General features: G+C 39.3%; 63 protein-coding genes and 2 riboswitches (2 of these 65 cut by a window edge). Of the genes, 49 read left to right on the top strand and 14 right to left on the bottom strand.

Going from position 1 to position 57,671, the window contains the following annotated elements; all coding sequences use genetic code 11:
• A protein-coding gene (gene ccsB, locus QH639_RS21895; protein WP_193767334.1) for a c-type cytochrome biogenesis protein CcsB crosses the window boundary here: on the top strand, positions 1-207 show its end. 948 nt of this gene lie to the left of the window's left edge; only the last 207 of its 1,155 coding nucleotides appear in the window; its start codon lies off the left edge, out of view; its stop codon occupies positions 205-207.
• A gap of 208 nt (positions 208-415) precedes the next feature.
• On the opposite strand, the gene QH639_RS21890 is transcribed toward ccsB, so the two are convergent.
• A complete protein-coding gene (locus QH639_RS21890; protein ID WP_048394504.1) occupies positions 416-1,606 on the bottom strand; it encodes an amidohydrolase in 1,191 nt (396 codons plus the stop codon).
• 13 nt (positions 1,607-1,619) lie between these two features.
• Positions 1,620-3,149: an AbgT family transporter gene (locus QH639_RS21885; RefSeq protein ID WP_131520322.1), complete on the bottom strand. Its 1,530-nt coding sequence runs from the start codon at positions 3,147-3,149 to the stop codon at positions 1,620-1,622.
• Between the two features lie 150 nt (positions 3,150-3,299).
• Here QH639_RS21885 and QH639_RS21880 point away from each other — a divergent pair, with 150 nt between their 5' ends.
• Positions 3,300-4,598, top strand: a complete 1,299-nt coding sequence (locus QH639_RS21880) for a hypothetical protein (protein ID WP_131520321.1) — start codon at positions 3,300-3,302, stop codon at positions 4,596-4,598.
• A gap of 132 nt (positions 4,599-4,730) precedes the next feature.
• On the opposite strand, the gene QH639_RS21875 is transcribed toward QH639_RS21880, so the two are convergent.
• The 3 genes from QH639_RS21875 to QH639_RS21865 form a co-directional block, all read right to left on the bottom strand.
• Positions 4,731-4,931: a cold-shock protein gene (locus QH639_RS21875; protein WP_004230248.1), complete on the bottom strand. Its 201-nt coding sequence runs from the start codon at positions 4,929-4,931 to the stop codon at positions 4,731-4,733.
• A gap of 229 nt (positions 4,932-5,160) precedes the next feature.
• Complete coding sequence (locus QH639_RS21870) at positions 5,161-5,787, bottom strand: response regulator transcription factor (RefSeq protein WP_131520320.1); 627 nt, start codon at positions 5,785-5,787, stop codon at positions 5,161-5,163.
• Positions 5,762-7,954: an ATP-binding protein gene (locus QH639_RS21865; protein ID WP_131520319.1), complete on the bottom strand. Its 2,193-nt coding sequence runs from the start codon at positions 7,952-7,954 to the stop codon at positions 5,762-5,764. The genes QH639_RS21870 and QH639_RS21865 overlap by 26 nt, the downstream gene beginning before the upstream one ends.
• Before the next feature lie 190 nt (positions 7,955-8,144).
• Here QH639_RS21865 and QH639_RS21860 point away from each other — a divergent pair, with 190 nt between their 5' ends.
• The 20 genes from QH639_RS21860 to QH639_RS21765 all read left to right on the top strand — a co-directional run bounded on the left by QH639_RS21860 (position 8,145) and on the right by QH639_RS21765 (position 25,257).
• The gene (locus QH639_RS21860) at positions 8,145-9,053 is read left to right on the top strand and encodes a hypothetical protein (protein WP_131520318.1); all 909 of its coding nucleotides are present in this window, start codon (positions 8,145-8,147) and stop codon (positions 9,051-9,053) included.
• Positions 9,054-9,100: 47 nt separating this feature from the next.
• The gene (locus QH639_RS21855; RefSeq protein ID WP_131520317.1) at positions 9,101-10,078 is read left to right on the top strand and encodes a thymidylate synthase; all 978 of its coding nucleotides are present in this window, start codon (positions 9,101-9,103) and stop codon (positions 10,076-10,078) included.
• A 183-nt stretch (positions 10,079-10,261) separates the two neighbouring features.
• On the top strand, positions 10,262-10,447 hold the full coding sequence (locus QH639_RS21850) for a hypothetical protein (protein ID WP_048394492.1): 186 nt from the start codon (positions 10,262-10,264) through the stop codon (positions 10,445-10,447).
• A gap of 46 nt (positions 10,448-10,493) precedes the next feature.
• Complete coding sequence (locus QH639_RS21845) at positions 10,494-10,700, top strand: hypothetical protein (RefSeq protein ID WP_036080672.1); 207 nt, start codon at positions 10,494-10,496, stop codon at positions 10,698-10,700.
• Between the two features lie 105 nt (positions 10,701-10,805).
• Positions 10,806-11,219: an Rrf2 family transcriptional regulator gene (locus QH639_RS21840; RefSeq protein WP_131520316.1), complete on the top strand. Its 414-nt coding sequence runs from the start codon at positions 10,806-10,808 to the stop codon at positions 11,217-11,219.
• Between the two features lie 70 nt (positions 11,220-11,289).
• Positions 11,290-11,919 (top strand): NAD(P)-dependent oxidoreductase, encoded by a 630-nt coding sequence (locus QH639_RS21835; RefSeq protein ID WP_131520315.1) that lies wholly within the window; start codon positions 11,290-11,292, stop codon positions 11,917-11,919.
• 155 nt (positions 11,920-12,074) lie between these two features.
• The gene (gene aspA, locus QH639_RS21830; protein ID WP_004230240.1) at positions 12,075-13,493 is read left to right on the top strand and encodes an aspartate ammonia-lyase; all 1,419 of its coding nucleotides are present in this window, start codon (positions 12,075-12,077) and stop codon (positions 13,491-13,493) included.
• 159 nt (positions 13,494-13,652) lie between these two features.
• Positions 13,653-14,897, top strand: a complete 1,245-nt coding sequence (locus QH639_RS21825) for a methyl-accepting chemotaxis protein (protein WP_048394485.1) — start codon at positions 13,653-13,655, stop codon at positions 14,895-14,897.
• A gap of 468 nt (positions 14,898-15,365) precedes the next feature.
• Complete coding sequence (gene ureA, locus QH639_RS21820; RefSeq protein ID WP_036080666.1) at positions 15,366-15,668, top strand: urease subunit gamma; 303 nt, start codon at positions 15,366-15,368, stop codon at positions 15,666-15,668.
• 15 nt (positions 15,669-15,683) lie between these two features.
• On the top strand, positions 15,684-16,052 hold the full coding sequence (locus QH639_RS21815) for an urease subunit beta (RefSeq protein ID WP_016992588.1): 369 nt from the start codon (positions 15,684-15,686) through the stop codon (positions 16,050-16,052).
• Positions 16,049-17,764 carry an urease subunit alpha gene (ureC, locus tag QH639_RS21810; RefSeq protein ID WP_131520314.1) on the top strand — a complete coding sequence of 572 codons (1,716 nt, stop codon included), beginning with the start codon at positions 16,049-16,051 and terminating at the stop codon, positions 17,762-17,764. Before QH639_RS21815 ends, ureC begins: the two co-directional genes overlap by 4 nt.
• A 53-nt stretch (positions 17,765-17,817) precedes the next feature.
• On the top strand, positions 17,818-18,264 hold the full coding sequence (locus QH639_RS21805) for an urease accessory protein UreE (RefSeq protein WP_048395740.1): 447 nt from the start codon (positions 17,818-17,820) through the stop codon (positions 18,262-18,264).
• Complete coding sequence (locus QH639_RS21800) at positions 18,206-18,946, top strand: urease accessory protein UreF (RefSeq protein ID WP_241489974.1); 741 nt, start codon at positions 18,206-18,208, stop codon at positions 18,944-18,946. Before QH639_RS21805 ends, QH639_RS21800 begins: the two co-directional genes overlap by 59 nt.
• A 17-nt stretch (positions 18,947-18,963) precedes the next feature.
• The gene (gene ureG, locus QH639_RS21795; RefSeq protein WP_054549250.1) at positions 18,964-19,593 is read left to right on the top strand and encodes an urease accessory protein UreG; all 630 of its coding nucleotides are present in this window, start codon (positions 18,964-18,966) and stop codon (positions 19,591-19,593) included.
• Positions 19,586-20,392 (top strand): urease accessory protein UreD, encoded by an 807-nt coding sequence (locus tag QH639_RS21790; protein WP_131520410.1) that lies wholly within the window; start codon positions 19,586-19,588, stop codon positions 20,390-20,392. Before ureG ends, QH639_RS21790 begins: the two co-directional genes overlap by 8 nt.
• Before the next feature lie 28 nt (positions 20,393-20,420).
• A complete protein-coding gene (locus tag QH639_RS21785; protein WP_227744881.1) occupies positions 20,421-22,007 on the top strand; it encodes an ABC transporter substrate-binding protein in 1,587 nt (528 codons plus the stop codon).
• Positions 21,997-22,965, top strand: a complete 969-nt coding sequence (locus QH639_RS21780) for an ABC transporter permease (RefSeq protein ID WP_281115245.1) — start codon at positions 21,997-21,999, stop codon at positions 22,963-22,965. The genes QH639_RS21785 and QH639_RS21780 overlap by 11 nt, the downstream gene beginning before the upstream one ends.
• On the top strand, positions 22,962-23,774 hold the full coding sequence (locus QH639_RS21775) for an ABC transporter permease (RefSeq protein ID WP_054549248.1): 813 nt from the start codon (positions 22,962-22,964) through the stop codon (positions 23,772-23,774). The genes QH639_RS21780 and QH639_RS21775 overlap by 4 nt, the downstream gene beginning before the upstream one ends.
• Positions 23,767-24,516 (top strand): ATP-binding cassette domain-containing protein, encoded by a 750-nt coding sequence (locus tag QH639_RS21770; protein ID WP_131520311.1) that lies wholly within the window; start codon positions 23,767-23,769, stop codon positions 24,514-24,516. The genes QH639_RS21775 and QH639_RS21770 overlap by 8 nt, the downstream gene beginning before the upstream one ends.
• A 15-nt stretch (positions 24,517-24,531) precedes the next feature.
• On the top strand, positions 24,532-25,257 hold the full coding sequence (locus tag QH639_RS21765) for an ABC transporter ATP-binding protein (RefSeq protein ID WP_131520310.1): 726 nt from the start codon (positions 24,532-24,534) through the stop codon (positions 25,255-25,257).
• A gap of 58 nt (positions 25,258-25,315) precedes the next feature.
• On the opposite strand, the gene QH639_RS21760 is transcribed toward QH639_RS21765, so the two are convergent.
• Positions 25,316-25,684, bottom strand: coding sequence for a YhfM domain-containing protein (locus tag QH639_RS21760; protein WP_281116218.1), 369 nt, complete (start codon positions 25,682-25,684; stop codon positions 25,316-25,318).
• Positions 25,685-25,794: 110 nt separating this feature from the next.
• Between QH639_RS21760 and QH639_RS21755 the strand changes: the two genes are divergently transcribed.
• Positions 25,795-26,175 carry a PH domain-containing protein gene (locus QH639_RS21755; RefSeq protein WP_048395723.1) on the top strand — a complete coding sequence of 127 codons (381 nt, stop codon included), beginning with the start codon at positions 25,795-25,797 and terminating at the stop codon, positions 26,173-26,175.
• A gap of 163 nt (positions 26,176-26,338) precedes the next feature.
• Here the strand turns inward: QH639_RS21755 and QH639_RS21750 are convergent, their stop codons facing one another.
• A complete protein-coding gene (locus QH639_RS21750; protein ID WP_281115244.1) occupies positions 26,339-27,106 on the bottom strand; it encodes a GNAT family N-acetyltransferase in 768 nt (255 codons plus the stop codon).
• Between the two features lie 213 nt (positions 27,107-27,319).
• A riboswitch (cobalamin riboswitch) is annotated at positions 27,320-27,503 on the top strand.
• A 226-nt stretch (positions 27,504-27,729) separates the two neighbouring features.
• Between QH639_RS21750 and QH639_RS21745 the strand changes: the two genes are divergently transcribed.
• Positions 27,730-28,485 carry a hypothetical protein gene (locus QH639_RS21745; RefSeq protein WP_131520308.1) on the top strand — a complete coding sequence of 252 codons (756 nt, stop codon included), beginning with the start codon at positions 27,730-27,732 and terminating at the stop codon, positions 28,483-28,485.
• Positions 28,486-28,632: 147 nt separating this feature from the next.
• Here the strand turns inward: QH639_RS21745 and QH639_RS21740 are convergent, their stop codons facing one another.
• A complete protein-coding gene (locus QH639_RS21740; protein ID WP_281115243.1) occupies positions 28,633-30,570 on the bottom strand; it encodes an elongation factor G in 1,938 nt (645 codons plus the stop codon).
• 182 nt (positions 30,571-30,752) lie between these two features.
• Positions 30,753-30,939, top strand: a riboswitch (cobalamin riboswitch).
• 163 nt (positions 30,940-31,102) lie between these two features.
• Between QH639_RS21740 and QH639_RS21735 the strand changes: the two genes are divergently transcribed.
• From QH639_RS21735 to QH639_RS21725, 3 genes are all read left to right on the top strand, one after another.
• Positions 31,103-32,095 carry an ABC transporter substrate-binding protein gene (locus tag QH639_RS21735; RefSeq protein WP_281115242.1) on the top strand — a complete coding sequence of 331 codons (993 nt, stop codon included), beginning with the start codon at positions 31,103-31,105 and terminating at the stop codon, positions 32,093-32,095.
• Positions 32,096-32,146: 51 nt separating this feature from the next.
• On the top strand, positions 32,147-32,824 hold the full coding sequence (locus tag QH639_RS21730; protein ID WP_131520305.1) for a precorrin-3B methylase: 678 nt from the start codon (positions 32,147-32,149) through the stop codon (positions 32,822-32,824).
• A 70-nt stretch (positions 32,825-32,894) separates the two neighbouring features.
• Positions 32,895-34,883, top strand: coding sequence for a S9 family peptidase (locus QH639_RS21725; RefSeq protein WP_281115241.1), 1,989 nt, complete (start codon positions 32,895-32,897; stop codon positions 34,881-34,883).
• 178 nt (positions 34,884-35,061) lie between these two features.
• Here the strand turns inward: QH639_RS21725 and QH639_RS21720 are convergent, their stop codons facing one another.
• On the bottom strand, positions 35,062-36,258 hold the full coding sequence (locus QH639_RS21720; RefSeq protein WP_281115240.1) for a class I SAM-dependent rRNA methyltransferase: 1,197 nt from the start codon (positions 36,256-36,258) through the stop codon (positions 35,062-35,064).
• 62 nt (positions 36,259-36,320) lie between these two features.
• On the bottom strand, positions 36,321-37,238 hold the full coding sequence (locus QH639_RS21715; RefSeq protein ID WP_281115239.1) for an alpha/beta hydrolase: 918 nt from the start codon (positions 37,236-37,238) through the stop codon (positions 36,321-36,323).
• A gap of 160 nt (positions 37,239-37,398) precedes the next feature.
• Between QH639_RS21715 and QH639_RS21710 the strand changes: the two genes are divergently transcribed.
• Positions 37,399-37,875: a dihydrofolate reductase gene (locus tag QH639_RS21710; RefSeq protein WP_131520301.1), complete on the top strand. Its 477-nt coding sequence runs from the start codon at positions 37,399-37,401 to the stop codon at positions 37,873-37,875.
• A 43-nt stretch (positions 37,876-37,918) separates the two neighbouring features.
• On the opposite strand, the gene trhA is transcribed toward QH639_RS21710, so the two are convergent.
• Entirely contained in the window at positions 37,919-38,554 is a 636-nt protein-coding gene (trhA, locus tag QH639_RS21705; RefSeq protein ID WP_048395699.1) for a PAQR family membrane homeostasis protein TrhA, read from the bottom strand.
• A gap of 275 nt (positions 38,555-38,829) precedes the next feature.
• Here trhA and QH639_RS21700 point away from each other — a divergent pair, with 275 nt between their 5' ends.
• The 5 genes from QH639_RS21700 (at position 38,830) to msrB (ending at position 42,556) form a co-directional block, all read left to right on the top strand.
• Positions 38,830-39,672, top strand: coding sequence for a DegV family protein (locus QH639_RS21700; protein WP_131520299.1), 843 nt, complete (start codon positions 38,830-38,832; stop codon positions 39,670-39,672).
• Between the two features lie 401 nt (positions 39,673-40,073).
• Entirely contained in the window at positions 40,074-41,003 is a 930-nt protein-coding gene (locus QH639_RS21695) for a GDSL-type esterase/lipase family protein (protein WP_227744879.1), read from the top strand.
• Positions 41,004-41,007: 4 nt separating this feature from the next.
• Entirely contained in the window at positions 41,008-41,589 is a 582-nt protein-coding gene (locus QH639_RS21690) for a YpmS family protein (protein WP_048395694.1), read from the top strand.
• A gap of 12 nt (positions 41,590-41,601) precedes the next feature.
• Positions 41,602-42,135, top strand: a complete 534-nt coding sequence (gene msrA, locus QH639_RS21685) for a peptide-methionine (S)-S-oxide reductase MsrA (RefSeq protein WP_237900697.1) — start codon at positions 41,602-41,604, stop codon at positions 42,133-42,135.
• On the top strand, positions 42,128-42,556 hold the full coding sequence (msrB, locus tag QH639_RS21680) for a peptide-methionine (R)-S-oxide reductase MsrB (RefSeq protein WP_237900700.1): 429 nt from the start codon (positions 42,128-42,130) through the stop codon (positions 42,554-42,556). Before msrA ends, msrB begins: the two co-directional genes overlap by 8 nt.
• 336 nt (positions 42,557-42,892) lie before the next feature.
• Here the strand turns inward: msrB and QH639_RS21675 are convergent, their stop codons facing one another.
• Positions 42,893-44,734: a methyl-accepting chemotaxis protein gene (locus QH639_RS21675; RefSeq protein ID WP_131520298.1), complete on the bottom strand. Its 1,842-nt coding sequence runs from the start codon at positions 44,732-44,734 to the stop codon at positions 42,893-42,895.
• Between the two features lie 248 nt (positions 44,735-44,982).
• Between QH639_RS21675 and QH639_RS21670 the strand changes: the two genes are divergently transcribed.
• The gene (locus QH639_RS21670) at positions 44,983-45,201 is read left to right on the top strand and encodes a YozE family protein (protein WP_048395688.1); all 219 of its coding nucleotides are present in this window, start codon (positions 44,983-44,985) and stop codon (positions 45,199-45,201) included.
• Between the two features lie 111 nt (positions 45,202-45,312).
• The gene (gene deoD, locus QH639_RS21665) at positions 45,313-46,020 is read left to right on the top strand and encodes a purine-nucleoside phosphorylase (RefSeq protein WP_048395686.1); all 708 of its coding nucleotides are present in this window, start codon (positions 45,313-45,315) and stop codon (positions 46,018-46,020) included.
• Positions 46,021-46,127: 107 nt separating this feature from the next.
• On the opposite strand, the gene QH639_RS21660 is transcribed toward deoD, so the two are convergent.
• Entirely contained in the window at positions 46,128-47,171 is a 1,044-nt protein-coding gene (locus QH639_RS21660; protein WP_481817332.1) for a beta-propeller fold lactonase family protein, read from the bottom strand.
• Positions 47,172-48,049: 878 nt separating this feature from the next.
• Between QH639_RS21660 and QH639_RS21655 the strand changes: the two genes are divergently transcribed.
• The 4 genes from QH639_RS21655 to QH639_RS21640 all read left to right on the top strand — a co-directional run bounded on the left by QH639_RS21655 (position 48,050) and on the right by QH639_RS21640 (position 50,118).
• A complete protein-coding gene (locus QH639_RS21655; protein WP_259418879.1) occupies positions 48,050-48,502 on the top strand; it encodes a hypothetical protein in 453 nt (150 codons plus the stop codon).
• Between the two features lie 105 nt (positions 48,503-48,607).
• The gene (locus QH639_RS21650) at positions 48,608-48,982 is read left to right on the top strand and encodes a hypothetical protein (protein ID WP_131520296.1); all 375 of its coding nucleotides are present in this window, start codon (positions 48,608-48,610) and stop codon (positions 48,980-48,982) included.
• An 8-nt stretch (positions 48,983-48,990) separates the two neighbouring features.
• Positions 48,991-49,494 carry an NUDIX hydrolase gene (locus tag QH639_RS21645; protein WP_131520295.1) on the top strand — a complete coding sequence of 168 codons (504 nt, stop codon included), beginning with the start codon at positions 48,991-48,993 and terminating at the stop codon, positions 49,492-49,494.
• Positions 49,495-49,563: 69 nt separating this feature from the next.
• Positions 49,564-50,118: a hypothetical protein gene (locus QH639_RS21640; protein ID WP_131520294.1), complete on the top strand. Its 555-nt coding sequence runs from the start codon at positions 49,564-49,566 to the stop codon at positions 50,116-50,118.
• A 5-nt stretch (positions 50,119-50,123) separates the two neighbouring features.
• On the opposite strand, the gene QH639_RS21635 is transcribed toward QH639_RS21640, so the two are convergent.
• Positions 50,124-50,267, bottom strand: coding sequence for a hypothetical protein (locus tag QH639_RS21635; protein ID WP_237900703.1), 144 nt, complete (start codon positions 50,265-50,267; stop codon positions 50,124-50,126).
• A gap of 83 nt (positions 50,268-50,350) precedes the next feature.
• On the opposite strand from QH639_RS21635, the gene QH639_RS21630 reads away from it, so the two are divergent.
• The 10 genes from QH639_RS21630 to QH639_RS21585 form a co-directional block, all read left to right on the top strand.
• On the top strand, positions 50,351-50,932 hold the full coding sequence (locus tag QH639_RS21630; RefSeq protein WP_281115238.1) for a group-specific protein: 582 nt from the start codon (positions 50,351-50,353) through the stop codon (positions 50,930-50,932).
• Between the two features lie 592 nt (positions 50,933-51,524).
• Complete coding sequence (locus QH639_RS21625) at positions 51,525-51,938, top strand: GNAT family N-acetyltransferase (RefSeq protein WP_131520291.1); 414 nt, start codon at positions 51,525-51,527, stop codon at positions 51,936-51,938.
• A 121-nt stretch (positions 51,939-52,059) separates the two neighbouring features.
• A complete protein-coding gene (locus QH639_RS21620; RefSeq protein ID WP_281115237.1) occupies positions 52,060-52,716 on the top strand; it encodes a DUF2306 domain-containing protein in 657 nt (218 codons plus the stop codon).
• A gap of 156 nt (positions 52,717-52,872) precedes the next feature.
• Positions 52,873-53,220 (top strand): hypothetical protein, encoded by a 348-nt coding sequence (locus QH639_RS21615; RefSeq protein WP_281115236.1) that lies wholly within the window; start codon positions 52,873-52,875, stop codon positions 53,218-53,220.
• 34 nt (positions 53,221-53,254) lie between these two features.
• Positions 53,255-54,133: a glucose-1-phosphate thymidylyltransferase RfbA gene (gene rfbA / locus QH639_RS21610; RefSeq protein ID WP_000857526.1), complete on the top strand. Its 879-nt coding sequence runs from the start codon at positions 53,255-53,257 to the stop codon at positions 54,131-54,133.
• Positions 54,134-54,137: 4 nt separating this feature from the next.
• Entirely contained in the window at positions 54,138-54,677 is a 540-nt protein-coding gene (gene rfbC, locus QH639_RS21605) for a dTDP-4-dehydrorhamnose 3,5-epimerase (protein ID WP_001100785.1), read from the top strand.
• Positions 54,678-54,693: 16 nt separating this feature from the next.
• The gene (locus QH639_RS21600; RefSeq protein ID WP_053265431.1) at positions 54,694-55,440 is read left to right on the top strand and encodes a glycosyltransferase domain-containing protein; all 747 of its coding nucleotides are present in this window, start codon (positions 54,694-54,696) and stop codon (positions 55,438-55,440) included.
• On the top strand, positions 55,441-56,421 hold the full coding sequence (locus QH639_RS21595; RefSeq protein WP_089526641.1) for an EpsG family protein: 981 nt from the start codon (positions 55,441-55,443) through the stop codon (positions 56,419-56,421).
• Between the two features lie 7 nt (positions 56,422-56,428).
• Positions 56,429-57,265: a glycosyltransferase gene (locus QH639_RS21590; protein WP_000606807.1), complete on the top strand. Its 837-nt coding sequence runs from the start codon at positions 56,429-56,431 to the stop codon at positions 57,263-57,265.
• Position 57,266: 1 nt separating this feature from the next.
• On the top strand, positions 57,267-57,671 hold the 5' end (the start) of the coding sequence (locus QH639_RS21585) for a glycosyltransferase family protein (RefSeq protein WP_089526639.1). It continues 597 nt past the right edge of the window; 405 of the gene's 1,002 nt are visible here — the first part of the coding sequence; its start codon is at positions 57,267-57,269; its stop codon lies off the right edge, out of view.

Below are 57,671 nucleotides of genomic sequence, written 5' to 3'. Positions count from 1 at the left end.
GCCTGGAGTCGCTATTGGGGCTGGGACCCGAAAGAGGTGTGGGCATTAATTACCTTTTTATTCTACGCAGCCTTCCTCCATTTTCGCTTATCCAAAGGCTGGGAAGGAGAAAAAACAGCCTGGTTGGCCATCATCGGCTTCGGCATTATTGTGTTCAACCAAGTATTTGTCAATCTAGTCATTGCCGGCTTACATTCTTATGCCTAGTTAGAGGTAGGGGGTCTTGACTCCTAAGTAATCCTGACTGAGTGAGGAGGAGCCCGCTCTAAAGTGAGGAGAGAGCGCTCAAGCTAGTCAGGTAATCGCTCCAACTAGTGAGAGAACCTCTTAGCTTTGGCCATCCTTTTCTTCTTATTAAAATATTCAACCGAAAAAAGCATTACGAAATGCATGTAGCACTTCGTAATGCTTTTTATTAATTATTTTTTGCGAAGTAGTCTAGCGTTGCTTGACCTAAAACGTTGGCGGCAATTCGTAATGAGCGCTCGTCGATATCGAATTTCGGATGATGGTGTGGATAGACTTCCTCCCAATCAGGGTTTTTCGCCCCTGTGAAGAAAAACGCACCGGGGATTTCCTCTAAGAAATAGGCAAAGTCCTCACCGCCCATATTTGGATCAACTATTTCAACAGTCTCAACATCTGCAATTTTCTCTGCGGACGCCATTATATGCTCAGTCTCTGCATCATGGTTCACAACTGGCGGATAGCCTCGCACATATTCATACTCGTAATCGGCTTTTGTTAAATAACAAGTTGCCTTTAAAAGCTCTTCGATTTCATGCTCTAACAAACTACGCTCCTCCTCGTGGAAAGTGCGCACCGTACCTTTCATGTACACTTGATCAGCAATGACGTTGAATGGATTTAATGCCTCAATATGCCCAATTGATACTACTGCTGGACGTAATGGGTTGATACGACGTGCCACAAGCTGCTGTAAATTTGTAATAAACTGAGCTGCAAGGACAATGGAATCCTTGGTGTCACTTGGGTTTGAACCATGGCCACCCTTACCTTTTATCGTTATATAAATACCATCTGCTGCAGCCATTAATGGTCCTTTAGCTGTTTGCACTTTGCCAAGATCAGTGGGTGCCCATAAATGTGTCCCAAAAATAACATCTACACCTTCTAAGCAGCCATCTCTAATCATCGAAATAGCTCCACCTGGCGCAAGCTCCTCAGCATGCTGATGGATAAAGACGATTGTTCCTTCTAAATCATCCTTCATTTGATTAAACGCCTTCGCTAAGATTAAGAGGGAAGCTGTGTGTCCATCATGGCCACAAGCATGCATACGCCCTTTAATTTTCGATTGGAAAGGTAAGCCGGTTTCTTCCGTAATGGCTAAAGCATCAAAGTCTGCTCGCAAGGCTACTGTTTTCCCTGGTTTTCCACCAACTAGCTTTGCCACAACACCATTGCCACCTACACCTTCACGAACCTCATGTCCTAATGCGCGATGAAAGGCAGCAATGGTTTTTGGCGTTTCAACCTCTTCAAAGGAAAGCTCAGGATTTTCATGGAAATGACGACGAAGCTGTATTGTCTCTTCTTCATAATGTTTTAATAAATCTGCTAACTGTTGTTGTAATGTTGTCATTTACTAACACTCCTTATTTTAAGTAAATATAATCTCCCGGACCAAGCGGTAAACCGAATAGGAACCAAATGGCGAAGAGGATAATCCAACCGATTGCGAAAAACACCGAGAACGGCAATAAAGAAGATATAAGCGTGCCTATACCGATATTTTTATCATAGCGCTTTGCAAATGATAGTAAAATCGCGAAATACGGTAACATAGGGGTAATTGGATTTGTAATCGAATCCCCTACACGATAGGCCATTTGTGTAACCGCTGGGGAATAGCCTAAATATAAGAACATTGGTACGAAAATTGGAGCAAGTAAAGCCCATTTTGCAGAAGCACTGGCGATTAATAGGTTGACAAAGGCACAAATTAAAACAAAACCTATCATCATTGGTAAGCCTGTAAAATTCAATGCTTGTAAAAGCTCGGCACCTTTAATGGCTAAAATAGAGCCAATATTGCTCCAGTTGAAAAAGGCAATCATTTGTGAAGCGGCAAACGCTAATACAATAAATGGCGCCATATCTGCAATGGATTTAAAAATTTTCTCCGCAACTTCCTTATCATTTTTAACCTCCTTCGCTGCAATCCCATAGGCAAGGCCAGGTAATAGGAAGAAGAATAACATGATAGGGACAATGCCTGCCATGAAAGGTGAGTTTAAAAAGCCACCTGTTGCAGGATCACGTAAAAGACCGTTCGACGGTATGACTGTAAAAGCAATGACTAAAATATAAACTAGCGTGACGATTCCAGCCCATTTCAATCCTCTCTTCTCTAAAGCTGTCAATGGCTCTAGCTTTTCAATTTCACCGTGAAACGAACCAAAGCGAGGCTCTGTAAACTTTTTTGCAACCCATGTACCTATAATGACTAATAAAAACGTCGAAGCAATTAAAAAATAGTAGTTCATCGTTGCGCGACCAGTGTACGCTGGGTCTGCTATTTGTGCTGCTGATTCTGTAATCCCTAATAATAATACATCTAGAGAGCTAATTAATATGTTCGCACTGAAGCCTCCAGCTACAGCTGCATATGTAATAATTAAGCCTGCTAATGGATTTCGACCAACACTCATAAAAATCATGGCTGCAATTGGTGGTAAAATGATAAATGCCGCGTCAGCCGCTAAGTTACCAACTAAACCTGTAAAAATGATAAAAGGTACAATTAATTTTGTAGGTGCTGACATCACAATTTTCTTCATGACAGCTGAAATTAAGCCTGTTTGCTCAGCTAAACCAATACCAATCATTGTCACGATTACTAGCCCTAACGGAGCAAAGCCTGTAAATGTTGAAACCATCTGCGTTAAAATTAAGATAAGTCCTTCTTGACTTAGCAGATTTTTTACTTGAATGACATCTTCGGTCCCAGGTTGAACTGCTGAAATACCGAGCATGGATAAAACCCATGATAAAACTAGTACTACACCAGCTAGAATAATAAATAACGTGATTGGGTCTGGTAGCTTATTACCTGCACGCTCGATTTTATCTAACATGTTGTCAATCCAAGATTTTTTCTTAATTGTTTGTGAATTCCCTTGCATAAATTTCATCTCCTTTTATACTTTATTAGACTTAACCTTTAAAAATCCAATGTCTCTATTTTAAGACATTGGAAATCTATGTCCTTTATACAAAGAAACCATATTTTCTGACTATTTTCAATATTTATTTTTATTTAAGGAGCTATATGTATGTATAAAATTAATGTTTTTACCGCAAAACGCTCACTTTCATGGGTTCAACAGCTTGAAAAAATTAAACCCTCTTTTTGTGAATTTCATTACTATGCGTATACTGATTTTGAACAGTTGAATGAGCTATTAGAAAAATATTTGGAAGGGGGAGATGGAGCGCTTTTTAGCGGGCAAATTCCATATTTCTATGCTCAAAAACATTTTCAAGAAGCAACGGTACCCATGCATTATTTTGATATTTCAGAACGTGATTTTTACCGTACCGTTACGGAGCTTTTTTATGAGAAGAAGATTGCCATGAATCGTATTGCCATCGACTTTTGCTATGAGGAAAACGGCTATTTGGGCATTCATGAATGGTCGATAGGAAAAAAACCTTATCTTTTTAGCCAAACGATGAGCGAGTACGCAAGTAGCGATATTGTCGATAAAGCTGGTGAATGGCACATACAATTGCATAAGGAAAACAAGGTTGATTTGACCTTTACCCGCATTGCAGAAATACGTGAGCGCTTAGCTGATCAAAATATACCCTTTATCGCTTTTTACCCGTCTCCCTATGCAATGCAATTAACATTAGATCATTTTCTCAATCAACTTCAAATTCGGCAGCTTAACCAAAATAAAGTAGTGGTAGTCCATATTTTAATTCCGATCGATAAATCGAATATAGAAGACCTAGAATATCGGCAAATTGCCTTATATAAAACTATATTAGATTTCAAACAACTGTATGCTAGCTCATTTATCGTACATCGTGAGGCATCCTTTATTGCAATTATCACGACGTATAAGCAATTTTTAAGTACAACGAATCGTTATTCCCATTGTCATTTGGTTGATTTTTTAAATGAGAAGCTTTCGTTTCCTGTCAGAATAGGGTGGGGAATTGGTGATTCTTTAGTTGAAAGTCAGGAGTTTGCTAAAAAAGCTGCAACCCTCTGCTCTTCAAAGGAAACACAGGGATACATTATCGAAAATACACGAGAAATCGGGCCATTACTTTATGGAACGATGCTACAGTTTGACGATGAAAAACAACAGCATTTAAAAAATTTAAGTACGACATATGATATTCCCTTACTACAATTACAAAAAATAGAAGCGATGCTGGAAAAACTAACGACAACGATCGTCAGTGGAGAACTGCTCAGTACACATCTTGGCATTACGGTACGCTCTGCAAACCGCATTTTAAAGCAGCTCCATGAAAAAAACTTAGCACATGAATTACCAAGCAATACATCCACCACGCGTGGACGCCCAAAAAAGTATTACCAAATTCATTTATATTAGTCAGGATGGAATGGTTCATACGGTGGGGGCTACCTGTGAAAGTTGATAGGATGAATAAATCCTGGCACAGGAAAAAAGAGACATCCATTTACGAATGTCTCTTTTTATTTGCACGTCTATGTTAAGTGAAGATTATAGTTTCACTACATTCGTTGCTTGAGGTCCACGGCTGCCTTCTTCTACGCCGAATTCAACTTTTTGGCCCTCTTCTAAAGTTTTGAAGCCATCAGATTGGATAGCTGAGAAATGTACGAATACATCATTGCCACCTTCAACTGCGATGAAGCCAAAACCTTTTTCTGCGTTAAACCATTTTACTGTACCTTGTGTCATGTAAACACCCTCCCAAAAAAATTCAACAATCAATTGCTTCTATCACATATAAAAAACGTATTCAAAAGCTCGTATTACTTTTGAATACGTGTTTTTAATCATAGCAATGAAGTAATGTAATTATTACCCTTATTATAGTACAGAATTATTTGTATATCCAGTAAATTCCGTTTTTAGTAAGGAAAAATTTACATTTGTAATCTAATAGTAAAGAAGCGCTATTTCCTCATTAATTAATCCATGCTTTTTCTTTAGCAACGATAACAGCCTCCGCCCGCGATTCTACATTCAGCTTGACGAATAGCTTGGATAAATAGTTCTCCACCGTACGCTGGGTGACACCTATTGCAGAGGCGATGGCTTTATTGGTACAGCCTTGGGCAACGAGCTGTAGTATTTCCTGTTCCTTATCGCTTAGTAGAACCTCCTGCTGCACATTTGGCAGGTTGGAGCGCTGCTGAACAAAGTCTAAGAAATCGGCTGCCAGTAGAATCTCACCTCTTATGGCTGCTTGAATGGTTTGGATCACTTGCTCCTTTGTTGCTAGCTTTGATAATAGACCATCAATTTTTTTCTCAATTAATAGCTCATAATAATCGGAAAGTTCGTAGCCTGTGTAAAGTATAATCAATGCATCTGCTTGTTTTTTCTTAATCATCTCTGATAGTTGAATGCCGTTGATTGGCTTCATATTGATATCAATCAGAAACAACTGAAAGGTATCTGTATCCATTCTTGATAAAACGGCTGCGCTATCCTGTTCTGTTTCGATTTGAACATTGGCTAAATCCTGCAACAATGTTTTCGTACCATCTAAAACGACAGGATGGTCATCTATAATAAGTATGTTCATCATATGATTCCCCGTCCTCTTGTATTTGTATATAAATATGCATGCCCTCATTAGGGCTCGATTGAATGGTAATGTCACCATTAAAAGCACGGACACGTTCACGAATGCCATTAATACCCATTGATGCAGAGGACTGTATTAAATCGTCAATGTCGCAGCCTATACCATTATCATCGTATCGAAGGATAAAGCCTTGAGGGATGGCATGTAATTGAAGTAAAACCTCTGTTGCTTCGGCATGCTTGATTGCATTATTTAACAGCTCCTGCACGAGACGATAGACTACGAGATGCAGGGTGACATCCTGAAATTCTACACGATCAATTTGTGCGCTTAATAAAAAATCAGCCCTTATTTTTACCTTTTGGATGAGTTTTTTTAATGCCATTTGTAAACCAAAGGTATCTAATAGTGGGGGACTCAAGTTCTCACAATATTCTCGTAAGTCCTTCGTTGCATTTAATAACTGCTCGCGTATAGCTAGTACGGTTTCCTTTTGAATAGTAGGAGAGCCAGCTAGGACATCAAGCTCTCTGGCTAAATGAAGCTGCTCCTGCAAAATGGTATCATGTAATTCCTGTGCTAAAATACTCTTTTCCTTCTCAATAATATTCCATAGCAATTTATCGAGCCATGGAAGCGGTGTATCACTGGTATTTTTTATATGCTGAATTTCACGCACTAAATCCTCAATTTGCTGTAAGTTATTGATAAACATCGACACATACAGTGCAAGCAATTCTAACCAAAGCAGCTCTTCCTTTTGCAGAGCATGGTGTATTTCTAACATAATCTTTTCCTCACCAGCATCATGTAACAGTAATTGCGGATAGTAGCTTACATGCTGTGGAGAATCGTCTGTGATTGTACAGATATGAAACGCTGTCGTTCCAAGCTTCTCGGTGATTTCATATTTAAAACGATCCAATAATTCTTGTTGGTTTTTTGCTTTGCCCATGCGCTGAACGGCTGCATATAAATTATGTACATAATTTCCAGTAGAAGCGAAGATAATTTTCCGATACTTAAAATCAATGCGTTCTTTTATATAAAAGCTCGCAATGATCACCATAAAGACAAGTAAAAAAATACTTGTGACATGGACGATGGATAGCTCCCCCATGAATAACAGGGCAATCCCTGCTGTTAAAAGAAGCGCACTGAAAAAGGCTAGCGTTGAATAATAGCGTAATCGTGATAATTGGTATTCAATATCGAATAATCGTTCGTTCACCTGAATGAACAGAAAAGAGAACGGAATAAATAATAAAAACAATGCGGCGATTTCAGCGTGTAATATCGGCTTATGTCCTAATATTTCAGGTGTAACGAAGAATAATAAAAAGGGTAAAAATGGCACGATAAAGGCAAGTGCAATTAAACGAATTTTGGCCAATTTTGTACGTAAATAACTCGTTACTAAAATATAAATTGCATAGAGCACTAGGACAGCAAATAAGCTCAAGTTCAAGATAGATGTTATCTCACGTAATGTTGGTATAACTTCCTCAAGTAGATAACAGCCAGGGATGATAGGTGTTAATAAGTATAGCCATTTACTGTGAGGGTAGGTCCATCTGATTTGTAGAAATTTGAAAAAGTGTTGTAAAAAGTGAATAAAGAGAACCATACATAAAATAATACAAATGCCAATGACAATCATCCCGATCATATTTCCTCTTGCTGATGCGCCAGTACTGATATAGGCCAATGAGCAAGTTAATAAAAATAGGATCAATAAAAACGTTGAAAGATTATTTTGATTGCGTCGCCAAACATAAAGTGCGACTCCAAAAGCTAGGAAAAAATAAAAGATGGGGAACAAAATTTGCAAATATAATTCTTCTGGCATATCTCGATGCTTGACAGCAATGGTGTGAATGCTCTGATCAGCCTTTTGAATCGTTAATGAATTGGCGCTTCTAACGACCCTTTGTAGCCGAACGTAGCGATTCTCTATGGCTGGCTGCCCATCGATAGTCACAATCACATCCCCTTTTTCAATATTTTTTTGCTCTGCCCATTGAGGATAATAGCTATCCATAATAACAGGCTGACCATTTGTCGTATCGAGAGTGAGACTAATAAAGGGTGTTTTGATGGTAATACCTAATACATAAATTCCAAGAATTAAATAAGTAAGAAAAATACAATATGTCCATTTTTTCATTGTGAAACCTCGAATTTGCTTATGATCTTAATCTCCTATATATTATCGCTAATTATTGATAAATTTGGAATACCGAAATAACGGGTTTCGGAAAACCACTATTGTTTTTTCGGAATAACGAAATAGTGTTTTCGGACATGGGTATGATAGGGTAAATTTAATCATTAGTGACGAATAGGGGGACTTCTGCGTGAAAAAAGGCATTTTAACACTTATTCTTTTTTTTCTCATCGCTATGATCACCATTCCATTGACCACGAAGGCGAAAACGGTGAATCAGGATAAAGTCGAAGTTGAAATTGGTCTTATAGGTAGTGATCATCATTTTATCTATAAGATTCCGAAGCACCTACATAAGGATATGCCCTATACAGAAATGAAAAATGGTATTCAAGCTTCCTTAGCTAATCATTGGAAAATTGGTGAGACTCGTTATGAGGCCAATAAATCCGATGTTGCCTATACCTTTTATATTCAGGATTTATTTCAAGAAAAGCAGGATGGTCAGTTAAAAGTAGCCATACCCTATCGTCATCTCGTAGGGATGTTTGGCGAGCAAGATCCTATTCAATTGCGTATTTTAGCGAGTAAATTATCCAAGTGGACTGTCAATACAAAGGATTGGACAGCGCTTGGCTTTATGGAGCCCTTTACTTTTTTAAGTGAACGTGAATATGTCTATGAGGGAGCGGTACAAGAGTTATTAAATCAAAGAGTGGGCCATTTTGATGGCACCATTCAAAAAAGTCAGTTGCTTGTATACAGTGTCATTTATTTTTGCTTTATGGCTATCCAACTGCTTGCTTGTCTTATTTTATCCAGACGGTTAAAAAGAAAAATCATTAAAAACCCAGACAATATGCATCAGTTCCGTAAACTCAATTACCTGTATCAATTGGTGCCGATCTTAATCATTGTCGCACAAATCGTGTTTCTTGTATTATCAGGTCTGATTACAGCATTTGGATTATATTTTAGTCCTGGGATTGATTTATTAGTAATCGTTGGACCTGTTTTATTAAATATCATCTTGCTGCCCACTTTTTTCGTCACAACGGAGAGTGAAATTTCGAGGGAGCTCAACAATAATTCGTTGTGAAATGGTATAATGGTCAACAGCAAACTTGAAGGAGCTGTTGAAGAAAAATGACGCATCCAGAATTAGCGTACTTAAATTTACTACAACATATATTAGAAAATGGCACAAAGAAAGAGGATCGTACTGGGACAGGTACATACAGCGTCTTTGGGTATCAAATGCGTTTTGATTTAAGCAAAGGGTTTCCTCTTCTAACGACAAAGCGTGTGCCCTTTAAGCTTGTAGCAAGTGAATTATTATGGTTCATTAAAGGGGATACCAATATTCGTTACCTGTTGCAGCATAATAACCACATCTGGGATGAATGGGCATTTAAGAAATGGGTGGAATCTGATGAGTATACAGGCCCAGATATGACAGATTTTGGTCGACGCTGTTTAGTAGACGAGTCATTTAACGCATTGTATCAGAAAGAGCTTGCTTCATTTTGTGAACGTGTCTTAACAGATGATGACTTTGCACAGCAATATGGAGATCTCGGAAATGTCTATGGCAAACAATGGCGCCATTGGACAACCTCTGATGGCGAGAGCCTTGATCAGCTACAGGATGTCATTCATCAGATTAAGCACCAACCTGATTCACGCCGTATCATTGTCAATGCATGGAATCCTGAGGATGTCATTAATGCGGGCGCAAAGGGCAGTAAAGCTGCATTACCACCGTGCCATGTGATGTTCCAATTTTATGTAGCAAATGGTCAATTAAGCTGCCAGTTAATGCAAAGAAGCCTTGATACATTATTAGGCTGTCCATTCAATATTGCGTCTTACGCCTTATTAACACATTTGATCGCACATGAGTGTGGCTTAGAGGTTGGCGAATTTATTCATAGCATTGGGGATGCCCATATTTATGCTAACCATGTGGAGCAAGTGAAAGAACAGCTATCACGTGAGCCAAGAAACCTACCAACATTGCACATCAATCCAAATAAAGCATCCATCTTTGATATAGAGCTTGAGGATTTATCGATTGAAGGATATGATCCACATCCTGCGATAAAAGCACCGATTGCCGTATAATGCCAACAGCAGCCTTTTTGGTTGCTGTTTTTTCAAACGAATAGCTAGGTCTAACTATTTGTTTTACGAAATAGGTAAGTAGTTGGATGACTGGATGAAAAGAAATTGATTATAGTTATTATGGTGTAATTAGCATTATTTGGTATAATGGCAATAGTCCATTATATTGTAGGGGTGATAGTTGTGAAAAATACAATGGTACTTCTAGTAGATGAATATGATCGACAGCAAAGCGAGCCAGAACAAAGCATGGGTTCTGTTCAACATGCATATTCTTGTAACAAGATCGAATTGTCGCAGCAACAAATTCAAGAAATGATGCAAATCATCGAAGAGATTCGTTTGAAAGGTTATAAAGATACACTATAAATGTAAGCGCCTCCTAAGCTATAATGGCTATGGAGGTGTTTTTTTTATGAACGTTATTTTTATCGATTCTTATTCTGGGGAAGAGCTGCTACATATGGTGTCACAAGATGTAGCAGGCATTTTGGCAGCAGCGCAAGGAGAAAGTGTGACATTTCCTGTAGGTCACTTTAAATATGAATTTCATAATTTAGATTTTTATGAGGACAACGGTCAAATACGACAGGAATTAGTCATTTACGTAAAAAAAATATAAGCGATACATTAGCAACAGCTTAACCGGGAACAATATATACAGGTGACAGTGCTTGACTTTTTTCTGCACCTGTAACTATAATAGTTACAACAGGTGGTGATACATATGGTGAACAGTCGATTTTCGGTGGCGATCCATATTCTTTCGCTCATTGCTACAACCTCTGATAAAAGTCTCCTTACGTCCGATTTTATAGCTGGAAGTGTGAATACCAATCCAGTAGTCGTAAGAAGAATGATTGGTGTGCTAAAAAAAGCAGGCTTACTTTCTTCTCATTCTGGCATGGCTGGCTATGAGCTATTAGTAGCGCCAAAGGATTTAACACTGCTAGCGATTTATCAGGCAATTGATGGGCCAGAGCAGCTATTTGCCATTCATGATGAGCCAAATCCAGCGTGTGCAGTAGGTCAAAAAATCAAGCATACATTGGAGGGTGTCTATACATCTGTGTGGCTGGCAATGGAAGAGCAATTACAAGCACAGACGCTACAGGATGTGCTAGATCAGCTTCGTACTTAGACGGAGATGGTCTTCTTGTATCTAACCTGTAACTAAAATGGTTACAACTAAACCTTAGGAGGAATAAATCATGAAAATTGCCGTAATTGGTGCAACAGGAAAAGCTGGACAAAAAATAGTAGAGGAAGCGGTACAACGTGGTCATGAGGTCACAGCCATCGTTCGTTCCGCAGCAAAAGTGACAGCTGCTATTCCAGTAATTGAAAAAGATGTGTTTGATGTAACGCAAGATGATGTAAAAGGCTTCGATGTCGTTGTCAATGCATTCGGTGCTCCAGCTGGACAAGAAGATTTACATGTCAAAACTGGTCGTCATTTGATCTCAATTTTCCAAGGTATTCCTACAAAATTAGTGGTTGTAGGGGGAGCGGGCAGTCTATTTGTGGACCCAGAGAAAAAAGTGCGTGTGATGGATACACCAGATTTCCCAGCCATGTATTTAGCAACAGCGCAAAATCAAGGACAAAACCTACAGGATTTACAACAATCACCCATTACTTGGACATTTATTAGTCCATCTGCATTTTTCGATCCAGAAGGACCACGTACAGGTCACTATACAGCAGGCGTCGACCACTTATTAGTAAATGATGCGGGGGAAAGCTATGTCAGCTATGCCGATTACGCAGTGGCTGTCGTCGATGAATTAGAAAACCCACAGCACGTTAATAGCCGTTTCACAGTAACGTCAAATAAATAATAAAATGCAACCGAGCGTAGGAAATGCGCTCGGTTTTTTGTGATTTTTTTGCTTTTCTGAAGGATTTTTTTCGTTTACAGAAAAATGACTGTTTACAATACGACTTTTATTAGCTACTATCAAGTGTGAGTATTACATAAAAGGAGACGACAATAATGTCAACACAACGAATAGAAAAAGATTTTTTAGGTGAGCGCGTATTACCAGCAGAGGCGTATTACGGAATTCAAACACTACGTGCTACGGAAAACTTCCCAATTACAGGCTACACAATTCACTCTTCACTTATTAAAGCAATGGGGATTGTGAAGAAGGCAGCTGCATTAAGTAATATGGAAGTACACCTATTATCAAAAGAAATTGGTGAGGCAATTGTCGAAGCAGCACAAGAAGTGATTGATGGCAAATGGGATGCTGAATTTATCGTAGACCCAATTCAAGGTGGAGCAGGTACATCCATCAATATGAATGCCAATGAAGTCATCGCTAACCGTGCCCTAGAAATTTTAGGGAAAGAAAAAGGTGACTATCACACAGTAAGCCCAAACAGTCATGTCAATATGTCACAATCAACAAATGATGCTTTCCCAACAGCTATTCATATCGCTGTGTTAAATTTAATAGATGAATTATTAGTAACGATGGATTATATGCAATCCGTTTTCCATCAAAAAGCAGAGCAATTTGCTCATGTCATTAAAATGGGACGTACGCATTTACAGGATGCTGTGCCAATCCGCTTAGGACAAGAGTTTGAAGCTTATTGCCGCGTGATCAACCGTGACATCGTACGCATTCGTCAAACACGTCCAAATTTATATGATGTGAACATGGGTGCAACGGCTGTCGGTACAGGCTTAAATGCCTTCCCAGACTACATTAAATCTGTTGATGAGCATCTTGCTGAAATTTCTGGTTTACCATTAAAAGGTGCAACGCATTTAGTGGATGCAACACAAAATACAGATGCCTATACAGAAGTATCAGGCGCTTTAAAAATCTGTATGATTAATATGTCTAAAATTGCTAATGACTTGCGTTTAATGGCTTCTGGTCCTCGCGCAGGCTTAGGAGAAATCCTGTTACCAGCTCGTCAACCAGGTTCTTCAATTATGCCAGGTAAGGTTAACCCAGTTATGCCTGAGGTGCTGAATCAAGTAGCCTTCCAAGTAATTGGGAATGACCATACAATTTCTCTAGCATCGGAAGCTGGTCAATTAGAATTAAACGTAATGGAGCCTGTATTAGTGTTCAACCTAATCCAATCGATTAGCATTATGAATAATGTATTCCGTGCGTTTACAGAAAACTGCTTAAAAGATATTGAAGCAAATGAAGAGCGCATGAAAGAATATGTAGAAAAAAGTGTAGGCGTGCTAACAGCAGTTAACCCTCACATCGGTTATGAAGTAGCTGCTCGTCTAGCACGTGAAGCTATTTTAACAGGTCGTTCAATTCGTGAGCTTTGCATTGAAGAAGGCGTCCTAACAAAAGAACAATTAGACTTGATTTTAGATCCATATGAAATGACACACCCAGGTATTGCGGGTTCTAGTATCATGAAATTAAAATAAAACGAGCAATAATGGACTGTAGACATGCCCTAAAAGGCTGTCTATAGTCTTTTTTTGTAGACCTTTTCTCATATAAAATAGAGCGTATCCTTATGTATTTTAGGATTATTCAACTATAATAATGGTATGGAAGACATATTTTAGTTGGGGGAATTTGTAATGAGTTTACGAAAAAAGAGTTTACTTGGCTTTTCCGTTTTAAATGTTTTAATGATCGTTATTTTATTTATCGATTTAGCCAATGTAACGACATTGGATTGGTTTTCTACCGTGTTAACGATTGTAGGAATTGCTATTACACTATCTTACACAGTGTATGTCCACTACAAAGTGATACAGCCTATCAAACAAATCACAGAGGCTGCACAAGGAATTACGGCAGGTCAATTAGATACCGTTGTCATTGAGGTTCGTGATAATGGTGAAATTTCTCAACTAGCACAATCCTTTTTAGAGATGCAGGAACAATTACGAACAATGACACAAAAAATTGCGCACAGCTCTACAGATTTATCGGCAAGCATCGAGGAATTATCTGCGAGTACGAATGAAATTACGCTTGCTGTGGAAGAAGTAGATCAACAAATGGAGAAGACGTCAGAGGGCTTGAAGCAAGCAGCACAATCGGCTAATGATAGTGCTAAATCTATGCAAGAAACCGTTGATGGCATTGAGCGAATTACAGTAGCCACACAAGATGTGTTTGTGCATGCGAAAGATGCTAGCGAGATAGCAGGAAATGGTGCAAATATTTTACATGTGGCAAAAGAGCAAATGCAATTTATTTCCTCTTCAACAGAAAAAACAAGTGGATTGATGCAGCAATTATCCCTTAAAATGTCAGATATTAAATCAATGACAGATATGATTACTACCATTACAGATCAAACAAATCTACTAGCATTAAATGCGGCCATAGAAGCAGCACGCGCTGGGGAGCATGGTAAAGGCTTCGCCGTTGTAGCTGAAGAAGTGCGTCAATTAGCAGAACAATCAAAGCACTCTGCTACGCAAATTGTGGATTTAGTTGTAGGAATAGAAAGTGATACAAAACAAGTAGCCTCATCAGTAGAAGATGATTTGAAAAATGTTCAACAAGGAGTGTATGTCATTGACGAAGCGACAAAATCATTTGGCACAATTTCACAGCATGTTAGTCAGATGACAAGTCAGCTAGAGGATATTTCGACGACAGCTGAGCAGCTTTCAAGTAGCGCCAATGAAGTGGCATCCACTGTGACAACCATCGCAGCTGGCATGGGCAAGCTATCGAATTATACAGAAGCTGTTTTACATTCAATGGATGAGCAAACAGCCTCAATGCAAGCAGTTAATCATGTCACACAGGATTTAAGTGTCCAAGCGGATAACTTACAAAAGTTAACAAATCAATTTCATGTCTAGGTAAGAAATTGATATTTTCAAGATTTTTTAGCCCTGAAATAACTATCACATATTAATAATTTTATAAGTTTTTTAGTATAATTTTTATCTTCCTGTCACACATTCGAGAAGAGGCTTTTTTACAGACGACCAATTTTCTGTAAAATATGCCTCTTTTTTTATTATTTATTTCGTAAACTTGTAAATTAACAGATAAATAAAAATGTTGAATTTTCTAATCGAGTTTCTTATAATGGACTAGCTGTTACCTCTATTACTCACTTCAACTATTGCAACCCGCACTCGCCGGGTCAACAAGTCATTTCTATTTCTCTTCGCATATCCCTTGCGAAATTATAATTTGTAAGACAACAACTAAATGTAACTAAAACTGAATCGTAAGACCATTACAAAAAATTGAAAGGAAGTCATGCCTCGAAAAAATATTATTGAAAGATAATTCTGAATAAAAGAAAGAGAGAGATTGGATTGAAGCTATCACCAGTTGAACAAGAAAAATTACTCCTCCATGTGGCAGGAGAACTTGCGCTGAAAAGAAAAGCTCGGGGCTTAAAGCTGAATTATCCAGAAGCTGTCGCTCTAATTAGCAGTTTTATTATGGAAGGTGCTCGAGATGGTAAAACGGTAGCACAGCTTATGAGTGATGCCAAGCATGTACTGACAGCGGAAGATGTGATGGAAGGTGTCGGGGACATGATTTCAGATGTGCAGGTTGAATGTACATTCCCAGATGGGACGAAGCTGGTCACAGTTCACCGTCCAATTCAGTAAAAGGAGTGTTTGTGGATGATTCCTGGAGAAATTAGACCGAAAAACGGAGTGATTGAAATCAATGTGGGACGAGCAACGAAAAAGGTATTGGTGGCGAATACAGGTGACCGCCCGATACAAGTAGGTTCCCATTTTCATTTTATTGAAGTTAATAGATTTCTAGCGTTTAATCGACAAGATGCGATTGGTATGCACCTCAATATTCCATCAGGTACAGCCGTGCGTTTTGAACCTGGGGAAGAAAAAGAGGTGGAGCTTGTCGAATTTGGTGGTAAACAACATGTCTTTGGCTTAAATATGTTAACAGAGGGCTCTACCCACCATAAGGACGAAATTTTGGACAAGGCAATTGAAGGTGGCTTTAAAGGAGCGGAAGAAAAATGAAGGTAACACATGAAGCTTACGCAAAAATGTTTGGTCCCACTGTGGGGGATAAAGTCCGTTTAGCCGATACGGATTTATGGATTGAAATTGAGAAGGACTATACTTCATACGGTGATGAGGGGGTCTTTGGTGGTGGTAAATCACTACGTGTCTCAATGGGGCAAAATGGTAAAAATACACGCAATGAAGGTGTACTGGATACAGTTATTACCAATGTTATGATTATCGACTATACAGGGATTGTAAAAGCAGATATCGGTATCAAAGATGGTCGTATTATCGGTATAGGGAAAGCAGGCAATCCGAACAGTATGGATGGTGTGGATCAGGATATGATCATAGGTGTGGGAACAGAGGTTTATGCAGGCGAAGGGCTTATTGCAACAGCAGGAGCAATCGACACGCATATCCATTTCATCAGCCCTGATCAGGTGGAAACAGCATTATTAGCAGGGACAACGACATTTATAGGCGGTGGAACAGGTCCAGCAGCAGGCTCAAAAGCGACAAGCTTAACGGCTGGTGAATCGCATCTGCATCGCATGCTACAGGCTGTGGAGGGATTCCCCATCAATGTTGGTTTGCTTGGAAAGGGTAGTGCATCTGATCCTGCGCCTATTATCGAGCAGGTTCGTGCAGGTGCGATCGGGTTGAAAATACATGAGGACTGGGGTGCCACACCAGCTGCACTCGATCAAAGTCTATCGGTGGCAGATGAATATGATATTCAAGTTGCCCTCCACTCCGATACATTGAATGAAGCAGGGTTTGTAGAAGATACAATCAATGCGATTGATGGCCGTGTCATTCATATTTTCCATACGGAAGGTGCGGGTGGCGGTCATGCTCCAGACCAATTAGTGATGGCATCCTTACCTAATATTTTGCCAGCATCGACGAATCCTACGAAACCGTTTACGACAAACACGATTGATGAGCATTTAGATATGCTGATGGTTTGTCACCATCTAAAGCATGATGTACCAGAGGATGTGGCATTTGCAGATTCACGCATACGCCCAGAAACAATTGCAGCAGAAGATATTATGCAGGATTTAGGGATTTTGAGCATCATGTCTTCCGATTCACAAGCGATGGGACGTGTTGGTGAGGTCACAATCCGAACGTTCCAAACAGCAGACAAAATGAAAAAACAGCGTGGTCCATTACCACAGGATGAAGGCAAGGATCACGATAATTATCGCGTTAAGCGTTATATAGCAAAACTAAATATTAACCCAGCTATTGCCCATGGCATAAGCCATGAAGTAGGCTCGCTGGAAGAAGGTAAATTAGCGGATATTGTCTTATGGGACCCAGCGTTCTTTGGGGTGAAGGCGGAAGTTGTCATTAAGGCTGGTATTGCTGTGTATGGCATAACAGGTGATCCAAATGCTTCCATTCCTACACCGCAGCCAATGAAAGGTCGTCCAACATATGGCTTCTACGGTCAAGGGCCACAACATTGCGGCATGACATTTTTACCGAAAATTGCTGTGGAAGAAGGCTTGCCAGAAAAATTAGGCCTAAAACGAATGATTGGCACGGTTTCAAATTGCCGAAATATTCGTAAAGCTGACATGAAGCTTAATAATGCCACTCCGCAGATTGATGTTAATCCAGAAACCTATGAAGTGAAAATTGATGGGGAGCTAGCAACATGTGAGCCAGTGGATGTACTTCCAATGGCACAACGCTATTTCTTATTCTAAGCACATGATATGAGTGTAACAGCGAATACAAAGAAAAAGAGGAGCTAAACCATATGTTAATAGAAAAAATTATTGGCAATATAGCGAATGAAGAAGAACATCCACAAAAGGCAACGGAATGGATTGAGCTAGAGTGGGAGGAATTAAGCAAACGCATTCTTCGCACAGCAACGGATCAAGGAACAGATATCGCTTTACGTATAGAGGGTGAAGAGCCTCTACAATATGGTGACCTATTATTCGAGGATGAGCAACGACGAATTGCAATTCGTACAAAATTGGAGCCAGTTATCGTCATTACACCAAAAGATATGTATGAAATGGGGAAAGCTGCCTTTGAATTGGGCAACCGTCATACTCCTAGCTTGATTGCAAACAATGAAATCATCGTACGAGCAGATCATACGATTAATCCATTATTAGATGAAATTGGGGTGCACTATGAAACAACTGAACGACGCTTCAAGCAACCGTTCAAATACCGTGGACACGCTCACTAATTTATCCTTATTACAATTATTGCAAATTCATGACTCCGCATTTCCAATCGGTTCCTATACACATTCCTATGGTATGGAAACGTATATTCAGGAAGATATCATTCGCACAAAGGAACAATTAGTTGAGTTTTGTCAGGTCTATTTATTTCACAATGTAGTTTACGGTGATGCAATTCTCATACAAGAGGCATTCCATGCAGCTAAAAGAAGAGATGTTGCTCGTCTTATTGAGCTCGACCAACTTTGTGGGGCAATGAAGCTAGCGAAAGAATCTAGAGATGCTAGTGTCAATGTAGGGAAGCAATTTATGCGAACAGTAGCCCCTCTAATGGAGAGCCCTTTTTTATTGCAATGGAAAGAGAAGATTGACCATGAAGAAGTAAAAGGCCATTATGCAGTTCTCTATGGGATTTATTGTGAAGCACTAGGTGTGAACGTTTTTCATGCAATCATGACCTTTATGTACGCATCAATTAGTGGTTTAGTGCAAAATGCTGTCCGTGCTGTACCGTTTGGTCAAAATACAGGTGTGCAAGCATTACATGAGCTATTAGCCTCTGTGGAGGAAGCAGCCGAAACGGTGTTGACGTTAACAATGGATGATCTAGCCAATAATGCACTAGGTATTGAACTGGCGTCCATGAAGCATGAGTTTTTATTTTCGAGATTATTTATTTCATAGAAAGCGAGAGGATATACATGAAACCAGTACGTATTGGTATCGGTGGGCCTGTTGGATCAGGCAAAACATCTTTAGTCGATCAATTAACACGGGTAATGCATGAACACTACAACGTAGCTGTCATTACCAACGATATTTATACAAGAGAAGATGCACAGTATTTAATCACAAACGGTGTGTTAGCAGAGGAGCGAATTATTGGAGTAGAAACAGGTGGTTGTCCACATACAGCCATTCGAGAGGATGCATCCATGAATTTTGCTGCCATTGATGATTTGAATAAGCGCTTTCCTAATTTAGATATTATATTTATTGAAAGCGGTGGCGATAATCTATCGGCAACATTTAGTCCTGAGCTCGTGCATGGCTATATTTATGTGATTGATGTGGCAGAAGGACAGGACATCCCACGTAAGGGTGGTCCAGCGCTAACGCGTTCAGATTTATTGCTAATTAATAAAACTTCGCTAGCTCCTCATGTTGGGGTTGATCTGGAGCTCATGGATCAGGACGTGAAAAAAATGCGTAGTGGACGTCCATATATTTTTGCGGATGTTCGCTCCCAAACAAATGTAGATAAGGTGGTTGAATGGATTCAGCACCATTTGTTACTTGAAGGTGCCGAAGCAGTTGAAGAAGATGTTTAACCCTAGCAAAGTTAATCATTTTGGCAAATTAGAGATGGCCTTTGAACCGAGACGGGGCTATACACGACTTGTTCATGTGTACCAGCAACCCCCATTAAAGGCCAGTCGTGAATTATACGAAGGCAATCATCCAGCAGCCACCGTTTTTATCATGGAATCCTCAGGGGGCATGGTTGCAGGAGATCGCAATGAAATTACGGTTACACTAGCGCCAGATAGTCAGGTGAAGCTAAAGCAACAATCAGCATTAAAAATTTACCCTTCTCACAATGGTGAGTTTTGTACACAAGCTATAACGGTGGAACTTGCAGAGCAGGCGAGATTAGAATGGCTCCCTGAAGTGACGATTCCATTTGAACGAGCAAAATTTCAGGTACATACAACCATTCGTATGAAGGAAAGCTCGACATTGATCTGGGGAGAAATTGTTGCTCCAGGTAGAGAAATGCGAGGAGAAATCTTTGACTATCAAACATTCCAATCCAAATACAAGATCTATGTAAAGGATACTTTGATAGCTTATGACTCGTTGCAGTTTAAGCCGGAGGAGATGAATTTTGCCAAAATCGGCTTGCTTGAAAAGGCACGCTATATTGGTTCTTTGTGGATTGTCTCTCCATCGGTTAACAAACTTCAAATAAGGGATTTACAGGATCAAATCCAACAGGAAAAGTCCCTTCAGGCGAGTGTGACAAAATTGACAGATCAAGCCATTCATTGTAGATGGCTTGCCAAGGAGCAACGAACACTTCACAAAGAAATAAACCGCATGTTCGAGTACATCGCAGCATTGCTGTAATTTCTGTTGTGATAAAGGAGATAGTAAATTGAAAAAGTTTTCCGTATTGATACTTTTGATGGTGCTAGCGGTAGTTTTTGTGGGCTGCTCGTCTAATCAAGGAGGAGAGAAACAACCGACACCTACATCATCTGCCCAGGCAAATGAGCTTGTTTTTGCCTCAGAGTCTGAGTTTTCAGGCTTAAATCCTCTTTTGGAGGAAACCAATTTAGATGCCTTTTTATTTAGAGGTCTGATGCGCTTTGATGAGCATAATGTACCCATCAATGATATTGCTCAAAGTATTAAAATATCAGATGACCAGATGATTTATACCATTTCGATTCACAGGGATGTAACCTTCCATGATGGGCACCCATTAACGGTGGACGATATTATGTTTACCATTAACAGTATTTTGGATGATGCAAACGGTTCTTATTTAAAGTCTGATTTTAGCCATGTTGTGTCAATGGAAAAGGTCAATGACATGACGATGACTATCCAATTAGATGAGCCATTTACACCGCTATTAGACAAATTAACGGTGCCAATTTTACCAAAGCATGCCTTTGAGGGGCAAGAGATGAGAACCGCTACATTTAACCAGCAGCCAATCGGTGCGGGTCCGTATATGTTTGAACAATGGGACAAAGGGACAAGCCTGACACTAAAGGCATATCCATCTTTCTTTGGCACAAAAGCTTCTATCGAGAAAGTAATTTTTAAATTTATCCCCGATAGTAATGTGCGTGCGCTCCAGCTAAAATCGGGTGAGGTCGATATAGCGTTACTAGACCCGAATCAGGTAGAGGAGCTATCGAAGGTCGAGCATTTAAAGCTATATGAGGTGGAATCAGCAGATTATCGTGGTGTTCTCTTTAATATGAAGTATCCTATTTGGCAAGACGTTGCTGTTCGCAAGGCCATTAGCTATGGGACAGATCGTGCAGGTATTGTCAAAGGCATTTTATATGGATACGGTACAGAAGCATACTCGCCGCTACAAAAGCATGCCTTTGTAAACGCCAACATTGAGCATTATAAATATGACCTTGATAAAGCAAGCGAGCTACTCGAACAAGCGGGCTGGCAACTAGCTGAGGATGGTTTCCGCTATAAGAATAATCAAAAATTAGCATTTACTATTACGGCACCTATTACTGACACAGTGCGTGTGAACATGGCTAATTATGTGGCAGAAGGCTATAAAGAGATTGGGGCAGATGTGCAAGTAGCTGCACTCGATTGGAGCAATATTGTCATTGAAGAAACAGAAGCCTTTATGGTTGGCTGGGGAAGCCCGTATGATGCTGACCATCATACGTATAGTCTCTTCCATTCTGGTGAATCCAGTCTCACAAGTGCTGGCTACAATTACGGTAGCTATAACAATCCGAAAGTGGATGCATTGCTAGAGGAGGGGCGTACAACCGTTGATCCTGAAAAACGTAAGGAAGTCTATGGGGCATTACAGGAGGAGCTAGCACAAGATCCACCATTCGCCTACTTTGCCTATGTGGATGCTGTGTATGGTATTAATCAGCAGATTAGTGGCGTCAAAGAGCGCATTTTAGGTCATCATGGGGCAGGCTTCCTCTGGAATGTCGAGGAGTGGAAATGGCATGATCGCTAAATGGATCGGGAAGCGCGTGATAATGGGGACAATTGTCCTCATTATCGTGAGCTTCCTCTCTTTTTTCATGATGCATGCGGCTCCTGGTAATCCAGCTGCAGCGTATTATGGTGGCAATGTCCAAACGTTATCGACAGCGGAGAAAGAACGCATTGAAACAGCTTTTGGTCTGGATCAACCGATACTCTATCAATATGGTGTGTGGCTCCGTGAAGCGATGCAAGGAAATTTAGGCTACTCGGCAAAAGAAGGCAGACCAGTAGCGACAATTATACAAGAACGTTTACCAAATACATTACAGCTCGTTGTTGGAACTTTAGGCATCGTAGCCATTGCCTCAACATGGCTCGGCTTACAGGCAGGCATGAAGGAGGGTTCGTTATTAGATCGCGGACTTTCCTTTGTAAGTATTGCTAGCTCAGCCATTCCTCCATTTTGGCTTGGCATTTTATTCATCATGGTGTTCTCTGTACAACTAGGCTGGTTTCCTTCATCGGGGATGAAGGATGTACGAGGGGATGGCGGCCTTGTGGACCGACTATACCATATGGTTCTTCCTTTATCGGTCCTTGTACTGGCACATGTAGGGGTATTCGCACGTTTTTTACAGGAAAATGTGAAGGCAGAGAAGCATCGTTATTATGTAGAGGTGGCACGTGCCAACGGAGTACCAGAGCGAGCTATTCGTAGGATGATTTTACGCAATGCCATTATTCCATATATCAATTATGTCGGTGTGACCATCCCATCATTTTTTGGAGGATCCATCGTGGTTGAAACATTATTTGGCTGGTCAGGCTTAGGTCAGCTTTTAGTGAAAGCAGTGATGGTAAAGGACTTTCCTGTGCTGATGGGTGCCATTTTAATCACTGGCGTAGTAGTCGTTATCTGTTTATTTGTGATTGATGTCCTCATGATTTGTCTCAATCCCCGCTTAAGAAGAGGGGGAATCGTATGAGAAAAGAGCAAAAAATGCTCATCTTTTGGCTAGTGATTCTTGGTCTTTTAGTAGGCTTCACCCTATTTTCCTCATGGTTAGTGCCTTTTGAGCCAAACGCGATGGATATGAATCATATTTATGAAGCACCTAATGGAACACACCTCCTTGGCACAGATCAGCTAGGTAGAGATGTTCTTTCCCGCCTACTCGTTGGTGGTAGAGTGACCCTTTTTATCGCTACGTTATCGGTTGTTCTATCCAGCATAATTGGCATTATCTATGGCGGTATAAGTGGCTATTTCGGTGGAGCTATTGATGCAGTGATGATGCGTATACTAGAGGCATTTTTAACAATTCCATCTTTAGTGATTGTGCTTGCTCTTCAAGCGATTATGCAAGGAAGTGTATGGCGCATGGCAATGATTATGGGGTGCACAGGCTGGTTTGTCACTGCCCGTATCGTGCGCTCTGAATTTATCCGGTTGAAGGAATTAGAGTTTATCCACATGGCGAAGATGTTTCGCACGCCGCTGTGGAAGATTCTTTTTCGTCATTTATTGCGTAATAGTCTTCCCGCCATTTTTGTCGTGACGATATTTAATTTTGCTGGTGCTATTTTTACGGAAGTATCCTTAAGCTTTTTAGGTATCGGTGTTCCACCGTCCATTCCATCGTGGGGGACGATGCTCTATACTGCACAAAATGATTTACTTGTCGGGGCTTGGTGGATGGGCCTTTTTCCTGGGATGTTCATTTTCGTAACGATTTTATGCGTGCAAGCTATTGGTAGTAGATTTAAGCAGAGAGGGGGACAGACCCATGTTTAAAATAGAGAATGTTACTGTTCGAATAAACGAAAAATTTATATTGAATGATCTCTCGTTTACGGTGCCAAAAGGTCAGATTACCGTGATGATAGGTGAAAGCGGTAGTGGAAAAAGCACCATGCTCTCTGCCATTCTAGGCATGCTTCCAGCGCAAGCAACAGTTGAAGGCTCAATCTTTTTTAATGGAAGAAATATAGTGGAATTAGCAAAACAGGATCAAGCTGTACTACGCCAAAGGCACTTCTTTACGATTTTTCAGGATGCTGCTAATAGCTTTTCGCCAACGCAAAAAATGAAACAGCAATTGTATGGATTAACTGCCTTACGGATGGGGCAGACAAAGGCAGTATTTCTAGCTGAAATGAAGCATATTGTACAGGATTTACATTTACCAGCAGATGTGTTGGAGCGCTATCCCTTCGAGCTTTCTGGAGGAATGCTACAACGCTGTATGCTTGCCTGTGCTCTTTATCTGGCGCCAGCTGTTTTATTAGCGGATGAACCAACCTCTTCCTTAGATATGCTACATCAACAGGAATTTATTCAACAATTGAAAAGGCTTCATACACAGCTAGAAACAACCGTACTCTTAATTACCCATGATTTAGATGTAGCTGCTTCCATCGCGGATTTTATCCTCGTCATGAAAAATGGAGAAATTGTGGAGCGAGGGCGAGTAACAGAAATCTTTGAGCAGCCTAAGCATCCATACACTAGTCAGCTAGTTGCGCATCATTTTTAGGAGGAGGTGTGGGCTTTGATACTTCAGGTTCACAATATTTGTAAAAGCTATCGAAAGGGACGCCCAATATTAAATCATATTCATCTTACTGTAGGAAAAGGGGAAATAGTCGGCTTAGTAGGAGAAAGTGGCAGTGGCAAAAGCACATTGGCCAAAGTAATTATGCAGCTAGAAGCTCCTGAAAAAGGGGCAGTATACTTTCAACAGCAACCAATAACCAAGCATCGTCGCGCAGCTTTTTATGACAACTGCCAGATTATTTTTCAAAATGCAACAGCCTCTTTAAATCCCATGTGGACTGTAAGGGACCTATTAAGAGAGCCGCTTCAGCATAAGCAACCTATAACGGACACCTATTTACAGACCATGCTGGAGAAGGTCAAGCTACCAACAGATATCTTACATGCCTTGCCCTCTGAGCTAAGTGGCGGAGAAAAACAACGAGTTAATTTATTACGATCCCTTTTGGTCGAGCCACAATTAATCGTATGTGATGAAATTATTTCAAGCCTAGATCGCTTGATTCAACGAGAAATCGTTGATTTATTAAAGACCTTGAATAAAGAAAGGGCAATGGCCATTCTCTTTATCTCTCATGACTTAAAGGCTGTTTCCTATTTATGCGATCGCATTTATGTGATGAAGGCTGGAACCATTGTTGATGAGAGCAACAAAGAGAATAACGGCTTTACCTTCACGGACAGCTATGCAAAAATGCTGTTTCAGGCAATGGATCATTGATTTGGCAAAACACTTCCTTTGAATGGGAAGTGTTTTTTTATGAGTGAACGAGCGCAGCTCATTTTTCAGTGAACTCCTCAGATATTGTGTAGATCGTATGCGTATCCTCGACATGCATCAAACTACTGTTTTGCCCTTTATCACCTAACCAAAGATGATAGCGATATTTGTTTCCTGCCTTGTCCACTATTTGTCCATCATATTCTGGCGAAGCCATATTGACAACACCCTCGTTTTTGACTGTTGTTGCAATGGCTTGTTGGAATAGTGTAAGTGATTCTTCATCCGTATATTCTTTAAAAAAATCAGTGTTCACCTTGTTAAATTTAGCACCAATAGAAATGCTGACCTTAGCTAATTCATCATCTGGTTTTTCATTACATCCTAGTAAAACAACGGCTAGTAGAGACACTAAGGCAGCTATCATTATTCGCAACCACTCACCCCCTCTATAGGCTAAATAATACCACCATTTCCTGTCGTAGCTCTCACTTCTTTGTAATACATTAAATAAACGAGAGCGAAAGGGGACAGATAGTGGGCTTATTTGATGGATTGATCGGCAATGCAAGCGAGGTGAATTTAGAAAAACTACAGGAGGAGGTCCATAATTTATTAATTCCAAACGAGACAGTCAAGAACGCCTATAAAATTATTAGAGACACGTTTATTTTTACCAATAAACGATTGATCCTCATTGATAAGCAAGGAGTGACTGGCAAGAAAACAGAGTATCATTCCATTCCCTATAAAAATATCGTTCATTTTTCAGTCGAAACAGCTGGAACATTTGATTTAGATGCAGAGCTTAAAATATGGGTGTCTGGCAGTCCATTACCGATTCAAAAAAACTTCAATAAGGCGACAAATATTTATAAGGTGCAAAGCGTCTTAGCACAGTATGTTTTGGGGACGTAATGAAGATGCTAATAGTACGTGTGCACAACCCAAAGCCCGCAGATTTGCGAGGCTTTTCTGTCGTGCCAGGAAGGGGGCGGTGTAACGGATTTTAAATCGGCTTCATGATTACGGTAAGCTCGAAAATACTGTCAAGTGTAAATAAGAGCGCCTTGCCGAGACCTTATTCAAATACAATCATTTCTCCGACTTCTTTAAACCCGAAGCGTTTATAAATATTTTTTCCATCCTCTGATGCCTGTAAGACTACGGGCTTTTGCTTATCGATTGTTTGACTGAGTAGGAATTGAAACATCTCACTGCCATAACCCTTGCCCCTATACGCATCTTTTGTCATCACATCATAAATCCCATAGCTATGTTTACTGTCGATTAATAATCCCGTAGCGATAGGTACTTCCTTTATACAACCAATAAACATGCGGGCATTTGATGCTAGTTTTTCCTGTGAGAATTTATGAAAGTAAATTTCTAATGCATCTCTTTCTGCTGTTTCTCCAAATAAACTTAGAAAAACTTCCTTATATTGTAGAAGATCTTCCTTGTTACTTACTTCTGTGATGGTAAGATAATTGGAAATTCGTGGACCTGTGTGAAGTGTATGGTCAAGCTTCATCATCATATTTCGTTCAGCTTCCTGTAAATTGCAGTCTTTTATCAGTTGTAGCCAATCATCGCTTAGATAGTTGGCATCCACCCACGTGCTGAAGGGAAGTTTATTCACAATGAAATGATTAATCCTTTGTTTAAGATGATTTTCCTTATGAATTATAGGCGATTTCGCTACTAACAAATTAAATGTATCAGTTGGAATATTTGTATTGGCTATGACAAAATGAGCTTCCTCTATAATTTGTCCAGAAACGGCTCGAGTAAATAGTTTCATTTTTTCCTCTAAATTACTCGTTACTAATTGTTGACTTGTTTTCATATTTTTCATCCTTCCACTATTAGAAGTACACTATCTTTCATTATAAAGTCAATGAAAGATAAAAAATACGCAGTTCACCTTTTTTATATCCCCCTATAACTTTATTAGTAGTTTGGAAAATATTATGATATTTGACTTTAGAAAAACACTACTTTACAATTGATTTTAGTAATCTAATAGGAATGTGGAGTACACTCGATTCCTATGACAACTGAATAGCGTGTAGTAAGAGGTGTAAATTGCGTGCAATTTGCTTAAAAGGGAAGTCGGTGTGAATCCGACACTGTCCCGCAACTGTAAATGTGAGCGACTTTTCAGCAACCACTGTCAAATGACGGGAAGGAGAAAAGAAGCGATGATCATGAGTCAGGATACCTGCCTGTTACGAGTACACACCATAAACCTACGAGGAATAGGAGGTGGCATGTTGACAAAACAGAATGCTCTGTTCGTCACAGTACGTCAAACGCCCATAGTAAATGAAAGGGTTCACCATCGAACTCGTTCACACATACTTAGGGTTTGTTTGGCATTGTGTGATGAAAGAAGATAAAATGAAGGATTTCCTCAAAAGTAGGGAGTCCTTTTTGTTTTGAAAATATGTACGCAAAGGGGATGCACGTATGACAAATATTCATGTAACGACAACGTTGGAAACGCCTTATGAAGATCTGAACATTTGTAAGCAACCACGCACAGAAGTTGCCAAGAAAGCGAAAACAAGAATGGTGGTCGAGTCTCTGATCGATCAATTATTAGCAACGAAGCTGATTCGTAATGATCGCTTCTTTGAGCAAATCTTATATAATAAAGAAATTATTTGGATACAAAATGGGGATGTGGACGGTCATCTTTTAGCGAAAGCAGCCATAGCAGATGAACTAAAAACAAAGACGAATAGTTTTATGATGTACATGCCGACCAATCCGATTGTCTATGAGGTCAAAGGAGAAGCGTATCACTTAATTACGCGCATTGATTCTACACGCGCAAAGCCCAACCTCGACCGTCTATCATTGGAGCCCAAGCCTGTTTTAAGTGCCGCTCGTGTCAATGACTTATTATGCTCGATTGTCATGCGCTTTTACGAAACATATTTATATGATTTAGCATCTCATCATGACAAACTCATTGCATTTGTGCAGCAGGAATATGCCCAATTTATTGAAGCGGTGCAAGCGTTAAATGATTATCATTTCAACTGGCATCCACGTGGCAACGGTCACGAGCTTTTACTGCAATTAATTGATCATCTACAACTATTAAAAAGTCAACCTGGTAAGGTACTCATTGATTTTACGAACAAGCATGACTATGTAATAGTTGAACCCGCATATTTGTTGGACAATCCAACAAAGAAAGCTGTCGGTGCACTATAAAAACAAGCCCTCCATTTTTTGGAGGGCTTGTAATATCTTATGGCAGGGTAGAGATATATTGATGCCCAAGCAAGAAATACCCGCGCTAGAGCGATGGATACCCGCGGAAGCCGAGGAAATACCCGAAGCGAGCAGGCTCATCCCATCCTACAGGCAATGCATGGCTGCCTGTGCTTCTTGCCATGGAACCGAATATCCTTTGCCCTTAGCACAAAAGATACTAGAGGAACTATACTCAGGGTCGGCATTTCTATCGTAGCCAAACTGTGCAATCACATCCTCTGTATTATGGCACACATCATAGCCATCAAATTGGAGTGTGAGTGCACCTTTCCCATTTGTATAGGCGGCAAAGGTTGTACTGTAGCTCATTAAAGTGGCAACAGGTGCACGACCTGTTAGGATAACATCCGTTTCGGATAAAATCGGGTCATCGAACGTGCCAGCTGCTTGCTGAATATCAGTCATCATACGACCGATAAAGTCATTTGAAGCTTTCATTTTAAAGCGATAATAGGGTTCAAGTAGGACATTTTGTGCCTGCTCCAGCCCCTGACGCAGGGCACGGAAACTGGCTTCACGGAAATCTCCCCCCGATGTATGTTCATTGTGCCCGCGACCTGTTAGAAGTGTAAAATGAATATCTGTTACAGGGAAGCCTGTCAGTAGCCCATGATGGTCACGCTCAAACAGATGCTTTTCAACAAGGCGCTGATTGCCTACAGATAAATGATCGGCATGACAGGCATTGGTGAAGGTATTACCTGTTCCACGTGGATTTGGCTCCATTAATAAATGAACTTCTGCATAATGCTTGAGGGGCTCGAAATGACCATAGCCCGTTACGGTCGTCGCAATGGTTTCCATGTATAAAATTTGCGGCTCACCAAAGGAGACAGCTAATGAAAAACGCGTCATTAATACCTCTGTCAGGACCTCCAATTGAATGGCACCCATAATATGCACATGGATTTCCTGAAATTTTTCCTGCCAGACCACACGCAAGGACGGCTCTTCTGCTTCGAGTAACCGGAAAATCTGTAGCACTTCCTTGATATGCTGATCACCCTCATATTGAACCTTTGCCTGTAAGGTTGGGACAAGCTCATAGGGCTGTGATAGCATCGTTGTACCGATTCGATCCCCAATGTTTGCCTGGCTCAGTCCTTTGACAGCGAAAATTTCTCCTGCCTCTACCTGTTGAACGGTCTCAAAGCGACTGCCGTTATAAAGGCGAATTTCGGTCACTTTTTCTGTTACTTCGTCAAATGAAAATTCATCTCGTACATGCAACGAGCCTTTGGTTGCCTTCATAAAGGTTAAACGCTGGTGCCCATCATGACGAATCTTAAAAACCTCGCCCTCAAACGGGGCATCCTTGTCAAAATGGGAAGCCGTTAACAGCGGGAGCTGGTCAAGAAATTCCTGAATGCCCTCATCCTTTAAGGCCGAGCCAGCAAAGCAAGGGAAGGCACCTTCATTTTTAATCATTTCCTTTAATTGAGCAAGACACTGTTCATGCTCCAATGACTCATTTAGAAAGGCATCAAGCAATTTTTCGTCGCGCTCCGCCAGCCATTCCATAATATTATTTGATACATAGTCTGCTCGAAGTGGCTCATCGATGAACAATACATGCTGAGAACAATCTTTGCGAAGCTGTCTGATGACAGCCTCCATATTGGCACCCTCACGATCCATTTTATTGATAAAGAAGAAGGTAGGGACATGGTATTGACGTAAAAGTTGCCACACTGTTTCTGTATGGCCCTGTATCCCTTCGACAGCGCTAATGATAATAATGGCATAATCCATCACACGAATAGCACGCTCCATCTCAGGGGAGAAATCGACATGCCCTGGCGTATCAATCAATGTGTATGTATCATCGCCAATATTTATGCGCCCTTGCTCGGCAAATATCGTAATGCCTCGTCTGCGCTCTAGCTCATGATGATCAAGAAAGGTATCCTGATGATCAACTCGCCCCCGTGCTTGAATACTATTTGTATGAAAAAGCACTTGCTCAGAGAAGGTCGTTTTTCCTGCATCCACGTGCGCAAGTACACCGATCGTTTTGTACATAAGAAATCCTCGTTTCTATAGAATGCTATCTTTTTATTGTAACAGAATACTAGCTTCTATATTTCTTGTAAAATAGTTCGTCTTTATGTCAAAATAGTGCTAATATAATGATGATTATACTTTTAGTGTCATACTACTGATTGCGCGATAAATTTTCTTCTGCTAGTCTATCAATAGTATTGACCATTATAGAACGTATTGGTGCAAATGGCATTTGTCATTTGCTTAAAAGGGAAATCGGTGCAATTCCGATGCTGTCCCGCAACTGTAAATGGGGAGTCTATACAGCATGCCACTGTAGTGAAACTATGGGAAGGCGTATAGATGATGAACCTAAGCCAGGATACCTGCCAGTATGTATTTTTTGACTAAGAACCACGAGGATGGGGATAGTGATGAAGGTAATGATACCGTTATTTCACTATGCTACTCTCTTGGCGACAAGAGGGTTTTTTTATGCCCTTCCAACTACCTTAGTAGTAAAGAAGTCTCTGATTTCTTTCTATATTTTAACAGCAAAGGAGAAAAGGACATGAAGAAATGGAAAAGTATATGGCTGATGATGATCATTGCCTTGGTCGCTGTTTTAGGGGCTTGTAACGCAAAGGACAAAACGGAATCAGCTGCACAAGGTGAAAAGGTTGAGCCATCTGAGGCGGCAGCAGAAGTAACCATTGAAAATAATGACACAACTCAAACATATACGGAAGCACCAACAAAAGCGATTAGCTTAAATCAACATGTGACAGAAATCATGCTTGCACTTGGTTTAGAGGATTCTATGGTAGGGACAGCTTACTTAGATGATAAAATCTATGAACCACTGCAAGAGGCATACGATAAGGTCCCTGTTCTTTCCGATCAATACCCAACGAAGGAGCAAGTCATCGATGCCGAGGCAGATTTCCTATATGCTGGCTGGAAAAGTGGCTTTGGCGAAAAGGGTGTAGGCACACCAGAAGAGCTTGAAGAATTAGGCATCCATACGTATTTACATACGGCTTCCAACATGACAAAGCCAACAATAGAAGATATTTTCACTGATATTCGCAATATCGCGAAGATTTTCCGTATTGAGGATCGTGGCGAAGCTTTAATTGAGCAAATGACGAAAGATGTAGAGGCAGTACAAGCTAAATTACCAAAAGATAGCGAAAAATTACGTGTTCTTGTGTTTGATAGCGGTGAAAAGGATGTATTTACAGCTGGTCAAAACTTTATGAATGAGCTTGTGACAATCGCGGGTGGACAAAATATCTTTGGTGATGTGGAATCTAGCTGGACAACTGTGTCGAAGGAAGATGCAGTAGACCGCAACCCAGAGGTAGTTGTCGTGATTGATTACGGTGAAACAACGGCAGACCAAAAGATCCAATTCTTAAAAAATGATCCAGCCTTAAAGGAGATGGAAGCGGTCAAAAATGAGCGCTTTGTCATCCTGCCACTTTCAGCAGCGTCTGAAGGAGTTCGTGCGGCAGAGGCCATTGAAATTTTAGCAAAGGGCTTCTATCCTGAAAACTTTTAATCCATTCGAGCTAGCGTTTTGCTAGCTCCTTTTTTATAAGGAGCGATAAAAATGAACGCATTTCAAAAAAATGTACCAGATCAAACATTTGAAACACTGAACGGTCATGGTGAGTTTACCCGTCTAGCCGTTAGCCCTGGCATTATTAATAAGCATTATACTCCTGCACAATTCCAAAAAATAGCCGAAATTGCTGGCGAAAAGGGGGCGATAAAATATTCTGCTTCCTATAGTATACTCGTATCCATACCAACGTGCGATGCCACGGAAGCGGTGCAAGCCTTACAGGAAGCAGGTCTTTATGTTGCTCCCTCTGGTTCAATCATAGCCATGAAGGCCTGCGATTTTTGTGATGGGGAGAAAATGGAGGCTGCTCCGATAACCGAACAGCTCTATCATGCCATAGAGGGGATGAAGGTACCTGCAAGAGTGCGTGTCAATATTAATGGCTGTGCATCAGCTTGCTACAATGCAGTCTATGATGATATTGGACTCGTTTACCAACAAGAAAGCTTTGATGTCTATTTAGGGGCAGTACCAATGGGAGCAAAGGCACAGGCTGGCACGTTATTCGCTAAGAGGGTAGACGTCACACAAATTGAAGATTTTTTACTGCACCTGATAAACCTTTATAAGGAGCATGCTCGCCCAAATGAGCCCTTTTATAAATTTTATCGCAGAACAAAGTCAGCAGAATATTGGGAACTAGTGAAAAATTCAATTCAATAGAGGAATATTACTTAGGGTGTCGAAGTATTGTAGTAAGGCACAGAAAATTACAATACAAAGGAGCAAGAACATGACATCGAAACAAGGGATTCAACCAGAAGATCTTTATCACTTAAAATCAGTAGCAGATCCACAGCTTTCACCAGATGGGACAGAGGTAGTTTATGTAGAGACTCGTATGGACGAGAAGAAAAATGACTATATATCGAATTTGTTTTACATAAACTTGAAGGACAAAACACCACAGCAATGGACATTTGGTGAAGATAGAACGAGTTCCCCTGTTTGGTCACCAGATGGCAGTCAAATTGCATTTTTGTCAACGAGAACAGGTAAGTCGCAAATTTATGTTCTTTCGAAAACAGGTGGAGAGGCAAAACAGGTGACACATTGTAAAAATGGAGCGACCTCCCCTGTCTGGTCACCATGTGGCAAGAAAATTGCTTTTTCAGTCGTGCTAGGGAAAGATGAAACCATCCTAGATAAAGCGGAGGATGAGAAGAAAAAGGATAAAGAACTAAAGCCACTAGAAATCGAGAAAATGAAACACAAATCGGATGCTGGTGGATTTATGGATATGGAGCAGTTTACCCATATTGCCATTGTCAATGTGGCATCAGGAGAGCTAGAACAAGTGACAGAAGGCAAAGAGTACTGCCATCTAGGTACTTGGTCGCCAGATGGCAAATACCTTACGTACTTAGCAAATAAAGTGGAGGATTTAGATTTCTCATTTAATGTGGATATCTATTTATTGGAGTTAGAAACGAAACAGAGTCACAAGCTAACAGAAGGTTCGGGTGCTTATTACCAAACGGCTTGGTCTCCGAATAGTCGCTATCTTTCTTTTGTAGGTGGAGAACGTGAATTTGAAAATGCCACACAAGCAAAGCTTTGGATGTATGACATGGAGCAAAAACTACTAAACTGTGTAACAAGTGAATTTGATGCGCCTGTTGGTGATTATGTCATCGGTGATTTCCTGCAAGGTGTAGCGTCACCACGAGTGCAATGGATGAATGATAATCATAGCTTCTACTTCCAAGTCACAGATCACGGCAATGCGGCGATTTATTACGGAAATGTAGATGGCGAAATTTACCCAGCTATCCATGATGATCAATATGTCTATGGCTTCTCACTTGATGCGCAAAACGATCAGGCTATTGCGGCTATTAGCACAACGACCAATCCAGGCGATCTGTTTTATGTGAACCTAAAAACGGGTGACAAAGAACAGTTGACGTCCATTAATGAAGATTTTTTAAAAACCAAAACATTAGCTGTTCCAGAGAGTATCGAATTTGAAGGTGCTGAAGGCTGGAAGGTCAACGGCTGGATTATGAAGCCAGTTGGCTATGAAGCAGGGAAGAAGTATCCTCTCATTCTTGAAATCCATGGTGGTCCGCATGCAATGTATGGCAATACCTACTTTAATGAATTCCAAATCCTTGCTGCACAAGGCTTTGCAGTGCTTTATACGAATCCGCGTGGTAGTCATGGCTATGGCCAAAAATTTGTGGATGCAGTACGTGGCGATTATGGTGGTAATGATTATGCGGACTTAATGGCAGCGGTAGACTACGCTCTGGAGCACTATGATTTTATTGATCAAGATCGTCTAGGTGTAACTGGTGGAAGCTACGGTGGTTTTATGACCAACTGGATTGTGGGCCATACAAATCGCTTTAAAGCAGCTGTGACGCAGCGCTCCATTTCGAACTGGATTAGCTTTGCTGGTGTCAGTGATATCGGCTATTATTTTACAGACTGGCAAATTCAAGCAGGACTCGATGATATAGAGAAGCTATGGCATCATTCGCCACTGAAGTATGTAGACAAAGTGGAGACACCATTATTGATTTTACATGGTGAAAAAGACTATCGTTGTCCAATTGAGCAGGCAGAGCAATTGTTTATCGCCTTAAAATATCGTAAAAAACAAACAAAATTCGTGCGTTTCCCTGAGGCGAATCATGAACTTTCAAGAAGTGGAAAGCCTACATTACGAATTAATCGACTTGAATATATCCGTGATTGGTTTGTGAAATATCTATAATCGGGTGGCCTAAGAAGAGAACATCTTCTTAGGCTACTTTTAATAGAAGGGCTCTGTTTGATTGTTTATAACGTTTCAATCTTTTGGAACCTTTATTGTAGAGGTACCGAACCTCCTTAGGTAGAATCAACTTTTCCTTACATAAAAAGAATCACACCTTGGTGTGATTCTCGATTGGTTAGTCGATTTTCTGGATGAACACGACCTTCAGATAATTAAATTCAGGGTATTCACGTGGTACACGGAAATCCTTCGGTAAACCGTATTCCTCGACAATTTTATAGCGTGTACGAGTCTCTTTAAAGGCTTGGTCAATAAAGCCTTTGAACTTTTTCATGCCAAAGCTGGCATTATTTGTGGAAGCCACAATGATGCCGTTTTTAGCGGTAATGGCAATCGTGTCCTTTAGTAATTTAGGGTAGTCCTTTGCCGTTGAAAAGGTCATTTGCTTCGTACGTGCAAAGCTAGGTGGGTCTAATACGACAAGGTCAAACTGTAAAGCATGGCGCTGTGCATATTTAAAATAATGGAAGACATCCATGACTTTTATATCCTGTGCCTCATAATCAATATGATTGACACTAAATTGCTCAATCGTTTTGGCTAGACTGCGCTTTGCCACATCTACACTCGTTGTCTTGATGGCTCCTCCTAGAGCGGCTGCCACAGAAAATGCTCCTGTATAGGAAAATGTATTCAGCATGTCTGTGTTGTTGGCATAACGCTCTCGAATAGCCAATCGTACCTCACGTTGATCGAGGAAAATCCCTGTCATGGCGCCATCGTTTAAATGCACCGCATAGGTCATACCATTTTCCTTCACCATGATAGGAAATTCTCCTGGCGTGCCCATTACAAAATCATCTTGCTCGATATATTGTCCTTTACTATCAAAGCGTTTTTTCTCATAAATCGCTTGGTAGTCTACTGTCTCAGCAAGCGCCTCATACACCACTTCTTTAAATGAGTAAATGCCCCCACTATACCAGCTTACCATGTAGTAGCTGTTAAAAAAATCAATCGTAAGTCCGCCGATGCCATCTCCTTCACCATTAAACACACGAAAGGCTGTTGTGTTTTCATTGCTAAAAAATGCAGCACGATTGTCGATGGCTTTTTTGAATTTTTTTTTAAAAAAAGCTTTATCAATTGTTTCATTCGCATCGGTCGTTAGCACCCAGCCAATCCCTTTGTTTTGGATGCCGTAGTAACCTGTTCCAATAAAACGGTTATGATGATCCATGAGTCTGAGGAGTGTTCCTTGCTCAGCAGGTAAACGTCGTGCATCAACCGCATCTTTTGAAATAAGTGGGAAGCCTTTTTTTAATTGATCAGAAAAGGGCTGTTGTATTTGTAGAGCTATTGTTTGTGTCATAGTGTCATCCTTTAAAAAACGTTTTGCTCTATTATCGCACTGTTTGCGCGGGATAGCCAAACTTATTTCAGGAATTGCGCAATTTTTGTCACGGTTTCAATCGTTGCTTCTTCAAAATAATTCATTTTACTGAAATAACTATGGATTAAACCTGGCATTGTAATATGTTCCACTACCACACCAGCAGCCTTTAACTTTTGTGCATAGCTTAGACCCTCATCAAAGAGAACATCTGCCTCTGCAGCTATAATGAATGTTTTCGGCATGTTACGGACTTCCTCTAGCTGAAGTGGGGACACAAGTGGATTTGTGAAGTTTGCTTCCTCTGTATAGTGATGAGAGAACCACTGCATGGCTTGTGTATCTAAGCCGTAATCTTCACCATATGCCAGATAAGATACTGTTGAAAAATCGACATTTGTGACAGGATAGATGAGTGTTTGAGCGTGTAACGATGGTCCCTCGAGTGCAGTAGCTAAGTATGCAACCACAGTAGCCAAATTTCCGCCAGCACTGTCCCCAGCAACTGATAATCGACTTGCATCGCCACCTAAGGATTCCATATGATCGTGCACCCATACTAAGCTATCATAGGCATCATGTAAGGGTGTTGGGAAAGGATATTCAGGTGCTAAGCGGTAATCCACTGATACCACAATCGCCTGTGCCTGGTCTGCTAATAACTGGCAGCCTGCATCGACAGATTCTAGATTGCCATAGACCCAGCCTCCCCCATGATAAAAAACAATAACAGGTAATGTTTTACCGAGAACAGGCGTATAAAGCCGAACTGTAATTTGTTCGCCATCTCGCACTGTAATTTTGTGATCCTCCATGGATGCTAGCTTCGGTTTGTGTGCAGATTGCCATTGTGTAACCGTCCGCATGGCTCTCGCTTCCTGAGGTGAAACTTTGTAATAAGGTGTACCAGTACGCTGAGCTTCTAGATATTGAACAGCTTCTTTTCTTAAAGTTATCATCTTCATCATTCCTTTATTGAGAGGTTTGTTATTCCTATTATAAACTATTCATATAATTTTACTAGGATTTAGGTGTAACAAATGTTTATTTATTTAAAAATAGGTGAAACAAGCGCATTATGTTTATAATAAAAGGGACGAAAGTATTTGGAGGGACAGTATGATTTCTTTAATTGTGGCACATGATGACAATTACGTCATCGGATATAACAATGGGATGCCTTGGCATTTACCTGGGGATCTGCAGTATTTTAAACAAAAAACAATGGGCAAGCCTATGATTATGGGACGTAAAACATTTGAATCCATCGGTCGACCACTTCCAGGGCGACGCAACATCGTCATTACACGAGACGAGAACTATCAGGCAGAAGGCATTGAAATTGTCACTAGCTTGGAAGGTGCTTTAGCGCTAGCTGGAGATGTACCTGAGGTGATGATTATTGGCGGCGAGCAAATTTTCCGTTTAGTGATGGAGATGGCTGATCGCTTGTATATCACAAAAATTAATCATGCCTTTCAGGGTGACACCTATTTCCCGAGCTATGAGCAAGATTTTGTTCAAGTCTCTTCAGAGGAGCCTGAAACAGCACCAGAAGGTTATACATTCCAATATCAAATTTTTGAACGTAAATAAACGAAAAAGCAATCGCTCCCTTCACAATGAGCGATTGCTTTTATTATAGATAAAAATAAACACACGCATACATGGAGGCACAGCCAGCTAGCACAAAGAGATGCCAGATTGCATGGTTAAAGGGCAGAGAGCGCCATGCATAAAAGATGGCTCCAATCGTATAGAATAGCCCACCTGCTAGCAGTAAAGCAAAGCCATGTAAACCTAAATACAGATAAACGGGCTTAATGGCAAATATAATTAACCAGCCCATGCCAATATAAAAAATTAATGAAAGTACTTCAAAGCGATTAATAAAGAAACATTTAAACAATACACCAAGCACAGCCAATGACCAAATAATACATAGTAGCGTCAATCCAAGGGAACCACCAACGGCAATTAATAAAAACGGCGTATAGGTGCCGGCAATTAAAATATAAATGGACGAATGGTCCAAAATAGCGAAAAAGTGTTTATATTTTTCTGGCATACTGTGTAGTAATGTAGACATTAAAAACAGAATGATGACAGACGCACCGAAAATGCTGAAGGTTGTAATATGTAGGGCATTTCCTGTTTGTACGGCTGCTAACAGTAGAACAACCAGTGCTGGAATACTAGCAATGAAACCAATACCGTGTGTTATGGCATTCCACAGCTCTTCCCTCCATGATTTATAGTCAAATGAATCAACCATTTGAAACACTCCTTTCGTTCGTACATTTACTATACCCCAATAATTTATAGATGAACATTTACATTTGTCATATAGTTCATATCAAAAATGTCATAAGCCTGTCATATTCTTTGAGGGGCATTGATAGACAAGAGGTAGGTGAAAACGCTATAGTATCCAAGGTAGCGTTTACATGCTAGCTAGGACAGAGCTTTGCCTAATGACAAATGTCATGTTTACATAATGATTCATTAGTCTATATAATAAATTTTAATGAAGTAAAAGGATGTGTCGAAGTGAGACGAATTCATATAGTAACGGACTCAACTTGTGATTTAACAAAAGAAGAAGTAGCACAACATGGCATACATATCGTGCCTTTAACGATTCAAATTGATGGTCAAACATATACAGATGGAGTGGACTTAGAGCCACCATCTTTTTTAGGCTTAATGAAAAATGCAAAAAATTTACCGAAAAGTTCACAACCAGCACCAGGTAAATTTAAGGAATTATATGATGAGCTCGGTAAAGATGGCGATCAAATTATCTCCATCCATATGACTGGTGGTATGAGTGGCACAGTAGAATCAGCTCGTCAAGCAGCTCAAATGACAGATGCCGATGTGACAGTCATTGACTCACGCTTTATCGCGATTGGTTTAGCTATCCAACTACGAGAGGCCATCCGCATGCGAGATGAAGGCGCCACTGTGGAGGACATCGTGACACGTTTAGAAAAGGTACGAGACAATACACATTTATACGTTATTGTAGACACGCTCGAAAACTTAATCAAAGGCGGTCGAATTGGTAAAGGCACAGGCTTTATCGGTTCCCTCCTAAACATCAAAGTCATTGCCAACCTTGAAGGTGGCGTATACAATCCTGTGTCAAAGGTACGTAGTCATAAACAAGTAGTCAATTTTTTATTTAAACAATTCCAAGCAGATACAGCTGGAAAAACAGTTAAGGCAGTCGGCATTTCCCATGCAGATGGCCTAGTAACGATGGGCAACCCATTAAAAGCGCTGATCGAAGAAACTGGCTTTAACGATGTTGAAATTGCCTTTACATCTCCAATCATCTCGACACATACAGGTCCAGGAGCAATTGGTTTTATTTATTTTGCAGAATAACAGGAAGGAGCTACTACATAAGTAAATGTAGTGGCTTTTTTATTATGCGTGGATCTCCTAGCAGGATGAGCGGATTATTCAAAGATGAGCAGTTTTTGTTTAGCTGTGATCAGTTTTCCACTAACTATGAGCGTGAGCGGCTTCAATTAAATAGTAATCGTGTTGAACAGTAGCTTCAATCAAACAGTGATCACGTTGCCACCAAAAATAAATCAGACATCCTACTAATTATCATCCCTTCTGCATAAAGGCACACTGTATAAACACACATTTTTCCATACATACACCTGAGGAAATTTGGCAAGCACACAAAATTATGGAGAACTAAGGGGAAGTCACTTTTCATGGCGGCATGAACTATTCTATAATAGAAGTAATAGAAAGGGATGGAAGGTGGTCAAATGGACATTTGGCGATTTATGTTGTCATGTTTGACCGTCTTTGTACTAAGTGGTTGTGCAATATCAATCGATGAACCGAATCCGCAAGCAGAACCTGAAGGTGAGCAAGCAGGAACGGAGCAAGATATACCGCAGGATGAGCAACAAACAGAAGATGAGGAAAAAACATCTAAGAATATGTTGACGCAAATTTTTGAACATTTTTTTGAGCCATCAGCAGAGGATTTATCGCAAATTGATGAAGAACAAGCAAAGCAACTACATTACTTGGCACTGGGAGATTCGTTGACAGATGGTGTCGGTGATGAGTATAGTCAAGACGGTTATGTTGGAAGATTAGCAGATTCATTGCTCGCATGGCCTTCGATTTCGGATGTAGAGGTTGATAATCGGGGCAAACGTGGCAGACGCAGCGATCAGCTACTAAAATTAGTGAAAAAAGGGCATTATGATGAGGAGCTGCAAGAAGCACAGCTAATTTCCTTAACAATGGGTGGCAATGATGTCATGAAGGTCGTCAGGCAGGATTTATTTAACCTGAAACGTGATGCTTTTGATAAGGAATTACTGGCATACAAGGAACGTTACAGCAAAATCGTAGAAGGCATTCGTGCTAAAAATCCGACAGTGCCCTTATTACTCATTGGTTTTTACAATCCATTTTCGATTGTAACCAATGAGGCGAATGAATTTGATACGATTATCACAGAATGGAATAATGTGATAGAGGAAGTAGCCAGCAAGGATTCCAATGCTTGTTACGTATCAGTAGAAGATTTGTTTGATTCAAATGAAGAGCTCGTCTATCATACAGACTTTTTCCACCCGAATGCAAAGGGGTATGAAAAAATGACAGAGCGTATACTAGCAGCAATGGAGCAGTGTGGTATGGAAAAAAAGATTAACAAGGCAATAGGCTTCGAGGAGTGACAAAATGAATAAATGGAAAGTCGCGTTTTTCGCCTTAGCGGGCACAGTGCTTTTTGCAATCCTCCTCGTCGTTTTTTTAGCAACTAGACCAGTGGATGGCGTCCATGTTGCGAAGAGTTCAGCAGGTGAAAGTGAAAGCAAAGGAAATGTACTCGTGGTGCAAACCACAACAAAGGAATTAGAATCGATCTCAAAAAAATACCTAAAGGATGCAGCGAAAGGCTCACCTTTACCACTTGATTTCACAATTGGGGATGATATTCAACTACGTAGCACACTGACGGTATTCTATACGGAAATCCCCATTTCCATGAATTTTGATCCTATTGTGGATGACAAGGGGAATATTATTTTAAAACAGACAGGCATGAATGTAGGGTTATTAAACATTCCACCAGAAACGACAATGAAAATCATGCGCGATTCGGTGGAGTTTCCCTCATGGATTACCGTGAATCCGAATAAAGCAGAAATATATATTGATTTATCGCGCATTAACATTGCCTCTGGTTCACGTGTACGTGCTAAAGAGTTGGACTTACCAAAGGATAAAATCTTATTGGAAATTATTGTTCCTGGTGAATAAGGAGTGAAGTGAATGGCAAAGCAATATGCAACATTTGCGGGAGGCTGTTTTTGGTGTATGGTCAAGCCCTTTGACGAAACACCTGGGATTGATTCCGTAATCTCAGGCTATACAGGTGGACATGTTGTAAATCCTACCTATGAACAGGTTTGCTCGGAAACAACAGGGCATGTGGAAGCTGTACAAATCACATTTGATGATGAGTTATATAGCTACGAGCAGCTACTTGCGATTTATTGGACTTTAATTGACCCAACAGATGCAGGTGGTCAATTTTACGACCGTGGAGAATCCTACACAACGGCCATTTTTTATCATAACGAAGAACAGCGTGAGCTAGCTGAACGTTCAAAGTCGGATTTACAAGCGTCTGGTAAGTTTGATAAACCAATTATGGTAAAAATTTTACCAGTCACTACGTTTTATCCGGCTGAGGATTATCATCAACAGTATTATAAGAAAAATCCAATGCACTATGAGCGCTATTCGATTGGATCAGGTCGTCGAGCGTTTCAGGAGCAACACTGGGGGAACAAACATGAATAAGGAACAACGTTTAAAAGAACTAACAGAGATGCAATACTATGTCACACAGGAAAATGGCACAGAGCCACCATTCCGTAATGAGTTTGATGACCATTTTGCAGAAGGCATCTACGTAGACATTGTGTCTGGCAAGCCTTTATTCAGCTCACTCGATAAATACAACTCAGGCTGTGGCTGGCCAGCCTTCACAAAGCCGATTGAAAAAGAACAGGTAACCGAGCATTTCGATACATCTCACGGTATGCGTCGTGTGGAGGTACGCAGCAAAGAAGCGGATTCGCATCTAGGACATGTCTTCCCAGACGGCCCAAGTGAGCAAGGTGGCTTACGCTACTGCATAAACTCAGCAGCGCTTCGATTTATCGCAAAAGAAGATTTAGAAAAAGAAGGCTATGGCGAATACCGAGCACTATTTAAATAGTAAAAACCTAGCAAGGTAGCTCCTTGCTAGGTTTTTTTATGGTCATGAGAAACAGCAGATTAGAAGGATAGAAATCTGAAAGTGGAGGATAGAACAGAAAAAGTGGCGGATAAGCCTGAAAAAGTAGCGGATAGATTGCTGAAAGTGAGGGATAGCCCAGCAAATTAGGGGGATAGCCCTCAAATAATTGGATAGAAATCTAAAAGTGGAGGATAAAACTTAAAAAGTAGCGGATAGCATGCTCAAAGTGAAGGATAGCCCCAAATTAGTAGATAGCCCCGCAAAGTCAAGGGAGAACCAATAAAAAATTGGTTCCCCCTCTCTCTTTCAGTTCGCTTAAACTTTAAACTCGCTTACGAGGTTACGTAGGCTATCTGCTTGTTGGGCAAGCTCAGTTGCTGCGGCGTTGATTTCCTGCATGGAGGCGGAGCCTTGTGTGGCTGCTGCCGCAGATGTCACGGTATTGGCCGCGGATTGTTCTGCGTAGGCATTGACATGAATGAAGTCACTTGCCACCGCATTACTATTTTCAAGTGTTGTCGCAATTTTATCTACCATGGCCGCGATGATTGACGTTGTTTCTTCGGTATGCGATAAAATGTTGGCTAAGGATTGATTTGTTTCGTTTGTTACTTCAACGCCTCGGATGACCGTTGTCACACCCTCGTGATTTTGAGCAATGATGGATGTGACCTCATCTTGGATAGATGTGACAATCGATGTCACCTCTTTCGCTGCACTTTGGGATTGCTCTGCTAGTTTGCGAACTTCATCGGCTACAACAGCAAAGCCTCGTCCATGCTCACCAGCCCTTGCCGCTTCAATCGCCGCATTTAAAGCGAGGAGATTCGTTTGCTCAGAAATGGCCGTGATTGTACCAATAATGGACGTAATATCCGCAGATTTACGACCTAACGCCTCTACCGTAGATGTTGTAGAAGCCATTGTTTCTTCAATCGATTGCATGACGAGTGATGATTGTTCTACAGAGCGGCTACCTTCATCGGCTGCTTGCTGCATGGCGATAGAGGCACGATGGACAGCACTCGCTTGTTCATTTAATTGATGCATGGAATGCTCTAAGTCGCTCATTTTTTGCTGCGCACTATTCATACTGGAAATCGTATTGTCACTATCACTCGCAATATCTGCTGTCGCATCCGCAATATCCTGAATTGTACGCGCATTTTCATCTGCTAATGACATTAGCTCCTGACTGCTGCTTGATACATGATCCGCTAACTCACTTACGCGTCGAATTAAGTTAGAAATTGACTCAATTAACGTATTCGTGGAGGCTGCAATAATCGAAAATTCATCACGATTATGCACATTTACACGTCTTGTCAAATCGCCTCCTGCTTGCGCAATATCAAGGATAGAGTCATTAATCGCCTGTGTATTACGTTTTAATGATTTAAATAGCATAAAGCCAAAAATTACAATTGCTAAAAAGCCAACGATTGAAACGAGAAAGAATGTAGTGATAGAAATATTTACCTGCTGGTTAAGCTTGTCTAATTTTGTTTTATTGGAATCGTCCATGACAGTATTAATGGTCTCAATGTTTTGGTCGATATGTGTTTTCATTGTTTCCCCAGTAGCACCCATCATCAGTTTACGAGCCTGCTCAAGGCCAAGCTCATCACGCATTGTCATGACTTTATCTGAATAATCAAGGTAATTTTTATAATATTGCTCGATTGCCTGCATATGACCGAGTTCCACTTGGCGATCTTGAAATTGATCTTTCAAAGCGGCTAGCTTTTTATTAATGGTATCTATTTTTAAATGATAAGAAGTAGAATAAATGCCGTTACCCGTAATTAAATATGATTGTTCTAAATTGGTCAGTCTAGCAATCTCATAGGCAAGTTGATTCACCGTTAGTTGCTCCTGCACATTTTTCTTTGTGAAATCTTCCATTTGGTGTTGCAAGTTTTGTATATTGACATAGGACAATATACCCATAATACCGTTAATTACAATAAGAAGTGCAAACATAATAAGCACTTTACCCCGAATTAAATGGTAAAAACGTTGTCGTTTTTCTTTAATAGGAGGGGGATTTTTCCCAGTTTCCCCTTGTGTAGAAGCTTTCCTCTTCTTAAAAAAGCTAAAAGTAAAGAGAGACGGGCGTTTTTTCGCTGTACCATGGGTTTTTTTAGTCTTTTTCATCGCCATCACCTTCCTATTTTTTAAATAATCGATTTCAATTTTATCTTATTTTACTAGATTTTTCTATCTTTATTTCTAAAAATTAAAATTTTTCAGATAAAATAACTATGACAAAAGTCAGGATCGACCATGAAAATAGTTCTAAAATCATAAGTGGGTAAAATATAGTAGTAGTGGAATTTATGACGAATGCTATTTTTTTTGATACACTAGCGAAAAGCCAATGCATAAAAAGGGGAATTTGTTCGATGAAGAAAAGTTTTTATTTATATGTCCTAACCTATCGAGGTGGCGATTGGTCTGACCCTAAAGTACGCTTTGCAGAGGAAGTGTTTCATGAGCATAATTTTCCAAAGCAGAGCACAGACTTTAATGAGTTGTCCGACTATATAGAAACCTATGCAACGGAAAACCTAACAATCCAGACCTTTGATACTTTGTGGACACTTTATGAGGAACAAGCATAATTGTACGAAAACTATAAATAATTTTGTAGTTGCTAGACGTCTAGCATTGCGTAAATGACAGAAACACAGTATTATTTATAGTGATAACTGACAGAAAAGAGGGATTGCAGTATGAGTATTCATATTAATGCAAAAAAAGGTGAAATCGCTGACACAATTTTACTTCCAGGAGATCCATTACGTGCAAAATACATTGCGGAAACATTTTTAGAAGATGTAATTTGCTACAACGAAGTACGTAATATGTTCGGATACACTGGTACGTATAAAGGGAAACGTATTTCTGTACAAGGAACTGGTATGGGTGTGCCATCTATTTCAATCTACGCAACAGAATTAATGCAAGAATATGATGTTCAAAAATTAATCCGTGTAGGTACTTGTGGTGCAATTCAAAAAGATGTAAAAGTACGTGACGTGATTTTAGCACAAGGAGCAACATCTGATACACGTATGAACCAAATCATCTGGGGCGGTGCTATCGATTTCGCACCAATCGCTGACTTTGATCTTTTATTAAAAGCATACAATGCAGGTAAAGATGCAGGTCTTAACTTACAAGTAGGGAATATCTTCACAGCGGATTTATTCTACTCAGATGAGCACCAAAATGAAAAATTAGCGCAATACGGCGTACTAGCGGTAGAAATGGAATCAGCAGCTCTTTACACATTAGCGGCAAAATTTGGCCGTAAAGCACTTGCTGTTCTAACAGTAAGTGACCATATCATCACTGGTGAAGTAACGACAGCTGAAGAACGTCAAACAACATTCAATGACATGATCGTGGTCGCTTTAGACGCAGCGATTCAAGACTAAGCTAACTTTAGCCATAATTAACTTTATAAAGAATGCAGGCAACCGACAAAAAACAGCCCATTTTCTAAGATGGGATGGAAGTAGTCGGTTGCTTTTTTTAGGGGTAATTATTGACAGATTGTTCCAGTTTTGATACCAGTCGGCCCGTTAAATCCTGGGATTGTGGCAATTACCATGTTTGTTGCTATGTCGATGACAGACACTGTATTGTCTACTTGATTTGTTACATAGGCAAAAGTACCATCTGGCAAGATGGTTACTTGGTCTGGAGATGCACCTACAGGAATAGTTGCAATCACCGTATTGGTGGCTATATTGATGACAGATACGGTATTATTGCCTTTATTCACAATGTAAACAAGCGTTCCATCAGGGGTAATCGCTGTTCCTACAGGTCCTGTACCAACAGGAATGGTAGCCACTACTGTATTGGTAGTGGTATTAATAACCGATACGGAATTGCTATTTTCATTTGTCACATAAGCAAATTGCCCGCTTGGAGTCAAAACAATGGATCTAGGACGAATTCCCACAGGGATTGTAGCAATCACCGTATTGGTTGCAGTATTGATAACAGATACTGAATTGGAATTCTCGTTGGCAACATAAGCAAACGCACTGTTTGGCGTAAAGGCAATACCTTGAGGTTGTAGCCCTACTGGAATAGTGGCTGTTACGGTATTGGTGGCTGTATTAATGACCGATATAGTGTTCGACCCGTGATTGGATACATAAGCAAGTGCTCCATTTGGTGAAATGGCGACACCAAGGGGGTCAATGCCTACAGGAATGGTAGCGATTGGCAAGTTTGTGGCAGTACTAAAAACCGTTACATTATCCGAGAAGAGCGCTGGAACATAGCCGAAAGCGCCATTAGGTGTAATCGCTACTTCTAGCGGAGCAGATCCTACTGGAATGGTAGCGACGATTGTGTTTGTTGCGGTATCGATCACAGAAACTCTATTATCAGGTGTTGCGAGCTGCCCAGCATCTGTCACATAGACGAGATAATGACAACTTGGTGGTATGGGTAAAAATGGCGGCTTACATTTACAACGACAACAAGGACAACAACAGCGACAATGACAATTTGGATTTGACGTAAACTTGAATTTTTGAAAATATTTATGTTCTTTCCCCACACAGGACATCCTTTCAGTCATATATGGCTACTTTATGCGTAAAGAGCTAGGCTTGTTGTACGTTTACCTAGCCATTCTCTTTTACCATTTCTACTTGTTATTGGAATAGTTCTAAACTTCTGAGTACGGTTCTTCTAAAAAATGCAGTATGATGAAACTAAAAAGCATAGGAGACATGAAGATGTTTAGCTTGATTAAAAATGATATAGGATTCATTGAAATTGAATATGATCTTCGTTATAAGGGATCTTCGAAAACATTTTCCTGATTTGACGATAAAAATCAATTTTATTACATTAGCTTTTCAATAGCTTCTTCGTTATCTTTTCATTCGTACACTAACTCTTTCAACACTTTCCCACCAATTGTAATTTCTAAGCTTCGCCCCATAATGTTCATAAAAATAACGTGTTTTATTCTATAACTAAGACTTCGGCAAATTTAGTTTGGTAGTTCTTTTGGATTTCCTTCAGCAATTGTTTTCCTATCCCTTTTTGTGATAGTTTTCTAAAAGATAGAGCGTTTCTACATAATTGGAATGGGGAAGGGTTTGAGTCTCTTTTACTTGCAGATGTGAAGCCAATAATGTCGCCTAATTCATTATCAGCTACTAGTACATACTTCATTTTTGTCGGCAATTTGTTGTGTCCATTGTTCGTAGGATAATTTATTTTAATATTTTGCTGGCACAATATGCTTATAGGTTATTCACCAATTATCAACAGGTACTTTTCTAATACCTTTCGCATCTTTATAGTTGCCTTTCTAATGATCAAATTTATCACCTCCTATTAAATCTTTATAAACAGAATGATAACATCTTCTATAGTTTATTTACTTAATAAGGTAAAATATCAAATGTATAGGTTTACAGAGGGGGTATATTTTTGGAAAGTAAGTATATGTGTACGATTAAAATTAATTTAGAGGGTGGAGATATTCAATTTGATGTGTCAAATGAAGAACAACTTTTTAGTTTAAGATCTGGTATAGCCTTTATAGCCATCCCGCAATTTTTCTCCACGCTCACCAGTTTTTATCTAGGTAATACAAATGAGGTAAAAATAGATTGTCACGGAAACTATGATTACTATATTTTTTCCAGCGATGGTGAATACATATTAATTGAACATAAAAGTCATTATCCTATCGAAAGAATATTTAATTATCAATTTTCTCTTAAGGGGTATATGGAGGCTATAGATCAAGGCTTCAAGAAATATTTGGAGCAGTTAGAGAATGAAGGCATCTTCCCATTGGAAAATCATGTATTTGCTGATCCTTTAGGAGAAGATGTTTTAAATGCTTTCTATAACTTTTCTTCATTATTAAAAGCTTGAATAGCAATGAAAAAAATAAACGTATGACCGCTTCAAAATAGAAGCTCTCTTTTACAGATAAATTGCAGCAGCCGATTCTTAACCAGACAAGGAGGATGGTGAGCTTTGAAAAAAATAGGTATACTCATAGCAGCTCTTTTCGTAGTAAGTGGGGTCTTTATTGATAGCAATAAATTATTATACCCTCCTTTGCCAATCGATTCCCTTACACCAAAGGAAGCCATACAAAAATTAAATGCATCCCCCTTTGATTTAGTGGCGCTCTCCAATGATAAGAAGGCAACTTGGTACCTCGCAGCCATTTCTGCTAGGGGCATACAGAAGGTGGACGAGGACATTCAGCAAATGATGGCTAATGAAGGATGGGCATTTCTTGAAAAAGAGGGGAGTGGATTATTTTTCGAAAAAAATGGGGAACGTTCTATTGTGACAACGGAAATGTGGACGAAGCAGTATGTGCTTGTTCAAATTCAGAAATGAAGTGCTCTATGGAAGTCTGGGATCTCTATGATAAAAATCGCCAAAAAACAAATAAGCGTCATGTACGTGGGACAGCATTAGCAGCTGAAGATTACCATATCGTTGTGCACGTATGGATTCACAATAACAGGGGAGAATTCCTTTTAACAAAAAGACATCCCAATAAACATTATCCTCATTTATGGGAATGTCCAGGAGGCTCTATAGTAACGGGTGAAAGCAGTTTGGACGGGGCTATTCGTGAGGTGGAAGAGGAAATAGGGATATCATTATTGAGGACCAATGGACAATTAGTAAAGAGTGAACGACGTGATTGTTTCAATGATTTTTATGACGTTTGGTTATTTGAGCAAAGCTTTGAAATTAGTGACACCAAACTTCAGGAGAAGGAAGTGACAGTAGTTCAATGGGTCACAAAGCTAGAGCTTGAAAAGATGCTTCACGCCAATAACGTAGTACCGACACTTCGCTACTTTACGTCCATTTTTAACGATAAGACTACGCCATGTTAGTGTTATGTGTCAGCATAATTCTGATTCTGTAGGTTAACCTATACCTAAATAGGTTAGAGGAGCGGTAAAATGAACAAGCGTATTCTTATTGGACTAGCTTTATTTACGTATGTTTCACCTTTTAATTTGGTTTCTGCAAAGGACAGTGATGCGCCACAACCTCTTGAAGAATTTCTTCCTGAAATCGGCTATAAAACAGTTGAAATAGCCGTAAAAGAGTTCGAATACCACTATAATAAAGAGCTGAAGCTACCCCTACGAGTACCGCCAATCAGCTTTACGCATCACTTTGGAAGGTTTAGTGATTTAGACGGAGAAATGAATGATCAGCTGGAGGTGGTAATGATCAGTGATCAATTGCCACAAAATCATTTCAAAATCAAGGTTCGACCAGTTCAGCATAAAATGTCATTTGAAAAATATAAAACAGATGTATTTAAGTTGAAAAATGGCAGTGAGGCAGCCTATATTGAAAATCCACGAATTGGTTTTCATTTACTTGTATTTGAAAGAGACAATTGGCAATATGTCTTTAGTATTGATCGAGATGTGGCAGATCAAGTAACGGCTGAAGTCTTGATTGATATTGCTAATTCAATTGATTATCCAAAGCAAAAGTATTAGCCCCTCTAATTTTTATTCTTACCTTTCAGCTCTTCTCGTAATTTCTTTAGTTCCTCCGTTTGCTCCAAAATAGTATTGTTAACTCGTCTAATCGAATCATATATAGCAAAAATCCCCGCAAAAATAAGAATGATAACTAATAATTCCATCTTGCACCTACTTTCTATTTATACAATGATTGTAACAGGAATTTCTAAATGTTCGAAGAATTAGTTAGGTGGAGGTGCTTGTCATGCAGAGATATGTTTATCATATGGTTCCAAGGGAAATGGTGGGTCTTGAGCTCATGCCTTTAAATAGGTTAGGGGCAATGTATCCACATTTATATGAACGATATTCGAAAAAATATTTTGATCATCCAGAGAGGCCGAAATTATTCATGAAAGAAAATCCTCACTTAAATTGCTTGTGGCATGATGTTGTTCATTTCCTACCAATCCATCCTAGTCATCTATATAAGGCTTTAACAGAGCTTGGTATTGCAACGAGAGAAAGCCTAATGTTTTATCAAATTCCAATCCAAAAACTAGCGGCAAATCGTAATGCGATGTACCTGTATTCCAAGGAACACTATAAAGGGCCAGCAGGGGCAATTGCTGCAGAGGATATAAAACTACTGTCGTTACCTGATTATAGAGAACTAGAACAGCTACCATCAGCAACAGTAGACTATTTCCAAACGGAGAAAGAAAAAGGGAAGAACTTTGGGCTTTTTGCGTATATTCCCCATCTCTTGAGCTTAGGCAATATCAACGTAGACGAGGCGAAAATTATTTCATGGAATCAACATAATCCTAGTATCAATACTAATTGAAGTGGGAAAAAAATAGGGTTTGCCGAATAGCAGGCTACCCTTTTTTGTCGCAAATTGAATAGCGGTGGAAAAACGATACACCCCTCTTCTGGAAAACTTATTAAACCTTCATAATTAATCATAAAAGGATTCTTTCAATGGCGCAAACACGCCTTCTGTCTCCAGCTCATTAGCTATTGTTCCTAGTAAACTTTTGAAAAACGAGTTGAAGCAAATAGACAATCAATCGAAATATAAGTAGATAGAAAAAGGCCTCAATAAAGCTTGTTGCTAGTATTATTACATAACGACCGAAATCTTCTAACTCATGAAAAGTATAAGTTTGTATGTGCCAATCAAAAAACAATGCTTTGTAACTCGTCCCCACAAAGATAGGGATGAAAAGTAACCAATAAAAGCGAGGTAAACTAAATTTATAGCCTTTAGCCAGCAAGGTACTCCCTCCCCATTTTTTTAGCCATCATAACATAAAAGAAAATATTTTAGTATATTATGGAAGTATTAAATGATAATTCGAATACGTTATTTACAATTATAGTAATTTAAAGGTATTATTAGTAAGTTGAGACGATGTCCAGAAAGGTAGAAGTCCATGAAAATGATCCATTCAAGCAAGATACATCCCGAAGTGAAAACATTATTATCCTATGCCACATCCGAAAAGAAAGTGGAGAAGGAATACTCATTGTACATTGCATGTCCAGAAAGAGTATTGTATGGCTATACCTTTGCACAAGACACTATCGGTTGTATAGGGATTGTTAAAAGAGAGGCAAATCAATGTGAAATTAAACATATAGCCGTATCGCCTGCTTATCGTGGAAAAGGCATTGGACGTGAGATGATTCGGTATGTAGAAGAACATCATGCTTTTTCTTCCATTTATGCAGAAACTGATCAAGAAGCCGTACTCTTTTATAAAAATATTGGCTTTCATATTACAAGTTTAGGAGAAAAATACCCTGGAGTGGAGCGTTTTGGCTGTCTATTAACCTTCACTACATAGCGGTTAAATTCGTTGTGCTGTCGATAAACGTCCACTTATGTGCTTTTTACGCCCTCTTATTTGTCTGTAGTAAAAGATAGGAAATTTGAATGGTACGATAACATAGAAAGGAGCTATAAAAATGAAACAAAAATTGTGGTGGATTGTATGGGGCTTGGCATTGTTCATAGCAGGCTATTCGGTTGTTCAATATTTACTATTCGATGCACAGCAGGCGGGATTTGTTCAATTAAAGCTTATGCTTAGTGCAACATTGAGTTCATTTTGGTATATCATGCTCTATATACATATTGTATTCGGTATATTAGCACTAGTCATCGGTCCTTTTACGTTGTCATCAAAGTTACGAGAGAAAAATGTGAAACGCCATAGACTACTAGGCAATATCTATATGGTTAGTATTTTGTTTGGTGGCTTGGCAGGACTTTATTTAGCGCTGAACGCAACAGGGGGATGGGTAGCACAGCTAGGCTTTGCTTTATTATCTATAGGGTGGCTCTTCACCATGTTTCAAGCGCTGGTCCATATAAAAAAAAGAAATATCCAAGGCCATCAGAAATGGATGCTAAGAAATTATGCATTAACCTTTGCAGCTGTCACATTGCGAATTTGGCTCCCTTTGTTTACGGTAGTATTTGGCTTTGATAATTTTGAGTATAGTTATGCCTCTATCGCTTGGCTATGCTGGGTGCCAAATTTAATCGTGATGGAATGGTATATCCAGCAGAAACTACCAAAATTTTCAAATTACCAAAAAATAGCAAAGACAAATGGATAATGTTGAAATATATTATTGAGCATTGGGTTCTATATGACCTAATGTTCTTTTTATTTTAAGATACATAGTTAATTCATTCTAATATTCTAGGTACATTAATTATCTCAATAAGTAGACTTATGAATATGATAAAAAGGGACAGGAGGTGAAGTCGCATTGAGGTTTAGTTACAATCGTAATTTTGATAATTTTAAATGTGATGCAAAATGTAATTATCCAATGAAATATAAATGTAATGAATTTGGGTGTAATGGCTACCCATATGTTTATGGTATTGAGGATCCAATCGGTGTAACAGGAGCTACAGGAGCTACTGGTGCTACAGGAGCACAAGGTCCCCCAGGAGCACCAGGACCTCAAGGAGTAGCAGGAGTAACGGGAGCAACGGGTCCACAGGGAGAAATGGGTCTCCAAGGAGTAGCAGGAGTAACGGGAGCAACGGGTCCACAGGGAGAAATGGGTCTCCAAGGAGTAGCAGGAATAGTTTTTGCATCTTGTTCGTGATGGTGGAGCAAGATGAATTAAAAGGAATGATGAAATGAAAACGCGTAAAGGTATTATTTTAGCGGGTGGTTCTGGTACACGTCTTTATCCTGTGACTATGGCTGTCAGTAAACAGCTGTTACCGATTTATGATAAACCGATGATCTATTACCCGCTCTCTACACTGATGTTGGCGGGTATTCGCGATATTCTGATTATCAGTACGCCACAGGATACTCCTCGTTTTCAACAACTGCTGGGTGACGGGAGCCAGTGGGGGCTAAATCTTCAGTACAAAGTGCAACCGAGTCCAGATGGTCTTGCGCAGGCATTTATCATCGGTGAAGAGTTTATCGGTGGTGATGATTGTGCTTTGGTTCTAGGTGATAATATCTTTTACGGTCACGATCTGCCGAAGTTAATGGATGTCGCTGTTAACAAAGAAAGTGGTGCAACGGTATTTGCCTATCACGTTAATGATCCTGAACGCTACGGTGTCGTTCAGTTTGATAAAAACGGTACGGCAATAAGCCTGGAAGAAAAACCGTTACAACCAAAAAGTAATTATGCGGTAACCGGGCTTTATTTCTATGATAACGACGTTGTCGAAATGGCGAAAAATCTTAAGCCTTCTGCCCGCGGTGAACTGGAAATTACCGATATTAACCGTATTTATATGGAACAGGGGCGTTTATCCGTTGCCATGATGGGGCGTGGATATGCATGGCTGGACACGGGAACACATCAAAGTCTTATTGAAGCAAGCAACTTTATTGCAACAATTGAAGAACGTCAGGGACTGAAAGTTTCCTGTCCGGAAGAAATTGCTTACCGTAAACGGTTTATTGATGCTGAGCAGGTGAAAGTATTAGCCGAACCGCTGAAGAAAAATGCTTATGGTCAGTATCTGCTCAAAATGATTAAAGGTTATTAATAAAATGAACGTAATTAAAACTGAAATTCCAGACGTACTGATTTTTGAACCGAAAGTTTTTGGTGATGAGCGTGGTTTCTTTTTTGAGAGCTTTAACCAGAAGGTTTTTGAGGAAGCTGTAGGCCGCAAAGTTGAATTTGTCCAAGATAACCATTCGAAGTCTTGTAAAGGTGTTTTACGCGGGCTGCATTATCAGTTAGAACCTTATGCACAAGGGAAATTGGTGCGCTGCGTTGTTGGTGAAGTTTTTGACGTAGCTGTTGATATTCGTAAATCGTCACCAACTTTTGGCAAATGGGTTGGGGTGAATTTATCTGCTGAGAATAAGCGACAATTGTGGATACCTGAAGGGTTTGCGCATGGATTTTTGGTGTTGAGTGAAACGGCGGAGTTTTTGTATAAGACGACGAATTATTATCATCCAGAGAGTGATAGAGGGATTATTTGGAATGATCCAAGTTTAAAAATTGAGTGGCCCTTGGATAATACTCCTGTACTCTCTGCAAGAGATAAGGCACACTCGATCTTAGATATGGCTATTTGATTTAAGGGAAATAATTGTGTCTAAAAAATATGTTGTCTATACGGCACTATTTGGGAGTTACGATTTTTTAACAGATATCTCACACCTATCTTCATCTGATATTGAGTATATTTGTTTTACTGATATCGAATGCAATAATAATTTGGGGTGGAAAATTGTTAAAGTTAGCAACTTCAGTTCAACTCCTGCTATGATGAATCGTTATTACAAATTGCATCCTCATTGTTATTTTTCTAACTATGATGCCAGCTTATATGTTGATGCTAATATAAAAATAAAATCAAATTTAAATCTTTTTTTTGAAAAATATATAGCGAAAGGCGATTTTTTAATACCTCAGCATGAACAGAGAAATTGTATTTTTAAAGAAGCTAAAGAGTGTATTGTTTTAAAAAAAGGTAATGAAAAAATAATAACCCGGCAAATGTTAAATTATAAAAAGGATGGGATGCCAGTAGGTTATGGCTTAGGTGAGAATAATATTCTGTTCAGAAAGCATAATGCTCCAGAGATAAAAAAAATCATGGCAGATTGGTGGGAGGAGTTGGTTAAAGAGTCTCAACGAGATCAATTGAGTTTAGCTTATGTTATGTGGAAAAATAATAAAAAACTAGAGTTTTTAGATGAAACTTGTAGGAACACTAATGATTACTTTGAATATCAAACACACAAAAAATATACAAATAGAAGCGTATTGGAAAAATTTAAAGATAGGTTTTTTATTTTGTCAAGACGTATTAAATATCATCGTTGGTGTGTATAAATGTATAAGATAAAAAAATCCACATTAATTCTTATTTTAGGGGCTATTATTTTAATTTTAGCCTCTGGGTTTAAACCTATCGGTATAGACCGTGATTCTATTAATTATGTGAAAATGATTCAATCACCATTTCTCTATAGTGATTTGGTTAGCAGAGAGCCCACTTTTAATCTGATTCAGTTTATATGTCATATATTATTTTTTAACAATGTTGCTGCATTTTTTTTGATTTATGCATTACTTGGTGTAGGACTAAAGATATTAGCAATAAAGAGGTCATCAGATTATCCTGTTTTTAGTTTTTTTCTGTATGTTTTTTTTTATTATATCTTACATGATTTTACTCAGATTCGTGCTGGTGTGGCATCGGCACTATTCTTACTTGCTATTTATGATAGAGTTAATTCGAATAACCGACAAGCGTTGACTAAAATCATTTTTGCAGTATGTTTTCATTATTCAGCAATAATAACGCTTTTTATATTTTTATTGAATAATAAAATTAATAGATTTAAATATGTGTTATTGCCAATTATGGGTGGGCTATTTTCTTTGTTATTAACCCATGACACGCTTGAAACTGTTAGTCAATATTTGCCTTACTTCATAGGTAATAAAATAAATAATTATCTTACCTTACAAGTTAACAGTGATATATATCACATAAATGTTTTTAATGTTTATTATTCTGCGCTAGTATTTATCTATTTATCGATTATTATTTTTATTGGAAATAAACTAATATATCGAGATATTATATATGTTAAAATTTTAGGTATTGGGTTGTTTTTCTTTTATGCAATGTCATTTGTTCCTATCTTTGCGTTTAGAATTTCAGAGTTTTTAAGTGTGGTAATAATTATTTTATTCGCAAATATATCAAATTACATTAAAGAAAAATACACGTATCAACTATGTATGTTTATTTTTGGTGTTGGTTATTTTATCACTCAAGGTGTAATGCAAAATATCAATTTGTAGAATATGTATGATAAATTTTAAAATGCTAGTTGTGCTTTATAAAGAAAGTATTGATTCTTCTACAACATTGGAGTCAATAAAAAAAGTTTTCGAACATAATCATTTACATTCAAACTTCGAACTTTTAATTTGGGATAACAGCCCCGTATCTTTAATAACTAAAGAAGAATTACGTATCTATTCAGATAATTGTGGTGGAATTAAACATATAGAATATATACACAATGAATTGAATAAGCCTTTATCTTTTATTTATAATTTTGCATTAAATAAATATAAGGATGGAGATTATATTATTATATTGGATCAGGATTCGGGTTTTGACAAGGGATATATTGAAGAGGTAATAAATGTTGCTTTGGAACAATCTCCTGAGTTGATATTGCCAATAATTTATTACAAAAATAAAATTGTAAGCCCATCTAAAATAAGTTATATAAGAGGTAATTATTATAAATGCATTCCATGTGGTAGGATTAATCCAAAAAAAATAAGCGCAATTAACAGTGGCATGATTATATCTCTCGACTACATAAAGAGAATTGCGTTTGAATACAATAAATATTTAAAAAATTATTGCACAGATGATTATTTCATGCGTCAGTTTAGAAGGTTTGGTAATTATGCATATGTCTTGAATTATACTTTTAAACATCATTTGTCACTTTCTACTCTAAATGATAATTCGGAGCTGTTGAAAGAGCGTTATAAGCTTATGAAGGAGGGACGTTATATTGTTTATTCTGAAAATCTATTTGATAAAATAGCAATAAGAGTTTATTTTTCCATCCACAAGATTTACATGGCATTTAAATATAAAGATATTAGTTATTTAAAGGTTTAAAATGGACGATATAGTGATCTCAATACCTCGATTCTCATTATCTGGTGGAAACTTAGTTTCGTTAAATGTAGCCTTATATCTACGAACGAAAGGCTTTAAGGTATATGCTGTTTCAGGTTTTTCGAAAAAAAAAATAGAAGATGTGGTTTTAGTGAAATATAAAAAAGGGATAATGAACTCATTTGCAAATATTATTTGCTTTCTTAATTTATCAGTTCTTTCCCTTTTTTATAAAAATTATATTGCCACACACCATCTTTCAGCAATACTGAATTTTGTTCGCCCAGCTAAATTTGCATTGGTCCAAGATCTTGAGTCTGATTTTTATCCAATGAGGCTTCGTTTTTTGGGACGATGTTTGTGGAAAAGTTATTTGAAATCAGAGAATCTTATCTTCACAAATGCT

This window comes from Lysinibacillus sp. 1 U-2021 (assembly GCF_029916965.1).
Lineage (GTDB): Bacteria > Bacillota > Bacilli > Bacillales_A > Planococcaceae > Lysinibacillus > Lysinibacillus capsici.
This window is presented reverse-complemented; position numbering and strand designations above follow the sequence as displayed.

What these genes read in the sequence shown, in the direction of transcription:
- QH639_RS21890 (WP_048394504.1), bottom strand. Translation starts at nt 1,606, where the DNA reads ATGACAACATTACAACAACAGTTAGCAGATTTATTAAAACATTATGAA.
- QH639_RS21885 (WP_131520322.1), bottom strand. Translation starts at nt 3,149, where the DNA reads ATGCAAGGGAATTCACAAACAATTAAGAAAAAATCTTGGATTGACAAC.
- QH639_RS21880 (WP_131520321.1), top strand. Translation starts at nt 3,300, where the DNA reads ATGTATAAAATTAATGTTTTTACCGCAAAACGCTCACTTTCATGGGTT.
- QH639_RS21875 (WP_004230248.1), bottom strand. Translation starts at nt 4,931, where the DNA reads ATGACACAAGGTACAGTAAAATGGTTTAACGCAGAAAAAGGTTTTGGC.
- QH639_RS21870 (WP_131520320.1), bottom strand. Translation starts at nt 5,787, where the DNA reads ATGATGAACATACTTATTATAGATGACCATCCTGTCGTTTTAGATGGT.
- QH639_RS21865 (WP_131520319.1), bottom strand. Translation starts at nt 7,954, where the DNA reads ATGAAAAAATGGACATATTGTATTTTTCTTACTTATTTAATTCTTGGA.
- QH639_RS21855 (WP_131520317.1), top strand. Translation starts at nt 9,101, where the DNA reads ATGACGCATCCAGAATTAGCGTACTTAAATTTACTACAACATATATTA.
- QH639_RS21845 (WP_036080672.1), top strand. Translation starts at nt 10,494, where the DNA reads ATGAACGTTATTTTTATCGATTCTTATTCTGGGGAAGAGCTGCTACAT.
- QH639_RS21840 (WP_131520316.1), top strand. Translation starts at nt 10,806, where the DNA reads ATGGTGAACAGTCGATTTTCGGTGGCGATCCATATTCTTTCGCTCATT.
- QH639_RS21835 (WP_131520315.1), top strand. Translation starts at nt 11,290, where the DNA reads ATGAAAATTGCCGTAATTGGTGCAACAGGAAAAGCTGGACAAAAAATA.
- aspA (WP_004230240.1), top strand. Translation starts at nt 12,075, where the DNA reads ATGTCAACACAACGAATAGAAAAAGATTTTTTAGGTGAGCGCGTATTA.
- QH639_RS21825 (WP_048394485.1), top strand. Translation starts at nt 13,653, where the DNA reads ATGAGTTTACGAAAAAAGAGTTTACTTGGCTTTTCCGTTTTAAATGTT.
- QH639_RS21815 (WP_016992588.1), top strand. Translation starts at nt 15,684, where the DNA reads ATGATTCCTGGAGAAATTAGACCGAAAAACGGAGTGATTGAAATCAAT.
- ureC (WP_131520314.1), top strand. Translation starts at nt 16,049, where the DNA reads ATGAAGGTAACACATGAAGCTTACGCAAAAATGTTTGGTCCCACTGTG.
- QH639_RS21805 (WP_048395740.1), top strand. Translation starts at nt 17,818, where the DNA reads ATGTTAATAGAAAAAATTATTGGCAATATAGCGAATGAAGAAGAACAT.
- QH639_RS21800 (WP_241489974.1), top strand. Translation starts at nt 18,206, where the DNA reads ATGAAACAACTGAACGACGCTTCAAGCAACCGTTCAAATACCGTGGAC.
- ureG (WP_054549250.1), top strand. Translation starts at nt 18,964, where the DNA reads ATGAAACCAGTACGTATTGGTATCGGTGGGCCTGTTGGATCAGGCAAA.
- QH639_RS21790 (WP_131520410.1), top strand. Translation starts at nt 19,586, where the DNA reads ATGTTTAACCCTAGCAAAGTTAATCATTTTGGCAAATTAGAGATGGCC.
- QH639_RS21780 (WP_281115245.1), top strand. Translation starts at nt 21,997, where the DNA reads ATGATCGCTAAATGGATCGGGAAGCGCGTGATAATGGGGACAATTGTC.
- QH639_RS21775 (WP_054549248.1), top strand. Translation starts at nt 22,962, where the DNA reads ATGAGAAAAGAGCAAAAAATGCTCATCTTTTGGCTAGTGATTCTTGGT.
- QH639_RS21770 (WP_131520311.1), top strand. Translation starts at nt 23,767, where the DNA reads ATGTTTAAAATAGAGAATGTTACTGTTCGAATAAACGAAAAATTTATA.
- QH639_RS21760 (WP_281116218.1), bottom strand. Translation starts at nt 25,684, where the DNA reads ATGATAGCTGCCTTAGTGTCTCTACTAGCCGTTGTTTTACTAGGATGT.
- QH639_RS21750 (WP_281115244.1), bottom strand. Translation starts at nt 27,106, where the DNA reads ATGAAAACAAGTCAACAATTAGTAACGAGTAATTTAGAGGAAAAAATG.
- QH639_RS21745 (WP_131520308.1), top strand. Translation starts at nt 27,730, where the DNA reads ATGACAAATATTCATGTAACGACAACGTTGGAAACGCCTTATGAAGAT.
- QH639_RS21740 (WP_281115243.1), bottom strand. Translation starts at nt 30,570, where the DNA reads ATGTACAAAACGATCGGTGTACTTGCGCACGTGGATGCAGGAAAAACG.
- QH639_RS21735 (WP_281115242.1), top strand. Translation starts at nt 31,103, where the DNA reads ATGAAGAAATGGAAAAGTATATGGCTGATGATGATCATTGCCTTGGTC.
- QH639_RS21730 (WP_131520305.1), top strand. Translation starts at nt 32,147, where the DNA reads ATGAACGCATTTCAAAAAAATGTACCAGATCAAACATTTGAAACACTG.
- QH639_RS21725 (WP_281115241.1), top strand. Translation starts at nt 32,895, where the DNA reads ATGACATCGAAACAAGGGATTCAACCAGAAGATCTTTATCACTTAAAA.
- QH639_RS21720 (WP_281115240.1), bottom strand. Translation starts at nt 36,258, where the DNA reads ATGACACAAACAATAGCTCTACAAATACAACAGCCCTTTTCTGATCAA.
- QH639_RS21715 (WP_281115239.1), bottom strand. Translation starts at nt 37,238, where the DNA reads ATGATAACTTTAAGAAAAGAAGCTGTTCAATATCTAGAAGCTCAGCGT.
- QH639_RS21710 (WP_131520301.1), top strand. Translation starts at nt 37,399, where the DNA reads ATGATTTCTTTAATTGTGGCACATGATGACAATTACGTCATCGGATAT.
- trhA (WP_048395699.1), bottom strand. Translation starts at nt 38,554, where the DNA reads ATGGTTGATTCATTTGACTATAAATCATGGAGGGAAGAGCTGTGGAAT.
- QH639_RS21695 (WP_227744879.1), top strand. Translation starts at nt 40,074, where the DNA reads ATGGACATTTGGCGATTTATGTTGTCATGTTTGACCGTCTTTGTACTA.
- QH639_RS21690 (WP_048395694.1), top strand. Translation starts at nt 41,008, where the DNA reads ATGAATAAATGGAAAGTCGCGTTTTTCGCCTTAGCGGGCACAGTGCTT.
- msrA (WP_237900697.1), top strand. Translation starts at nt 41,602, where the DNA reads ATGGCAAAGCAATATGCAACATTTGCGGGAGGCTGTTTTTGGTGTATG.
- msrB (WP_237900700.1), top strand. Translation starts at nt 42,128, where the DNA reads ATGAATAAGGAACAACGTTTAAAAGAACTAACAGAGATGCAATACTAT.
- QH639_RS21675 (WP_131520298.1), bottom strand. Translation starts at nt 44,734, where the DNA reads ATGAAAAAGACTAAAAAAACCCATGGTACAGCGAAAAAACGCCCGTCT.
- QH639_RS21670 (WP_048395688.1), top strand. Translation starts at nt 44,983, where the DNA reads ATGAAGAAAAGTTTTTATTTATATGTCCTAACCTATCGAGGTGGCGAT.
- deoD (WP_048395686.1), top strand. Translation starts at nt 45,313, where the DNA reads ATGAGTATTCATATTAATGCAAAAAAAGGTGAAATCGCTGACACAATT.
- QH639_RS21660 (WP_481817332.1), bottom strand. Translation starts at nt 47,171, where the DNA reads ATGTCCTGTGTGGGGAAAGAACATAAATATTTTCAAAAATTCAAGTTT.
- QH639_RS21645 (WP_131520295.1), top strand. Translation starts at nt 48,991, where the DNA reads ATGGAAGTCTGGGATCTCTATGATAAAAATCGCCAAAAAACAAATAAG.
- QH639_RS21640 (WP_131520294.1), top strand. Translation starts at nt 49,564, where the DNA reads ATGAACAAGCGTATTCTTATTGGACTAGCTTTATTTACGTATGTTTCA.
- QH639_RS21635 (WP_237900703.1), bottom strand. Translation starts at nt 50,267, where the DNA reads ATGGAATTATTAGTTATCATTCTTATTTTTGCGGGGATTTTTGCTATA.
- QH639_RS21630 (WP_281115238.1), top strand. Translation starts at nt 50,351, where the DNA reads ATGCAGAGATATGTTTATCATATGGTTCCAAGGGAAATGGTGGGTCTT.
- QH639_RS21625 (WP_131520291.1), top strand. Translation starts at nt 51,525, where the DNA reads ATGAAAATGATCCATTCAAGCAAGATACATCCCGAAGTGAAAACATTA.
- QH639_RS21620 (WP_281115237.1), top strand. Translation starts at nt 52,060, where the DNA reads ATGAAACAAAAATTGTGGTGGATTGTATGGGGCTTGGCATTGTTCATA.
- rfbA (WP_000857526.1), top strand. Translation starts at nt 53,255, where the DNA reads ATGAAAACGCGTAAAGGTATTATTTTAGCGGGTGGTTCTGGTACACGT.
- rfbC (WP_001100785.1), top strand. Translation starts at nt 54,138, where the DNA reads ATGAACGTAATTAAAACTGAAATTCCAGACGTACTGATTTTTGAACCG.
- QH639_RS21595 (WP_089526641.1), top strand. Translation starts at nt 55,441, where the DNA reads ATGTATAAGATAAAAAAATCCACATTAATTCTTATTTTAGGGGCTATT.
- QH639_RS21590 (WP_000606807.1), top strand. Translation starts at nt 56,429, where the DNA reads ATGATAAATTTTAAAATGCTAGTTGTGCTTTATAAAGAAAGTATTGAT.